General features: G+C 45.5%; 58 protein-coding genes and 1 pseudogene (1 of these 59 running past the window's edge). 58 read left to right on the top strand and 1 reads right to left on the bottom strand.

The window, feature by feature from the left end; genetic code table 11:
- A protein-coding gene (locus DXA20_RS08375; protein ID WP_118560049.1) for an L-fucose/L-arabinose isomerase family protein crosses the window boundary here: on the bottom strand, positions 1-471 show its start. The gene continues 1,020 nt to the left of window position 1, outside the view; only the first 471 of its 1,491 coding nucleotides appear in the window; the start codon lies at positions 469-471; its stop codon lies off the left edge, out of view.
- A gap of 210 nt (positions 472-681) precedes the next feature.
- Between DXA20_RS08375 and spoIIIAA the strand changes: the two genes are divergently transcribed.
- The 58 genes and pseudogenes from spoIIIAA (at position 682) to DXA20_RS08085 (ending at position 57,617) form a co-directional block, all read left to right on the top strand.
- On the top strand, positions 682-1,659 hold the full coding sequence (gene spoIIIAA, locus DXA20_RS08370) for a stage III sporulation protein AA (protein ID WP_022307217.1): 978 nt from the start codon (positions 682-684) through the stop codon (positions 1,657-1,659).
- Positions 1,656-2,189 carry a stage III sporulation protein AB gene (locus DXA20_RS08365; RefSeq protein WP_118560047.1) on the top strand — a complete coding sequence of 178 codons (534 nt, stop codon included), beginning with the start codon at positions 1,656-1,658 and terminating at the stop codon, positions 2,187-2,189. Before spoIIIAA ends, DXA20_RS08365 begins: the two co-directional genes overlap by 4 nt.
- An 18-nt stretch (positions 2,190-2,207) precedes the next feature.
- Entirely contained in the window at positions 2,208-2,402 is a 195-nt protein-coding gene (spoIIIAC, locus tag DXA20_RS08360; protein WP_022307215.1) for a stage III sporulation protein AC, read from the top strand.
- 22 nt (positions 2,403-2,424) lie between these two features.
- The gene (locus tag DXA20_RS08355) at positions 2,425-2,814 is read left to right on the top strand and encodes a SpoIIIAC/SpoIIIAD family protein (protein ID WP_022307214.1); all 390 of its coding nucleotides are present in this window, start codon (positions 2,425-2,427) and stop codon (positions 2,812-2,814) included.
- Between the two features lie 13 nt (positions 2,815-2,827).
- Positions 2,828-3,319, top strand: coding sequence for a stage III sporulation protein AE (locus DXA20_RS18645; RefSeq protein WP_118560045.1), 492 nt, complete (start codon positions 2,828-2,830; stop codon positions 3,317-3,319).
- Positions 3,222-3,902 (top strand): stage III sporulation protein AE, encoded by a 681-nt coding sequence (locus tag DXA20_RS08345; RefSeq protein ID WP_442969688.1) that lies wholly within the window; start codon positions 3,222-3,224, stop codon positions 3,900-3,902. The genes DXA20_RS18645 and DXA20_RS08345 overlap by 98 nt, the downstream gene beginning before the upstream one ends.
- 18 nt (positions 3,903-3,920) lie before the next feature.
- Positions 3,921-4,520, top strand: a complete 600-nt coding sequence (locus DXA20_RS08340; RefSeq protein WP_118560041.1) for a stage III sporulation protein AF — start codon at positions 3,921-3,923, stop codon at positions 4,518-4,520.
- Positions 4,496-5,122 carry a hypothetical protein gene (locus DXA20_RS08335; RefSeq protein ID WP_118560039.1) on the top strand — a complete coding sequence of 209 codons (627 nt, stop codon included), beginning with the start codon at positions 4,496-4,498 and terminating at the stop codon, positions 5,120-5,122. The genes DXA20_RS08340 and DXA20_RS08335 overlap by 25 nt, the downstream gene beginning before the upstream one ends.
- Positions 5,123-5,171: 49 nt before the next feature.
- A complete protein-coding gene (locus DXA20_RS08330; RefSeq protein WP_118560037.1) occupies positions 5,172-5,897 on the top strand; it encodes a SpoIIIAH-like family protein in 726 nt (241 codons plus the stop codon).
- Between the two features lie 120 nt (positions 5,898-6,017).
- The gene (locus tag DXA20_RS08325; RefSeq protein ID WP_118560035.1) at positions 6,018-6,398 is read left to right on the top strand and encodes an Asp23/Gls24 family envelope stress response protein; all 381 of its coding nucleotides are present in this window, start codon (positions 6,018-6,020) and stop codon (positions 6,396-6,398) included.
- 20 nt (positions 6,399-6,418) lie between these two features.
- Positions 6,419-6,865 (top strand): transcription antitermination factor NusB, encoded by a 447-nt coding sequence (gene nusB, locus DXA20_RS08320; RefSeq protein ID WP_118560033.1) that lies wholly within the window; start codon positions 6,419-6,421, stop codon positions 6,863-6,865.
- Positions 6,866-6,867: 2 nt separating this feature from the next.
- The gene (gene xseA / locus DXA20_RS08315; protein ID WP_118560031.1) at positions 6,868-8,064 is read left to right on the top strand and encodes an exodeoxyribonuclease VII large subunit; all 1,197 of its coding nucleotides are present in this window, start codon (positions 6,868-6,870) and stop codon (positions 8,062-8,064) included.
- Between the two features lie 52 nt (positions 8,065-8,116).
- Positions 8,117-8,311, top strand: coding sequence for an exodeoxyribonuclease VII small subunit (xseB, locus tag DXA20_RS08310; RefSeq protein WP_022307206.1), 195 nt, complete (start codon positions 8,117-8,119; stop codon positions 8,309-8,311).
- 63 nt (positions 8,312-8,374) lie between these two features.
- Complete coding sequence (locus tag DXA20_RS08305) at positions 8,375-9,274, top strand: polyprenyl synthetase family protein (RefSeq protein ID WP_118560029.1); 900 nt, start codon at positions 8,375-8,377, stop codon at positions 9,272-9,274.
- A 74-nt stretch (positions 9,275-9,348) separates the two neighbouring features.
- Positions 9,349-11,223: a 1-deoxy-D-xylulose-5-phosphate synthase gene (dxs, locus tag DXA20_RS08300; protein ID WP_118560027.1), complete on the top strand. Its 1,875-nt coding sequence runs from the start codon at positions 9,349-9,351 to the stop codon at positions 11,221-11,223.
- 3 nt (positions 11,224-11,226) lie between these two features.
- On the top strand, positions 11,227-12,102 hold the full coding sequence (locus DXA20_RS08295; protein WP_118560025.1) for a TlyA family RNA methyltransferase: 876 nt from the start codon (positions 11,227-11,229) through the stop codon (positions 12,100-12,102).
- Positions 12,103-12,235: 133 nt separating this feature from the next.
- A complete protein-coding gene (locus tag DXA20_RS08290) occupies positions 12,236-13,102 on the top strand; it encodes an NAD(+)/NADH kinase (protein ID WP_118560023.1) in 867 nt (288 codons plus the stop codon).
- A gap of 120 nt (positions 13,103-13,222) precedes the next feature.
- Positions 13,223-13,966: a YebC/PmpR family DNA-binding transcriptional regulator gene (locus DXA20_RS08285; RefSeq protein WP_118560021.1), complete on the top strand. Its 744-nt coding sequence runs from the start codon at positions 13,223-13,225 to the stop codon at positions 13,964-13,966.
- A gap of 37 nt (positions 13,967-14,003) precedes the next feature.
- Positions 14,004-17,288: an Ig-like domain-containing protein gene (locus DXA20_RS08280; protein ID WP_118560019.1), complete on the top strand. Its 3,285-nt coding sequence runs from the start codon at positions 14,004-14,006 to the stop codon at positions 17,286-17,288.
- Positions 17,210-18,952, top strand: a complete 1,743-nt coding sequence (locus tag DXA20_RS08275) for an Ig-like domain-containing protein (protein WP_118560017.1) — start codon at positions 17,210-17,212, stop codon at positions 18,950-18,952. The genes DXA20_RS08280 and DXA20_RS08275 overlap by 79 nt, the downstream gene beginning before the upstream one ends.
- Before the next feature lie 124 nt (positions 18,953-19,076).
- The gene (gene recN, locus DXA20_RS08270) at positions 19,077-20,765 is read left to right on the top strand and encodes a DNA repair protein RecN (protein WP_118560015.1); all 1,689 of its coding nucleotides are present in this window, start codon (positions 19,077-19,079) and stop codon (positions 20,763-20,765) included.
- A gap of 359 nt (positions 20,766-21,124) precedes the next feature.
- The gene (gene spoIVB, locus DXA20_RS08265; protein WP_118560013.1) at positions 21,125-22,348 is read left to right on the top strand and encodes a SpoIVB peptidase; all 1,224 of its coding nucleotides are present in this window, start codon (positions 21,125-21,127) and stop codon (positions 22,346-22,348) included.
- A gap of 133 nt (positions 22,349-22,481) precedes the next feature.
- A complete protein-coding gene (locus tag DXA20_RS08260; RefSeq protein ID WP_118560011.1) occupies positions 22,482-23,414 on the top strand; it encodes a calcium/sodium antiporter in 933 nt (310 codons plus the stop codon).
- Between the two features lie 127 nt (positions 23,415-23,541).
- Positions 23,542-24,174 (top strand): precorrin-2 dehydrogenase/sirohydrochlorin ferrochelatase family protein, encoded by a 633-nt coding sequence (locus tag DXA20_RS08255; RefSeq protein WP_147403723.1) that lies wholly within the window; start codon positions 23,542-23,544, stop codon positions 24,172-24,174.
- Between the two features lie 204 nt (positions 24,175-24,378).
- Entirely contained in the window at positions 24,379-25,293 is a 915-nt protein-coding gene (locus tag DXA20_RS08250; protein WP_118560007.1) for a substrate-binding domain-containing protein, read from the top strand.
- Positions 25,294-25,458: 165 nt separating this feature from the next.
- Positions 25,459-26,340, top strand: a complete 882-nt coding sequence (gene pstC / locus DXA20_RS08245) for a phosphate ABC transporter permease subunit PstC (RefSeq protein ID WP_118560085.1) — start codon at positions 25,459-25,461, stop codon at positions 26,338-26,340.
- Positions 26,341-26,549: 209 nt separating this feature from the next.
- Complete coding sequence (locus DXA20_RS08240; protein ID WP_330420718.1) at positions 26,550-27,872, top strand: putative ABC transporter permease; 1,323 nt, start codon at positions 26,550-26,552, stop codon at positions 27,870-27,872.
- Between the two features lie 114 nt (positions 27,873-27,986).
- Positions 27,987-28,943, top strand: a complete 957-nt coding sequence (locus DXA20_RS08235) for a TAXI family TRAP transporter solute-binding subunit (RefSeq protein WP_118560005.1) — start codon at positions 27,987-27,989, stop codon at positions 28,941-28,943.
- A gap of 137 nt (positions 28,944-29,080) precedes the next feature.
- Entirely contained in the window at positions 29,081-30,268 is a 1,188-nt protein-coding gene (gene gltS / locus DXA20_RS08230) for a sodium/glutamate symporter (protein WP_118560003.1), read from the top strand.
- Between the two features lie 15 nt (positions 30,269-30,283).
- Positions 30,284-30,475 carry a hypothetical protein gene (locus tag DXA20_RS08225; protein WP_022307188.1) on the top strand — a complete coding sequence of 64 codons (192 nt, stop codon included), beginning with the start codon at positions 30,284-30,286 and terminating at the stop codon, positions 30,473-30,475.
- A gap of 526 nt (positions 30,476-31,001) precedes the next feature.
- Positions 31,002-32,072: an FHA domain-containing protein gene (locus tag DXA20_RS08220; protein WP_158577170.1), complete on the top strand. Its 1,071-nt coding sequence runs from the start codon at positions 31,002-31,004 to the stop codon at positions 32,070-32,072.
- Between the two features lie 20 nt (positions 32,073-32,092).
- Entirely contained in the window at positions 32,093-35,458 is a 3,366-nt protein-coding gene (gene essC, locus DXA20_RS08215; RefSeq protein ID WP_118559999.1) for a type VII secretion protein EssC, read from the top strand.
- A 19-nt stretch (positions 35,459-35,477) separates the two neighbouring features.
- Positions 35,478-35,984, top strand: a complete 507-nt coding sequence (locus DXA20_RS08210; protein ID WP_118559997.1) for a hypothetical protein — start codon at positions 35,478-35,480, stop codon at positions 35,982-35,984.
- Between the two features lie 157 nt (positions 35,985-36,141).
- Complete coding sequence (locus DXA20_RS08205) at positions 36,142-36,789, top strand: hypothetical protein (RefSeq protein WP_147403722.1); 648 nt, start codon at positions 36,142-36,144, stop codon at positions 36,787-36,789.
- Entirely contained in the window at positions 36,771-37,043 is a 273-nt protein-coding gene (locus tag DXA20_RS08200) for an EsaB/YukD family protein (protein ID WP_022307184.1), read from the top strand. Before DXA20_RS08205 ends, DXA20_RS08200 begins: the two co-directional genes overlap by 19 nt.
- Positions 37,036-37,293 carry a hypothetical protein gene (locus DXA20_RS08195; RefSeq protein WP_022307183.1) on the top strand — a complete coding sequence of 86 codons (258 nt, stop codon included), beginning with the start codon at positions 37,036-37,038 and terminating at the stop codon, positions 37,291-37,293. Before DXA20_RS08200 ends, DXA20_RS08195 begins: the two co-directional genes overlap by 8 nt.
- 72 nt (positions 37,294-37,365) lie before the next feature.
- Positions 37,366-37,665, top strand: a complete 300-nt coding sequence (locus tag DXA20_RS08190; RefSeq protein ID WP_022307182.1) for a WXG100 family type VII secretion target — start codon at positions 37,366-37,368, stop codon at positions 37,663-37,665.
- Positions 37,666-37,757: 92 nt separating this feature from the next.
- Positions 37,758-38,045 carry a hypothetical protein gene (locus tag DXA20_RS08185; protein WP_118559993.1) on the top strand — a complete coding sequence of 96 codons (288 nt, stop codon included), beginning with the start codon at positions 37,758-37,760 and terminating at the stop codon, positions 38,043-38,045.
- Between the two features lie 36 nt (positions 38,046-38,081).
- On the top strand, positions 38,082-38,699 hold the full coding sequence (locus tag DXA20_RS08180) for a hypothetical protein (protein WP_147403721.1): 618 nt from the start codon (positions 38,082-38,084) through the stop codon (positions 38,697-38,699).
- A 4-nt stretch (positions 38,700-38,703) separates the two neighbouring features.
- Positions 38,704-39,015: a hypothetical protein gene (locus DXA20_RS08175; protein ID WP_118559989.1), complete on the top strand. Its 312-nt coding sequence runs from the start codon at positions 38,704-38,706 to the stop codon at positions 39,013-39,015.
- Positions 39,016-39,028: 13 nt separating this feature from the next.
- Positions 39,029-39,319, top strand: a complete 291-nt coding sequence (locus DXA20_RS08170) for a WXG100 family type VII secretion target (protein ID WP_022307178.1) — start codon at positions 39,029-39,031, stop codon at positions 39,317-39,319.
- A 22-nt stretch (positions 39,320-39,341) separates the two neighbouring features.
- Complete coding sequence (locus DXA20_RS08165) at positions 39,342-39,818, top strand: hypothetical protein (protein ID WP_022307177.1); 477 nt, start codon at positions 39,342-39,344, stop codon at positions 39,816-39,818.
- A 70-nt stretch (positions 39,819-39,888) separates the two neighbouring features.
- A complete protein-coding gene (locus DXA20_RS08160) occupies positions 39,889-42,762 on the top strand; it encodes a DUF6531 domain-containing protein (protein WP_118559987.1) in 2,874 nt (957 codons plus the stop codon).
- Positions 42,763-42,796: 34 nt separating this feature from the next.
- Positions 42,797-43,975, top strand: coding sequence for an RHS repeat protein (locus DXA20_RS08155; RefSeq protein WP_118559985.1), 1,179 nt, complete (start codon positions 42,797-42,799; stop codon positions 43,973-43,975).
- Positions 43,968-44,774, top strand: a complete 807-nt coding sequence (locus DXA20_RS08150; RefSeq protein ID WP_147403720.1) for a hypothetical protein — start codon at positions 43,968-43,970, stop codon at positions 44,772-44,774. Before DXA20_RS08155 ends, DXA20_RS08150 begins: the two co-directional genes overlap by 8 nt.
- Positions 44,775-44,818: 44 nt before the next feature.
- Positions 44,819-45,742, top strand: a complete 924-nt coding sequence (locus tag DXA20_RS08145) for a serine/threonine-protein kinase (protein ID WP_158577169.1) — start codon at positions 44,819-44,821, stop codon at positions 45,740-45,742.
- On the top strand, positions 45,712-46,674 hold the full coding sequence (locus DXA20_RS08140; protein ID WP_118559979.1) for a hypothetical protein: 963 nt from the start codon (positions 45,712-45,714) through the stop codon (positions 46,672-46,674). Before DXA20_RS08145 ends, DXA20_RS08140 begins: the two co-directional genes overlap by 31 nt.
- A gap of 26 nt (positions 46,675-46,700) precedes the next feature.
- Positions 46,701-48,572 (top strand): serine/threonine protein kinase, encoded by a 1,872-nt coding sequence (locus tag DXA20_RS08135; protein ID WP_158577168.1) that lies wholly within the window; start codon positions 46,701-46,703, stop codon positions 48,570-48,572.
- On the top strand, positions 48,533-49,015 hold the full coding sequence (locus DXA20_RS08130) for a hypothetical protein (RefSeq protein WP_118559975.1): 483 nt from the start codon (positions 48,533-48,535) through the stop codon (positions 49,013-49,015). The genes DXA20_RS08135 and DXA20_RS08130 overlap by 40 nt, the downstream gene beginning before the upstream one ends.
- Before the next feature lie 20 nt (positions 49,016-49,035).
- The gene (locus DXA20_RS08125) at positions 49,036-49,764 is read left to right on the top strand and encodes a hypothetical protein (protein WP_118559973.1); all 729 of its coding nucleotides are present in this window, start codon (positions 49,036-49,038) and stop codon (positions 49,762-49,764) included.
- Positions 49,765-49,788: 24 nt separating this feature from the next.
- Positions 49,789-52,083, top strand: coding sequence for a serine/threonine-protein kinase (locus tag DXA20_RS08120; RefSeq protein ID WP_118559971.1), 2,295 nt, complete (start codon positions 49,789-49,791; stop codon positions 52,081-52,083).
- A 68-nt stretch (positions 52,084-52,151) separates the two neighbouring features.
- Entirely contained in the window at positions 52,152-52,862 is a 711-nt protein-coding gene (locus DXA20_RS08115; protein WP_022306704.1) for a hypothetical protein, read from the top strand.
- A 43-nt stretch (positions 52,863-52,905) separates the two neighbouring features.
- Positions 52,906-53,745, top strand: coding sequence for a PP2C family protein-serine/threonine phosphatase (locus DXA20_RS08110; RefSeq protein WP_158577167.1), 840 nt, complete (start codon positions 52,906-52,908; stop codon positions 53,743-53,745).
- Between the two features lie 173 nt (positions 53,746-53,918).
- Positions 53,919-54,785, top strand: a complete 867-nt coding sequence (pstA, locus tag DXA20_RS08105; RefSeq protein ID WP_118559967.1) for a phosphate ABC transporter permease PstA — start codon at positions 53,919-53,921, stop codon at positions 54,783-54,785.
- A gap of 111 nt (positions 54,786-54,896) precedes the next feature.
- On the top strand, positions 54,897-55,703 hold the full coding sequence (pstB, locus tag DXA20_RS08100; RefSeq protein WP_022306701.1) for a phosphate ABC transporter ATP-binding protein PstB: 807 nt from the start codon (positions 54,897-54,899) through the stop codon (positions 55,701-55,703).
- 62 nt (positions 55,704-55,765) lie between these two features.
- Positions 55,766-56,428 (top strand): annotated as a pseudogene (gene phoU / locus DXA20_RS08095) (phosphate signaling complex protein PhoU); the annotation flags it as partial.
- Between the two features lie 13 nt (positions 56,429-56,441).
- Positions 56,442-56,690 (top strand): hypothetical protein, encoded by a 249-nt coding sequence (locus DXA20_RS08090; protein WP_118559963.1) that lies wholly within the window; start codon positions 56,442-56,444, stop codon positions 56,688-56,690.
- A gap of 36 nt (positions 56,691-56,726) precedes the next feature.
- Entirely contained in the window at positions 56,727-57,617 is an 891-nt protein-coding gene (locus DXA20_RS08085) for a substrate-binding domain-containing protein (protein ID WP_243100579.1), read from the top strand.
- Positions 57,618-57,671 lie beyond the last annotated feature (54 nt).

Here is a 57,671-nt window from a genome sequence, read left to right as displayed (position 1 = left end):
GAACTCATGGATCATATCAGCACATTCCTCTGCAGTTCCAACCGGATAATCAGGGATGTAAGCCTTTACGTTACGAAGCTTTAAATTGTAGCTTGCGTTGAGCATACCACAGTATGCATCACCTCTGCCCTGGATCAGTCCGCCGTTTGCGGAAGTCTCCTCAGCAGCAGCTACGAACATCTTAGGACCATCGAAGTGCTTTGCAAGAAGTGTCTCAGCGATCTCAGGACCGAAGTTACCAAGGTATACACAGAGAGCGTTACAGCCGGCTTTCTTGATGTCCTCAAGAGCCTGAACCATGTGGATCTCACTCTCTACGATACAGATCGGACACTCATAAATGTCCTCTGCGTCATATTTAGCAGCGTATGCTTTTACAAGGTTTTCTCTTCTTGTTACAGAGAGCGACTCCGGGAAACAGTCCCTGCTCACTGCAACAATACCGATTTTCATTTTTGGCATGTTTTCCATTGTTGTTATCATCCTTTCTTTTCTTGTATATAAATCGTGAATAACATTGCTTTCGGCAATGTTCCTTCTTGAGGTTTTTTTTCACCTCACATAGTTTTATTTTATTACATTTTATCACTATTTGCAATCAAAGTTTTGCAAACATTCTGCAAACATTTTGGAATATCTGCCTGTCCCATACATATATTGAAAAAGAATGGAGGATGAGATATGGGACAGAGAGATCAGGTACTTCGTGTGCTGGCAAAGGATCTGCGCCGTTACATGGAAAAGCTGGACATTGATTACCGGCTTCTTCAGGAAATACGCATCCGGGCAGATGCGCCGCTTATGGTGGTATATCATGGAAAAGAATATTTTGTCGGCCGCAGCGGCTGTCTGACCACGGATCCGGAGGCACCGGTCATGGCAGAGCGGCAGGATGTGAAGGAGACGATGGAGCGCATCAGCAATTATTCGATGTATGCCTTTGAGGAAGAACTCAAGCAGGGATTTATCACGATACAGGGCGGTCATCGCGTCGGCGTGGCGGGGAAAATTGTGTTGGAAAAGGATCAGGTGAAGAATCTGCGTTACATATCATTTATCAATATCCGGCTGGCACACCAGCTGTTAGGGTGCGGGGACAGAGTACTTCCGTATCTGATCAACGGGGAGAGCATTTATCATACGCTTATCATATCACCGCCGCGCTGTGGGAAGACAACGCTGCTGCGTGATTTGATACGACAGCTGTCGAACGGCAGTGCGAAAAGGCATGGCATGAATGTGGGCGTGGTCGATGAGCGATCGGAGCTCGGAGCCTGTTATCAGGGGACACCGCAGAATGATCTGGGCTATCGTACGGACATTCTCGACTGCTGCCCCAAAAAGGAAGGAATGATGATGCTGGTGCGTTCCATGTCGCCCAACGTGATCGCAGTGGATGAGATTGGATCAAAGGAGGATGTGGAGGCACTGGAATATGTGATGAACTGCGGTGTGAAGATATTAGCAACCGTGCATGGAAAAAGCATGGAGGAGATCCGCAAAAAACCGATTCTTGGCAGGCTGGTACAGGAGAAGGTATTTCAGCGGTATGTGCTTTTGTCTGCCAGTCAGATCGGCAGGGTAGATGCTATTTTCGATGAGCGTGGGACGTATCTGGCACATCCGTGTGGGGATGTGCAGGAAGGAGGAGAGGCATGAATCTGCTGCGGATGATCCTGAAAATGACTGGAGGCGCAATGGTGTTTGCCGGAGGCAGCGGTTTTGGTCTTTGGCTTGCCGGCAAACGAAAAAGAAGGATCGAGATCCTGCGGGAGCTTGCGCAGGTGCTGATCCTTCTGTATGGGGAAGTGGAGTATGCGGCGGTAGATATGGTGGAGATCTTTCAGAAGCTTTCCGGAAAGACATGCTATTTCCGGGGATTTTTCGGGAATATGTATGAAGGACTTTTGCGGGCGGAGGATGTGAGCCTGCAGGAGCTGTGGGAAAACGGGATCATGGCAGATAAAACGGCAGGCATGCTGGACAGAGAGGACGTCATGCTTTGGAGAGAGATCGGAATGCATCTGGGGACGCTTGACCGGCAGACACAGCTTCAGACGTTACATGTGCTGCAGGACAGGCTGGGAAGGAGTATACAGGATGCCGAGACAGAGTATCAGTCGCAGGCGAAGGTATATCGGCTGGTGGGGATCACAGGAGGGATATTCACTGCGATACTACTCTTGTAGAGTGAGAGGAGAAGATGGATGAGTATAAATTTGATATTTCGGATCGCAGCAGTCGGAATTCTTGTTTCTGTTCTGGGACAGGTGCTCAAGCATGCGGGCAGAGAGGAGCAGGCATTTCTTGTCAGTCTGTCCGGACTGATCCTGGTGCTTTTGTGGGTGATCCCTTATATATTGGAGTTGTTCCGGTCGATACAGGAGCTGTTTACCTTGTAGCCGGACAGAATGGAGAGGCACAATGGAAAAGATTATTATGATCGGCATCATGGCGGTGTTTTTGGCAATCCCGCTCAAAAAGGACAAAGCAGAATTTGGCATGCTTCTGATCCTGACAGCGTGTCTGTTGATCAGCTTTCTGGCGTTGGGACGGATCGGCGAGCTGCTCCGGTATCTTAAGTCTCTGCAAAAGTATCTTGGCGGTGGAAGTATATATATGAAGGTTCTGTTCAAGATGATCGCTGTGACATATATGGCGGAGCTTGGAGCGAATCTGTGCCGGGATGCCGGTTACAGTGCCGTGGCGGGACAGATCGAATTTTATGGGAAACTGATGCTTCTGGCGGTCAGCATTCCGGTGTTGGCAGCGCTTTTTGAGGTGCTGATCCGGTTTGTGCCGTCCGGTCTGTGAGGGAGGTGATGAGGTGAGTGGAACTAAGGAAGGTGCCGGGCTCTATGACAGTCTGGCGAATGAGCTGTCGTATGACCAGATACAGCAGATGATGGATCAGCTTCTGGGAGAAGAAAGCTTCGGCTTTGCGGACATGGTACAAAGCATGATTCGGAATGGAAAAGCGGACACGGTGGTGGATTTACTGCATTCGTTCCGGAAAATTGTGCTTTCCTCCTTTAGTAGTGACCGCAAAATGTTTGTTTCGCTGATCGCTGTGGCGCTGGTGGGAGCGGTGTTTTCAAACTTCTCCAAGGTGCTTCACGGCAAGGAGGTGGCGGGAACCGCTTTTTTATATTGTATATCTGTTATTTTTTTCAATCCTGGCAACTTCGTTTCTGCAGATCGCGCAGCTTGCCGGGCAGACGATGGAGAACCTGCTTGCGTTTGTGAAGGTATTGATCCCGGCTTTTTTTATCAGTCTGTCCTTCACGCAGGGGGGCGTTGCAGCAGGGGCGTATTATGAGTTCGCGCTTGCGATGATCATGGTGGTCAACTGGCTTTTGGCGGGACTTGCCCTGCCGGCAGTCCATCTTTACTTTTTCCTGCAGGTTGTCAACCAGCTTTCGGGGGAGGACATGTTTTCCAAGATGGCAGATCTGATCCGGGACGGCGTCCGCTTCGGCGTGAAGGCGGTGTTTGGCCTGATGATGGGGATGAATGTCATACAGGGGCTGATCATTCCGGTGAGTGCCGAGGTCAAAAACATGACGATGGTGCGGTTGTCAAGCTCGATACCGGGTGTAGGCAATTCGGTGGGGAATGTTTTGCAGACCGTTTTGTGTGCCGGTAAGCTCGTCAAAAATGCCGTGGGTGTGGCAGGTGTGATTGCCGTGTTTTTCCTTTGTGCGGTGCCGTTATTGCAGATGATCGTGAGCCGGGTTCTTTTTCAGATTGCGGCGGCAGTGGTGCAGCCGGTGTCGGACAAAAGGCTGATCCGTGGACTTTCCGGAGCTGTTCGGGCGGTGGATCTGTACATATATACAGTTGGTGTCGGGGCACTGCTATTTATTTCATCGATCGCGATGATCAGTGCATTCACTACATAACATAGAAAGGCGGTAACAATGCTGCAGCAGATGATCCGGAATATTCTGGTATATGTGATCATGATCAATATTTTACAGGGACTTGTGTCCAGCGAAAGCTTCCGGGGGATTTTCCGGTTTGTCGGAGGAATGATACTGATCGTTTTATGCATCAGTCCGGTACTGTCCAATATTTCGGACACGGATATGATCGGAAAATATCTGCAGGAGCAGTTGTTTCAGGGAGAATTGGATCAGTTGAAGCAGGAGACGGCACTGGCACAGGGGAATATGGAAAATGTGATGCTTGACGAGTGCCGCAAAGAGCTGGAGCGGCAATTGACACAGATTGCCGGACAGCAGGGGGAGGAGAATGTTCAGGCTTCTGTGTCCCTGAAAAAGGACAGTGATGGAATGCTGAAGCTGAAAAAGGTTACGATGATCCTTCCGGAAAATGCCGTGCAGACCACGGCAAAGGGGGACGAAAAATCGATCCATGTGGAGGATATTGTGATCGACGGAGGCAGTCAGAGCGGGGAAACGGATTCCGGGACAAGAAAGCTGAAACAGACAATCTGTGAAAAATATGAGCTTCCGGGAAAGAAGGTGATTGTATGGAGAAAAAGTGGAAAAAATTAATAGAGAGCCTGCGCCGTCAGGAAAAGCAGCAGGGAGGAAAAAAGGAGCCGGATGTGTCAAAGCTCATCATTCTTTTTCTGGCGGGAGTCTTTCTTTTGTTTCTGTCGCTGCCAACAGGAAACCTGTCCGAAAAAAAGGACAGTACGCAAAAAGGGACAGACAAAAAGCAGTCACAGAGCACCGTGCAGGAAACGGCGGTTTCGGCGATGGAGGAATATGCCGGAAAGCAGGAACGGGAGCTGGAAAAGGTATTGTCGAAGGTCAAGGGGATCGGTGATGTTGACGTGATGGTAACGATCGCTTCCTCGGAGGAAAAACGCACCCTCAAGCAGGAGGATTCCAGTAACAGCAGCACCAACGAATCGGACAGCACCGGCGGCAGCCGGACGCAAAGTGAGAGCAGCACGAAGACGGAGCCGGTATTAGTGGGGGAGGAAGGTAAACAACCCTATGTCATACAGATTGCATCCCCGCAGATCGAGGGCGTTCTTGTCGTGGCACAGGGGGCAGGAAGCGGAGCAATGGATTCTGAAATTATTGCAGCAGTAGAGGCATTATTTCCTATAGAATCACATAAGATTAAAGTAATGAAAATGAGGTAGTCCTTAACAGGTGTTTCTCTATCGTCAAAGAAAGGAATGGAGGATTGTTATGAAGAAGTTTGCACGGAAAAATCAATGGATCATTACGGCGCTTGCGGTGCTGATCGCTGTGGCGGGGTATTTGAATTTTACCGGACAGGAGATTGACAAGAACGGATGGAAAAGCGTGATGTCTCTGAGCGGAAAGGAAACAGCGGCGCCACAAGAAAATGCGGATGCTGTCCGGGAGAATGCGGATGCGGCGGCACAGGAGGAAATGACCGGTCAGAAGAAGGAAAGTAAGAAAACCTCTGCGGATACGACACTTGATATTTCTGCCCAGGAGGACGGAGGAGATTATACGGTGGCTGACAGCGGCGAATTAAAATCCGCGTCCGAGGAAAATCCGGGCGAAGCAGTCATGGTTTCCAATTCGCTGGGCGCAGATTATTTTTCTTCCGCAAAGTTGTCCAGAGAGCAGAGCCGCGCGAAGAATAAGGAAACGCTGATGACGATCATCAATAATGATAAGATCGCATCAAAGGATAAGAAAAGCGCGATCGATCAGGTGGCACAGCTTACAAAGGACGCACAGTTAGAAAGTGCGGCAGAGCTTATGCTGGAGGCGAAGGGCTTTACGGATTCTGTTGTCAGCATTGAGAAGGGGAGTGCAGATGTGATCGTGAACGCAGGAGAACTGACACAGCAGCAGTTGGCGCAGATCACCGATATTGTTACGCGCAAGACGAAAATATCCGCGGACAATATTGTGATCACACCGGTAGCAGTGAAATGAAATCGTAACACGGCGGTATCGCGAAATCGTGAAGTCTGCTTGCAAATATGATGAGATTTGGTATAATAAACTAGAATAATTGGCAACATTTTATAAAAAGAACAAAGGAGGTAGTGTGTCGTGTCAAAGGAGCAGACTTCGAGAGAATATATTACGAAGAAAAAAGAGCTGGGCGAGGTTAGGATCGCATCGGACGTTGTTGCAGCGATCGCAGCACTGGCAGCCACAGAGATAGATGGCGTGTATTCCATGGCTGGAAATATCACAAACGAACTGATCGGCAAACTGGGTATGAAGAATCTTTCCAAGGGAGTAAAGATCCTGATGGAGGGCGGCATTGTTCGTGTGGATATGATGGTTGTCGTTAATTATGGTTACAGTATCCCGGAGGTGTCTGAGCAGGTTCAGGAGAGAGTCAGCCAGCAGATCGAGAATATGACCGGATTATCTGTTTCCGAGGTGAATGTCCGCATCGCCGGAGTTAAGCTCGAAGAAAACTAATAAAGGTAAGGGTAGAGAACATGACAAGAAAAAAGGTCAGAGAACATTTATTCCAAATGCTGTTTGTACTGGATTTTTATCCGGCAGAGGAGTTAGACAGCCAGGTTGATACATTTCTGGAAGGACTTGGCAGCCACTCTGAGTCAGCAAAGGGAGAGTCCGAGGAAGGTCTTGAAAAGGTGCGTGCAGAGCTGAAGCAGAAGTTTTATGCGGTAGCAGAGCATCAGGAGGAGATTGACAAGAAGATCGAGGAGAAGTCAAACGGCTGGTCTTTAAAGCGTCTGGCAAAGGCTGATGTCACAGCACTTCGTCTGGCGATTTACGAGATCCTGTACGATGAGGATGTGCCGGCAGGAGTCGCAGTCAATGAGGCTGTAGAGCTTGCCAAGCGTTTCGGAACGGATAAGTCACCATCATATGTCAACGGAGTTCTTGGCTCTGTTGTCAGAGACTGCACGGAGGAGTAGACATGAGCAGGGCAGTGACAGTGTCTCAGATCAACCGGTATATTGCCAACCTGTTTAAGCAGGACTATACATTGTCCGGGATTCAGGTGAAGGGAGAGATATCCGGCTGCAAGTATCATTATTCCGGTCATATTTATTTCACGCTGAAGGATGCCGGAGCGGCAATTTCCTGCGTGATGTTTTCCTCTCAGCGTAAGGGACTTGACTTTACATTGGAGGATGGTCAGAGTGTGATCGTGACCGGACAGATCAGCGTCTTTGAGAGAGACGGCAGATATCAGCTCTATGCCCGCAGCATTGCTCAGGATGGTGTAGGCCGATTATATGAAGAATACGAGAAACTTAAAAAGCGCCTCTTAGCAGAGGGGCTTTTTGACGAACAAAGGAAAAAACCAATCCCGAGGTACGCCTCAAAGATCGGTGTTGTCACGGCAGAGACCGGAGCGGTGATACAGGATATCTGTAATGTGACATACCGCCGCAATCCCTATGTGCAGCTTTATCTCTATCCGGCAAAGGTACAGGGAGAGGGTGCCGCACAGACGGTGATCGAAGGCATCCATTATTTTGAACAGACCGTTGTAGATACGATCATTATAGGGCGTGGCGGAGGCTCTGTGGAAGACCTGTGGTGCTTTAATGATGAAGTGCTGGCCAGGGTGATCGCAGACTGTACGAAGCCGATCATTTCCGCGGTTGGTCATGAGACGGATACCACGATCTCGGACTATGCAGCGGATCTGCGGGCACCGACACCATCCGCGGCAGCCGAGCTTGCGGTATATTCGTGGCGGGAGATGGAGATCGGTCTCAGAGAGTACCGGAATGATCTGAGGCAGGCGATGCATCAGATCCTGAAAGTGCGTAAGCTTGAATTACAGAAATATATGGTGCTTTTGCAGCATGTGAGTCCGGAGGATATCCTGCGGCAGAAGCGTCTTGTTCTTGCGGACAGCCAGGAGCGTCTGCAGAGGCTGATGGAGAAACGGCTCACCGATGCAAAGCACAGGCTGGCACTGTATGCGGAGGAGATGAAGGGATTATCGCCTCTTCAGAAGCTGCAGAGCGGATACACCTATACAGCAGACGAGGCGGGCAATCATATTGATTCCGTTCAGAGTCTTGAGAAGGGACAGCATCTGACGTTGACCTTTGCGGATGGACAGGCAGATGTCACGGTGGACGAGATCAGAGAGTAGGGCAGGCCTGCGGCGGAACGTTGGCGGGCTGAGAAAGGAATAGTAGTGTATTATGGCAAAAAAGATCATATTAGAGGAATCCTTTGAACAGCTTGAGACGATCATTGCGGAGCTGGAAAAGGGAGATATGACGCTGGAGGATTCCTTCAAGAAGTACGAGGAAGGCATGAAGCTTATCAAAAACTGCAGCAATTCAATCGACCGCGTTGAGAAGAAGCTGATCGTATTGGAAAACGGAGAAGAATAACAGAAGAATTTGCAAATACAGCGGCTGCGGAAACGGCGGGTTGCGGGAAGGCATGGTTTTATCATGAATAAAGAAAAATTTGAAAAAGAATTTAAGGAAAGACAGCAGGAGGCAGAGAAGATACTGACCGGGTATCTTCCGAACCGGGAGGGACTCCAGAAGACGATATTTGATGCGATGGAATACAGTCTGATGGCGGGCGGCAAGAGGATCCGTCCGATCCTGATGAGGGAAGCCTACCGGCTTTTTGGCGGTGAGGATATGAAGGTGATCGAGCCGTTTATGGCAGCGATCGAGATGGTACATACCTATTCGCTGGTTCATGATGATCTTCCTGCGATGGACAATGATGACTATCGAAGAGGAAGAAAGACGACGCATGTCGTATACGGAGAGGATATGGGAATCCTTGCCGGAGACGCCTTGCTCAATTATGCATTTGAGACGGCATCACAGTGCTTTGACCATATCAGTGACCCGATGTCGGCAGCAAAGGCAATGCAGATCTTTGCCCGCAAGGCGGGTGTTTATGGCATGGTTGGCGGTCAGGTCGTTGATGTGGAACGCACCGGACAGCCTTTGGATAAGGAAGTGCTCGAGTTTATTTATACGCTTAAGACAGGTGCTCTTTTAGAGAGTGCACTTATGGTGGGTGCAGCGTTAGCCGGTGCGGATGAGACGGCACTGGAGCAGATGGAACAGATCGGACGCAGCGTCGGAATGGCATTTCAGATCCAGGACGATATCCTTGACTGCACCAGCACGACAGAAGAGCTTGGAAAGCCGGTACACAGTGATGAGAAAAACGAAAAGACAACGTATGTGACACTCTACGGAATCGAGCAGTCGCATCAGGCGGTCGAGCGGTATTCCCATCAGGCGGTTGAGCTTCTTGAGAAGCTTCCGGGAAGCAATCCGTTTCTCGAGGACCTGATCGAATATCTGATCAACCGTACGAAATAATTCAGGAACTTCGAAGAAACTCCTGATACAGGTCTGTCAGGATACGTTATATTACAAAGAAATGAGGGAACACTGTGGGAGAAATATTGGACAAGATAGAAAAACCAAATGATATAAAGGAGCTTGAAAAGGACGAGCTTCGTCCGCTTGCCAAGGAGATCAGACGTTTTCTGGTACAAAAGATCAGTCACACCGGAGGTCATCTTGCATCAAATCTCGGTGTGGTGGAGCTTACCATGGCACTTCATCTTTGCTGCAATCTTCCAGAGGATAAGATCGTCTGGGATGTGGGACACCAGTCTTACACACATAAGATCCTGACCGGCAGAAAGGACGGCTTTGACCATCTGCGGCAGTTTGGAGGAATGAGTGGATTTCCGAAGCAGTCGGAGAGTGACTGTGACGCTTTCGACACCGGACACAGTTCGACTTCGATCAGTGTCGCACTGGGTATGGCAAAGGCGAGAGATCTTCGTGGGGAGGACCGCAAGATCTTTGCAGTGATCGGAGACGGTGCGCTGTCCGGCGGCATGGCGTTTGAGGCGATGAATAACGCCGCACGTCTGAAATCTAATATGGTGATCGTTTTGAATGATAACCAGATGTCGATTTCTAAAAATGTAGGAGGCATGTCGAGCTACCTTGGCAAGATCCGTACAAACGGCAACTATACGGAGCTTAAGGAAGAGGTTGAGAATGCACTTTCAAAGCTTCCGCATCTCGGCGATAAGCTGACAAGCCGGATCCGAGGATTTAAAGACCTGGTGAAGCGCGTGTTGATTCCGGGAATGCTTTTTGAGGATATGGGACTGACCTATATCGGACCGATCGACGGACATAATATCCAGCAGATGGTAACAGCGTTTGAGAGTGCCTCCAAGGTGAAGGAAGCGGTGATCGTTCATGTCTGCACCAGAAAGGGAAAGGGCTACCGACCGGCAGAGCAGAACCCATCGTATTTCCATGGAGTATCTCCGTTTAATCTGAAGGACGGAAGCAGCCGGAAGACGGTCGAATCGGCTCAGACGTATACCGATATTTTCAGTGAAACCATGTTAGAGACAGCCGCTGAGAGGAATGATATCGTGGCAGTTTCCGCAGCAATGCCGTCAGGAACAGGTCTGACGGGGATGGCGGAGAAGTATCCGAAGCAGTTTTTCGATGTCGGGATCGCGGAGGAGCATGCGGTCACGTTTGCGGCCGGAATGGCGGCAGGCGGCTTAAAGCCGGTTGTGGCAATCTATTCGACATTTCTGCAGAGAGCCTATGATCAGATCCTTCACGATGTCTGCATCGGAAAGATGCCGGTTGTATTTGCTGTTGACAGGGCAGGTCTTGTCGGCAGTGACGGAGAGACACATCAGGGAATCTTTGATCTCGCGTATCTGAGAAGTATGCCGAATCTTACGGTGATGGCACCGAAGAACGGCTGGGAATTAAAGCAGATGATGTTATTTGCACTTGCGCAGAACGGACCGGTTGCAGTGCGCTATCCGAGGGGAGAGGCGTGGACCGGACTGCAGGATCATAAGCAGGAAATCGCAATGGGACAGGCTGAGTGGATCTGCTCCGGACAGGAGACTGCGCTTCTTGCGGTCGGCAGCATGGTCGAGACGGCGATGTGGGTCAGAGAAAAGCTTAAGGCGCAGGATCAGAAGGTGACCGTGATCAATATGCGTTTTGTTAAGCCAATTGATGTGAATGTGTTAGAACAGCTAAAGGAGAAGCATTCCAGAGTAGTTACTCTGGAGGAGGGCGTTTTTAACGGCGGCTTTGGTGAGGCAGTTTCCGCATGGTATGAAGAAACGCCGATGAAGGTAATGAATATTGCGCTGCCGGATCAGTTTATTGAGCATGGCAGTGTCAGGGAACTGAAGGAGAAATATGGTCTGGATCCGGAGGGGATCACGAAGAAGATCTTGTCCTGGCAGCAGGATAGAAAGGCATAGGATATGGCAAAGGAACGATTGGATGTGCTTTTGGTCAAGAGAAATCTGGCAGCGTCCAGAGAGAAAGCGAAAGCAATTATTATGACAGGAAATGTCTTTGTCAACGGACAGAGAGAGGATAAAGCGGGGTCTGCCTTTAAGGAGGACGTATTGATCGAGGTGAAGGGAACACCGATGAAATATGTCAGCCGCGGGGGCTATAAGCTGGAGAAGGCGATTGAGCTTTGGCAGGTGCCGCTTAAGGACAAGATCTGCATGGATGTGGGATCATCGACCGGCGGCTTTACAGACTGCATGCTTCAGAACGGTGCCGTGAAGGTTTATGCTGTGGATGTCGGAACCAATCAGCTTGCATGGAAGCTTCGTCAGGATGAGAGAGTTGTTTCTATGGAGAAGACCAACGTTCGTTATGTAACACCGGAGGACATTGCGGATCCGATCGCATTTTTCTCGGTGGATGTCGCATTTATCTCGCTGAAGAAGGTGTTAGAGCCTGTTAAGGCTTTACTGACACCGGATGGACAGGGTGTCTGCCTTGTGAAGCCGCAGTTTGAAGCGGGCAGAGAGAAGGTCGGCAAAAAGGGCGTTGTCCGTGATCCGAAGGTACACATAGAGGTGTTGGAGCAGATCATGCAGTATGTACTTTCGATTGGCTTTGCAATACGTGAGCTGAGCTTTTCGCCGATCAAGGGACCGGAGGGCAATATCGAGTATCTCCTTTATATCAATAATACCGCATCTGCACCGGAAGAGCCGGTCAGCGATGAAGCGTTTCAGGAGGAGTACGCGGCGCTCATCAGGGAGACGGTTGCGGCTGCCCATGGAAAGCTCGATAGGGAAGCGGGTGCCGTGGAGCATGTGAATGCTGTCACAGAATAATGAAAGCGGGTGCCGTGGAGTATGTGAATGCTGTTACAGAGTGATGGCAGCCGGTGCCATGGGAAAGCACAGTGTTGTCTGTGAATGAACGGAGATAACTGTAGAATGATTTGTATGAGAATGGAGAACAGCGATGAAACGGTTTTGTGTGATCACAAACAGGGATAAAGAGGACAGTAACCGCAAAGCGTTATATATTCAGGAATATATTGAGCAAAAGGGCGGCAAGTGTCATATACTGGAGAACCGCCGGGTGATCTCGGAGGGAATCCTGCATTATACAGACGCAGATAAGATCCCGGAGGAGACCGAGTGTGTCCTGGTACTCGGAGGAGACGGGACGATGATCCAGGCTGCGATCGATCTGGTGCACAGCCGTCTGCCGATCCTCGGGATCAATATGGGTACGATGGGGTTTCTGACGGAGGTGGAGCAGCAGAATCTGGAACGGGCCTTGGATATGATGTTTGCGGATCAGTATATGATCGAGAACCGGATCATGCTCCGTGAGAGCAGCCCGCAGGCAGAGAAGGGCAAAGGAAAAGCAAGCTATGCACTCAATGATGTAGTGGTCAGCAAGCGGGGCGATTGCAGGCTCATCACGATAAAAGTATATATTAATGAAGAATTAGCCGATATCTATCGTGCAGATGGTCTGATCATTTCCACACCTACGGGGTCAACCGGATATAATTTGTCGGCAGGAGGACCGGTTATGGTGCCGGATACAGAGGCAACCGTGATCACACCGATCTGTGCCCATTCGCTGAATAAACGCAGCCTTGTGGTGTCCGCCAGAGATAAGATCACGCTGGAACTTGGACAGACGAAGGAGTTTCAGGAGGATACCGCCGTTTTGGTTGTCGATGGAAGAACCGTGCGCGGACTGGCAACGGGAGAACGGCTGGATATCTGTGTGCCGGAGGATCAGACGAGGATCGTCAAGCTGTCCGGTGTCAGCTTCTACAAGAAGATGCGTGATAAATTAAACGGAAATTGATCCTTTTGCCGGCTGCCTGCAGGCATGAAAATGTTTCGTAGACAGATATGGGGAAAGGTGATAAAATATATAAGTTACGGGATATATTCCCGCCAAGAAAGATAAAAGGAGAGTTTTATTATGTCAGGACATTCAAAATTTGCCAACATCAAACACAAGAAAGAAAAGAACGATGCAGCGAGAGGCAAAGTATTTACCATTCTCGGTCGCGAGATCGCGGTTGCCGTAAAGGAAGGCGGACCGGATCCTGCTAACAACAGCCGTCTTCGTGATGTGATTGCAAAGGCAAAAGCCAATAATATGCCAAACGATACCATTGAAAGAGGTATTAAGAAGGCAGCAGGAGATGCCGCATCCGTTAATTATGAGGAGGTTACCTATGAGGGATATGGACCAAGCGGTACCGCTATTATCGTGAAGGCTCTGACCGACAACAAAAACCGTACCGCCAGCAACGTAAGAAATGCGTTCACAAAGGGAAGCGGAAGTGTTGGAACACAGGGCTGCGTGTCTTATATGTTCGATGAGAAGGGACAGATCATCCTTTCTAAGGAAGAATTAGAGGATGCAGATATTACATTGAGCGCGGATGATCTGATGATGCTTGCACTGGATGCCGGCGCAGAGGATTTCAGTGAGGAGGATGACAGTTATGAGATCATCACTCTTCCAGATGATTTTAGCGCTGTCAGAGAAGCCATCGAGGCAGAAAAAATCCCAATGGCAAGCGCAGAAGTCACAATGCTGCCACAAACCTATGTTACACTTACCGATGAGAACGATATCAAGCAGCTTCAGAGAACACTCGATCTGCTCGATGAAGATGATGATGTACAGGATGTGTACCACAACTGGGATGAGTAATTGATTACGATTCCATTACAGAGAACGGGGGAAGGAAATGGCAAAACGATTCCGTACAGCGAAAAAGGGAATATGGATACTGGGAGTATTGTTGTTATTTTTCGGCATTTTTCTCGGGATAGCAGGCAGACAGCTTAACGGTTCCTCTCAGGCTGCCAATTATGAGATCATTGACGATGAGGGTAACCCGGTCACGGGAACCTATGAACTCCGTCGTGCAACGGCAACGTTTGGTCTGTCCGATTATGCTGCGGGAGATAAGTGTGAATGGACAAGTGCCAATGAGGATATCCTGACTGTCGAGCCGGCAACAGCCAATCAGCGGCAGGTCAGTGTGTCGGTTCAGAATATGGGTAAGGTCGGTCTGACCTGTACGATCACGCATTCCGATGGCAGCATGGAGACGCGTAACGTTGCGATCGATGTCGTATTTTCCATCAATGAGTTCCTTTCCACGGGAGCTCCGGCGAAGATGACGAAGATCCGTTCCAACGATTCCAGACGATCCATTGTAATGGATTACGGTACAACCGTATATTTTGGTAAGAATGCCAAGAAAGATACCAATAAGCTGAACCTGATCTTCGGTGATGCAACAAGCCAGAGTGCTGTATGGTCCAGCAGCAACAACGATGTGATCCGTGTCAGCGAGCAGGGCGGTGAAAGTCTTGTTATGGCGGTAGGAACCGGAAGGACACAGCTTTCTGTTACATACAATGACGGCAAGAATGAGTACAATGATTCCATCAATGTCTATGTCCGCCCGCAGATCCGAAAGGACAGTGTTTCCGGAGCAAGACTCGACGACTCCGCATCAACGGTGATCATGGAGCGTAATGATAAGGTCTGGATACCGGCATTGTTTGATTCTAATCCTCTGGAGGGTGTGCTTGATAAAGTAACCTGGGTTATCGCCAAGAGAAGCGGAACGACGAGAACCCTTGTCAATTCTTCTGCCGGGGGCGAGTATAATGCAAATGCAGATGCGAATCTGATATATGACAGTGCAACCAATACCTTCCGTCTGGATGCAAAGGCGGGACAGTATATTGTTATGTTCTATGTAAAAGGAACATACAACAACTTCAAAGAGGCGCAGGATTCCAGCATCTTCCTGGGATGTTTGCCGTCGTATTTTAATGCGGATGTCCGCGGTAAGTTTGAGGATAAGGATGTTACGGTCAATATCGGTGGCAGCTATGATCTTGCGGAGGCGTTTAATATCTCCAAAGACACGCTGCTTAAGAACTTCACATTGTCGGTGGAGGATAACTCCGGTAACTGGGTTTCCGTAGATTACCAGACATGGATCCTGACCGGGCGTACGCGTGGTACTGCCAAGTTTAAGGTAAAGTGTAACTCGATGCCGTCGGAGATGATTCCGGGCGTTGTGCAGGGGCAGACCTATAATGTCACGGTCAATGTCACGGATACGTTCTCGCTGAATGTGGCGAGTGCAACGATGGCAGTAGGATCGAAGTTAGATCTGACCGGTATTATCGGATCCGGAGAATATGCGGAGGCAGATTCCTTCCGATGGGAGACAACCGATCCGAGAGAGACTTATATTTCCATCAGCTCTAATGCACAGTATGCAACGGTAACGGCGAAGAAAGAGACGCCGGCGGACAGTCCGGTAAAGGTTAGTCTGTACTGGACGGATGATATGGCAGTTACGCATGTGGCAAGCTGTAAGATCTATGTAACCAATTCTGCAACAACGATCCCGCTCGATCATACGGAGCTGGAGATGGAGGTTGGCAGCATTGAGTATCTGGATTCCGGACTTTCCGGACAGCAGAATCTGACCTGGATCTCTGCGGATACAGATATGGTTAAGGTTGAGCCGCAGCAGGGCAATACAAAGGCAAAACTGACTGCCGGAACAAAGACAGGATCTACAACGATCACTGTCATCAATAAGGACAATAACGCATATGCGACCTGCCATGTTACGGTGACGGCGGCGATTACCTCGCTGACGATCGAGCAGGGCGAGAATCTGGATACATTCTTATCCGCAGGCTTTGTATTCCTGAAAGCAAATTATCTGCCAAAGAATGCAACCAATACAGAACTGAAATGGACAACGAGTGATCCGAGTGTGGCAACTGTCGATAAGAACGGTGTTGTTACACTGCTCAAGGAGGATACCGTGTGGATCTCCGTTGAGCCGGTATTTAACCCGTATAACGTAGTCGCAAGATGCTGTATCAATATCAAGAAGAATCCGGTTACCGATATCATTACGGATGTCAGTGAGATCAATATGATCGCCGGAGACCAGTATACGGTTTCAACCACGATCGTTCCAAGTGATGCGACAGACACAACGCTTCTGTGGAACACGGACGATCAGAAGATCGCCAAGGTACAGGGAGGAACGATCACGGCAGTTGCTCCGGGTGATGCAAATATCACGGTTGCCAACGGTACCGTGTTTAAGATTATCAAGGTTCATGTCAGAAACCGTTTGAAATCCGTAGCATTCACGCAGAATGAGTACGAAATCAAGGAGGGAGATACAATCTCTCTGAAAAACGCACTGATCTTTAATCCAAGTGATCATGTCAATACAAATGTTTCCTGGACATCCACGAACAGTCAGGTGGTTTCCGTGGATAAGGACGGTAATATTACCGGTCTGAAGGCAGGGGATGTTGCATGGATCACCTGTATTCCGGAGGATCTGGGGATAGCGGGCGCGATCACCTGTGCCGTAAAGGTTATCAGTCAGGATGTCCCGGCGAATAACATCACATTGAAGCCTTCCGAGACGGAAATGCATGTGGGTGAGACACTGCAGATTGAAAGTGTATTTAATCCGGTTACAGCAACATATCAGAATTTAAGCTGGTCTTCGACTAATGAGAAGGTTGCAACCGTTGATTCCAATGGTCTTGTTACTGCATTGTCAGAGGGTGAGGTTTCTATCGGAGCAGTATATACCGATCCGATCACGGGAACCGTATGGAAGCCGCTTTACTGCCGGATCACGGTGAAGAGTGCACTGACCAAGTTAAAGGATTATACGCTGACACCGGCTCATAAGGAGCTGTATGTCGGTGACAATTATACGATCGCTCCGGTATTTGATCCGAAGGACGTCACTGAGAAGACGATTCACTATTACAGCTCGGATGAAGCTGTGGCAACGGTGGATGACAATGGTGTGGTAAATGGTATCAGTGAGGGCTCTGCAGTGATCGTCGGACGGTCCGAGGATGGTAATATCGTGAGGACATGTACAGTTACCGTGGTGAAGCCGCCGGTTCCGGTAAAGGATTTACTGTGGAGCCGAAGGAGCAGGAGGTACGGGTAGGTTCGACCTTTTATATTACTCCGGTATTTACTCCAGCAGATGCAAGTAACCAGAAGGTTATTTACAAGAGTGCCGACGACAAGATAGCAACGGTTGATGAGAATGGACTTGTAACAGGTATTGCCATCGGAGAGACAACGATCATCTGCCAGTCGGTGGAAGGCAATATTATTGCAACCTGTCAGGTTACTGTGCTGAAGGCATATGTCAATGTGATCAACTTCAACATTACACCGACACAGCAGGAAGTAGAGACCGGATCGACTTTCCAGATCACACCGATCTTTACTCCGGCAGATGCAACGAATCAGAAGGTTACTTATCAGTCCTCTGATCCGAGTGTTGCGACGGTCGATGAGAAGGGTGTTGTAACCGCTGTCAAAAAGGGAACGGTTACGATTATCTGTCAGTCTGATGAAGGAAAGATCGTTGTTTACTGTAATGTAACGGTTATCGAGGGAGTATCACTTACCTTGAAGCCTTCCGCCAGAGAGATTGCCGTTGGCAAGAGCTTTACGATCACCAAGGTCATTGTACCGGTAGAGGCAGATGGAACGGCTATCTGGAAGAGTTCCAATGAAGCAGTTGCAAAGGTTACACAGAATGGAAAGGTAACCGGACTGAAAAAGGGCAAATGTACGATTTCCTGTACACTGACAAAATATAATGTCACTGCGACCTGCGAGGTGACGGTGGCAACACTCCGCACAACGGTGAAGCTTGGCAAGACCGGTATCCGCATGGGAGTCGGAACGACTTACCGCATGAAGGTAACGATCTGGTCCAACAATACCAGGACTCCTGCAGTGCGTTGGAAGACTTCCAGAAAGAAGATCGCAACTGTCAGCCAGTCCGGAAAGATCAAGGCGAAGAAGGTCGGAAGTACGGTGATCACAGCCGTATCACGAGACCGGATGAAGGCAAAGGCAAACTGCCGCGTCAGAGTTATCCAGAGGGCGAAATCGATTCAGATCGTACCGGATTATGCCGTATGCTATGTCGGCGGTACAAGAAAGCTGCATGTCAGCATGAAGCCAAAGAATACAACGCTTCATTCCGTGAAATGGAGTTCGGCAGATACGAGCATTGCTATTGTAGAAAGTGACGGCACCGTTCGTGGTATTGCCGAGGGTGAGACGAAGATCAAGGCAGTGGCAAAGGACGGAAGTAACAAGAAAGCCGTCTGTGTCATTAAGGTAACTGAGAAGGTACCGGCTACGAGCATCGTAGTAGCACAGTCGGAGCTGACGATGAAGCAGGGCGATTCGGCGAAGCTTTCCTATTCGATTCTGCCAAACAACTCTTCCGATAATATTTCCTTTGCATCGGACAACCGCAGAGTGGCAAAGGTATCCGGAGCGGGAGTCGTGACAGCGACCGGCACCGGTAACTGTACGATCACGATCCTTGCGGATGGAGGTGTGACCTCGACCGTAGCGGTCAATGTCGTTTCTCTGAACCGCAGCAGTTTAACGATGCGGCAGTATGATACAGAAACCTTGTCTGTGGAAGGAACGACCGAATCGGCAACCTGGTACTCATCCAATCCGAGGGTGGCAACCGTTGTCAACGGCAAGGTTGTCGGAAGAAGCGTCGGAACGACCTATATTTACGCAACGGTCAATGGATGCAAGATGCATGCCGTGTCAATATTACTAAATTGAATTAGAAATTTTTTGCAATTTGCACAAAAAGAACGTCTGTTCGAGAAAAGTCTTGAACAGGCGTTTTCTTTATGCTATACTTTCCACAGGGAAGCGGAATTATTCTGTTAGAAAGGAGCAGACAGTGTTAGTAAATTTACATGTGAAGAATCTGGCGATCATTGACGAGGTGGAGGTTGACTTCTCCGATCGCCTTAATGTACTGACCGGTGAGACGGGTGCAGGTAAGTCTATCATCATCGGTTCGATCAATCTGGCTCTTGGACAGAAAAGTCCGAAGGACGTGATACGAAAGGGGGCGGATTATGCTCTTGTAGAGCTGACCTTCCGGGCAGACACCGAACGTCAGCGTGCGCTTGTGGAGGAGATGGGGATCTCCATGGAGGATGATGAGATACTGATCTCGCGCAAGATCATGGCAGGACGCAGTGTGAACCGGATCAATGGGGAGAGTGTGACGCTTGCCATGATACGCCGCATTGCGGATATCATGATCGATATTCATGGTCAGAATGAACAGCAGTCTCTTTTGCACAGCGCGAAGCATATGGAGATCGTGGACCGCTACGCCAGAGAGGAGCTGGGAGACAGAATCACGCGGATGGCAGATGGGTACCGGGAGTATCAGAGATTGCAGCAGGAGCTTTCACAGCATGAGGTGCCGGAGGAGGAGCGTCTTCGGGAGATCTCTTTTATGAAATATGAGCTTGAGGAGATTGAGCAGGCATCCCTCATGCATGGCGAGGAGGAACAGCTGGCGGAACAGTACCGGATGCTTTCCAATGCTACGGAGATTGCTTCCGGTCTGGGAGAGATCTACGGTATGACCGGAGAGGGGAATGCCACGGCTGCCGAGCAGCTTGGTCAGAGTCTGCGGATCCTGCATAAGCTTTCGGAGTACAGTCCGCAGATGGAGGAGTTTGCAAACCAGCTCTCCGATATTGATTCGCTGCTCACCGATTTTAACAGGGATATCTCGGATTATATGAGTGATTTCGAGACCGGAGGAGAGCGGTTTGCCGAGGTGGAGGCACGTCTTGATCTGGTACGGACGATCAAGGCGAAGTATGGTGCTACCACGGCGCAGGTGCAGGAGTATGCGGATAAGCTTCAGGAGAAGCTGATGAAGTACGAGGAATATGAGCAGTACCGGGAGGAGCTTTTGAAAAGCCTGACACAGCAGGAGACTACACTAAAGAGTCTGGCGGTTGAGATCACTGCGATCCGTCAGAAGGTCAGCCGCCGCCTGGAGAAGGAGATCATCAAGGCACTGAAGGAGCTGAACTTCCTTCAGGTGCAGTTTGAGATCGCCGTGCGCCCGCTGGATCATCTGAACAGTCAGGGACAGGATGAGGTGGAATTTATGCTCTCGACGAATCCGGGTATGGATCTGAAGCCGATCGGAGATGCGGCATCCGGTGGAGAGCTGTCCAGAATCATGCTGGCAGTAAAGGCAGTGCTGGCGCAGCACGATGAGATCCCGACGCTGATCTTTGATGAGATAGATGTCGGCATCAGCGGAAGAACTGCACAGATGGTTGCGGAGAAGATGGCATATATCGGTATGACACATCAGGTAATCTGTATTTCCCATCTGGCACAGATCGGTGCAATGGCAGATTCGCATTATCTGATTGAGAAGACCAGCCGGAATGAGCATACTTCTACGGATATCCGACTGCTTGATGAGAAGGAATCCGTCGGAGAGCTTGCAAGAATCCTTGGCGGAGTAGAGATCACGGATTCCGTCCGGGAGAGCGCGGCAGAGATGAAGCAGATGGCAGAAAAGGTGAAGGTTACGCTGCGGGCATAAGCAGCTGTTGTCTGTTTGCAGATTTCTTACAGATATCGTATAGAAAAGAACGTTTTGTATCATAATGAGATACAGACGTTCTTTTTATAACATAGTAAAATGCTCGTAATGTAGTGCTAAGACAACGAGAATTGCAAAGTGATTCTTGGAGGGAAAAACGCTGGTTTAGCCCTTTTTGTAAACATTGAGGAAATGAGCATTTCTGACAGCTATGTCGTAAAAGAGAACGACCTACGAGGAATGGCTGGAAGGAGTGATGGGATGCGGTATCGAAGAAACCGCCAGGGCGGCAGATATGCGATGACAGGGAGACAGAGGCTGATGTACGCCTGTGTCTGCTGGGAGTCCTGATCGCAGTGATGGCGTTTACGGCAGTGTACGGATATTTTGAGTTGAGGGGCAGGATACCGGATGAGATTACATTGTTTCAGGACAGAGTGGAGAATATTGATTTTGGAATCCCTTTTACGCAGGTGCGTGTCAGTCAGACAGATGCGGAGGCTGCCAGGGTAAGCATAGATCATGCGAAGAAGGCAGACGGGCATATCCGGTTCAGTATGGCAGGACCTCTTTCGGTGACCGCACAGAACTGCGGCAGTCTGCAGGGCGAGGTACGGCTGTTTGGCTGGCTTCCCTGTAAGAAGATCCGGATCGATATCCGGAAGGGCACAAAGGTCATGCCTGCCGGAAAGGCGGTCGGCCTTTATATTCATGCGGACGGTGTGATGGTGCTGGGAACAGGGCGGATCGCGGCAGCCGGGGGAGAGGAGCAGACACCGGCATACAATAAGCTGCAGACAGGAGATTACATTTATGCAGTGAACGGTCGGAAGGTTGTGACGATCCGGGATGTCAGTCGTCTTGTGCAGAAGAACGGTGCAAAGCAGATGATCCTAAGCGTCAAGCGCGATTCCGGAAGGATTCAGGTGAAGCTGACTCCGGTCCGGGCGGCGGATGGAAGCTACCAGATCGGCGTGTGGCTCAGAGAGGACACCGAGGGGATCGGGACGCTCACCTTTGTGACGCCGGAGAATCAGTTTGCGGCGCTGGGACATGGAATCACGGACGCGGATACGGATCTTTTGATCCGGCTGCAGAACGGCGGACTGTATCCGGCGGGGATCGATCATGTGGTAAGGGGGAAGAACGGTACGCCGGGACAGCTGGCAGGGTATGTTCAGCTTGGTAAGGAGAACCGGCTCGGAGAGATTGAGAACAATACCTTGCTAGGCATTACCGGGCAGATCACCAACAGGGCATACCAATATCAGGAGGATAAAGCATGTGAGGCGGCGTGCAAGCAGGATGTCCGAAAGGGCAAGGCGGTGATACGCTGTCAGCTGGATGATCAGGTTAAGGAGTACGAGGTAGAGATTGAGAAGATCAATCTTTCCTCGAAGGATAATAAAGGCATGGAGATTCATGTGACAGATCCGGAGCTTTTAGAAAAGGCCGGCGGTATTGTACAGGGCATGAGCGGGGCGCCGATCCTTCAGAACGGAAAATGCATCGGCGCTGTCACACATGTCTTTGTGCGGGATGTTACCAGAGGCTATGCGACATTCCTCGAGAACATGCTTTGAGCGAGAGTGTGTTTTGAGCCATTGACAAAGTCCTCTGTCTGCTATAAGATTTGTTCATATGCTTATTTGAAATCGGCTATGAGAGCAGGTTTCAGGGGTTTTAGGATACCAACAGAAAGAAAGAGGAAGAATAATGGATTATTTATTATTAGTGATAGGGTTTGTCCTGTTGATCAAGGGGGCAGATTTTTTCGTCGATGGAAGCTCCAGCATTGCCAAGAGGCTGCGTGTGCCATCCATTATTATCGGACTGACAATCGTGGCGATGGGAACGAGTCTGCCGGAGTGTGCGGTCAGCATCAGTGCGGCGTTATCCGGTAATACCGGAGTGGCTGTCGGTAATGCAGTCGGCTCCAATATCTTTAACCTGATGGTCGTATGTGGTATGTGCGCACTGTTTTGTCCGCTGACAGTCAGCCGCTCTACCCTTACCGGAGAGTTTCCGTTTTCGGTATTTGTGGCTCTGTTGCTGATGGTGCTTGGCTGGATCAGCATGACACTGGGACGTATTGACGGTGTGATCCTGCTGGTGTTTTTTGCAGGCTTCCTTTTCTGGATGATACGTTCTGCACAGAAGGCGCGCAGTGAGAGTGCATCTGATGAGGATGAATATGAGATCCGTCCGATCTGGCAGTGTGTTTTCTATATTGTCGGTGGTGCGGCAGCCATCGCAGGGGGCGGTCAGCTTGTCGTGAATGCGGCATCTGCCATTGCGAGATTCTTCGGAATGAGCCAGAATCTGATCGGTCTTACGATCGTTGCTTTTGGTACCAGTCTGCCGGAGCTTGTGACCTCCATTGTGGCAGCCCGCAAGCATGAGGTTGACATGGCACTCGGCAATGTGATCGGCTCCAATATCTTTAATATATTATTTGTTCTTGGAATTTCGGCAGCCCTTCACCCGATGGTATTTCAGATGGAGAATATCATTGATATCATTGTGCTTGTTGTGATGAGTGCCATCGTGTTGTGCTTTGCGTGGACGAAGCAGAAGCTGGTGCGCTGGGAGGGGGCAGTGATGCTCGCGATGTATGCGGGATATGTCGTATATATCTGCCTGCGTTAAGATTTAAGAAATAACATCTGCCTGCACTAAGATACAAGAAAATACATAGAAAGCAGGATAAGTGTTATTTTCTGGTGCCGGAACCGGAGATAGCATTTGCGAAAGAACTTACGAAACGGAGAGAAATATGGCTTATTTTCCATTTTTTATAGAGCTGGAGGGAAAGCAGTGTCTTGTGGTTGGCGGCGGAGACGTGGCATTTCGCAAGATCCGGGAGCTGATCCCGTTTGGCGTATCGATCCGGATAGTTGCACCGGAAATCTGCGAGGCGATCCGGGAGCTGGCGGCAGAATATCCGAAGCTTACCATTGTATGCCGGGAGTATGAAGAGAAGGATCTGGAGGGGATGTTTTTTGTGATCGCGGCGACCGATGACGAGCAGTGTAACTGTCAGATATCTGAGCGGTGCAGGCAGCGCAGGATTCTGGTCAATGTTGTCGATGACAAGGACAAATGCAGCTTTTACTTTCCGTCACTGGTCAAGCAGGGTGACATTGTGGCAGGATTTTCCAGCGGCGGTAACAGTCCGGCACTGATCAAGGGACTGCGGAGGGAACTGCAGGAACAGATCCCGGAGTATTACGGACAGCTCAATGCGCATCTGGGGCAGCTCCGCCCTGCGGTGAAGGAGCATTTTGACACCGAAGAACAGCGTAAGCAGTTTTACCGGAAGGTGATACATAGGAGCAGAGAGCTTTCGAGGGCTTTGTCCGTTCCGGAGATGGAGGAAATACTTCACAAAGGTTTTACACAAAATTGACTTAAAAACGATAGTAGATTTTACGTTCTCATTTTAATATATAGTCATCGTCGAAAGACGGTGGCTTTATATTTTGCGCGCTGCCGGATATGAAGCTGCAGGTGACCTTTCGGACCGTCATGGTCTGGGAGGAAAGCTTCCATAGGATGTGTGTAGATAATAAAATTAGAAAAGAAGAGATGCAGCGCAGAAATGAGGATAATTATGAGAAAGAGAAAATTATTGGCAATCGCAATGAGTGTAATGTGTACAGCAGCATTAATGACAGGCTGTGGCAGCAGCAACGGAGCAAGCAGCTCTGATGCAGGTTCCGGATCTGATTCCGGCAGTGCAAGCCAGCCGATCAGTGTTGTTTCCCGTGAGGATGGTTCCGGTACCAGAGGTGCTTTCGTAGAGCTTACCGGTGTAGAAGAAAAGGATGCGGATGGCAATAAGACAGACAATACAACAGCAGATGCAATCATCTCTAACAGTACAGAGATCATGATGACTACCGTTTCCGGTGATGAGTATGCGATCGGATATTCTTCCACCGGTTCTTTAAATGACACAGTAAAGGCATTAAACGTAGACGGTGTTGAGCCGACAGCGCAGAACATCAAGGATGGCAAGTACAGCCTTTCCCGTCCGTTCAACATTGCAACAAAAGGAACACCGGGAAAGCTTGCGCAGGACTTTATCGATTACATCCTGAGCGAGGAAGGTCAGAAGGTTGTTGAGGACAACGGTTACATCGCTTCTGTAGATGATGCAAAGGCATTTAAGAGCAGCGGGGAGAGCGGAAAGCTTGTTGTTGCAGGTTCCTCATCCGTTACACCGGTTATGGAGAAGCTTGCTGAGGCATACAAGGCAGTAAACAAGAAGGCTGAGATCGAGATTCAGGAGAGCGATTCCACAACAGGTATGACTGCAGCAGCAGACGGTACCTGTGATATCGGTATGGCATCCAGAGAGCTTGAGGACAGTGAGAAGGATAAAGGTCTGACCTCTCAGGCAATTGCACTCGATGGTATTGCAGTAATCGTCAATACACAGAATACACGTACAGAGATCACAACCGACATGGTTAAGAAGATCTTCACCGGTGAGGTTACTGACTGGAGCGACGTGACCGAGTAATTGACGCAGGTGTGTCACAACCGAAATTTGATATACATAACTCGTATGCCGGGCAGCTGTGAGGCTGTCTGGCATATCAGTGACATGAAATATATGCATAGGATATGAGAAACAAATGCATTATTAAGATGTGCGAAAGGATATGGCATTATGAAACAATTACATGTGAGTAATATTAAAGAGATCGTTATGGAGATCGTATTTCTGATCTGTGCCTGCATCTCCATTCTGTCGGTTGCATTGATCTGTATCTTCCTGCTCAGTAACGGAATTCCGGGTATTGCAAAGATCGGTCTGAAGGAGTTTCTGTTAGGAACAGAATGGAAACCGGGCAGTAACCTGTTTGGTATTTTCTCTACGATCGTTGGCAGTATCTATGTGACGATAGGAGCAATCATTGTAGGTGTGCCGGTCGGACTTCTGATGGCGGTTTTCATGGCAAGATTTTGCCCGAAAAAGCTGTATAAGATCTTAAAGCCGGGCGTAGAGCTTCTGGCAGGAATTCCATCCGTTGTGTACGGCTTCTTCGGTCTGATGGTGTTGGTGCCGTTTGTGCGTAACACCTTCCGGCCTATCCTGATGCAGTATCAGATGACAACAACGGGACAGAGTATCCTGACAGCCTCGGTGCTGCTTGGTATGATGATCCTGCCAACCATTATCAATGTGTCAGAGTCGGCGATACGGGCGGTGCCGGATTCTTATTATCAGGGTGCTCTGGCACTGGGAGCAACTCATGAGAGAAGTGTATTTATGACAGTCGTGCCGGCAGCAAAGTCCGGCATTATGGCAGCGGTGATCCTTGGTGTGGGGCGTGCGATCGGTGAGACCATGGCTGTGATCATGGTAGCCGGTAACCAGCCACGAGTGCCGGGATCGATCTTCGACGGTGTTCGTACTATGACCGCCAATATCGTAATCGATATGGGATATGCGACCGATCTTCACAGGGAAGCATTGATTGCAACGGGTGTTGTACTCTTTATCTTCATCCTGATCATCAATCTGTTATTTTCCCTTTTGAAGAAAAGAAACGCAAACACATAAACGGGCGGGGCAGACACAGGATAACAATTTGTATGTAACGATACAAAGCGGACTGCTTTTGCCTTTATAATATAACAGAGTATTTTGCATAATGCGATAACTCCTGTATTGGAAGTATTTTCTTCCGGTACAGGAGTTATTTGTATTCCGGCAGGAAAAATGGTAAAATAACAATATTTTATACGATAAATGTGCAACAGGCACAGGAAATGGAGAAAAGCATGCATCAATTTACCGGATATGAATTGTTGTGGCTGTTTTTTATTTACTCCTTTGGCGGGTGGATATTGGAGACGGTTCTTGCAACATGGAAGCAGAGGAAATTCGCCAACAGAGGTCTTGTAAACGGTCCGTTTTGTGTTATATACGGTATCACAGCGGTGTGTATGGCGATTGGCCTGCAGGAGCTTGATGGATTCTGGCTGTTTATTTTTGCGGTCCTTTATGCGACGATCGCAGAATGGATTAGCGGTCATCTGATCGAGAAGGCATTTAAGGAACGATGGTGGGATTATTCGGAGCGGCATTGGAATCTGGACGGTTATATCTGTCTGACAGCATCTCTGATGTGGGGCGTGTTCGGCTTTATCACCGTGCGCTGGACCAATTATTTATTGCTAAAGCTGATCCTGTTTTTGCCGGGGATCCTGATGAAGGTCATTCTTCTGGTTCTTGCGGGAGTGCTGGTGATTGATATATTAGGTTCATTCCTGCTTCTGACTGGCAAAAGCAGTCATCCCGAGCGCTGGGAGGCAGCCGAACACAGTCTTGGACGGGTAGAATCAAAGCTTCGCGCTAAGATTGTCCGGTTCGTGGATCGTCGTATTCATAAGGCATATCCGAAGGCGAAGAAGACGCAGGTTTCGGATATCCCACAGCAGACCGGCACGAAATGCTTTGCGGCAGGATGCGGTTTTTATAAGATTGTCAGCCTGTTTATGATCGGAGCCTTTCTGGGAGATATCACAGAGACGATCTTCTGCCGCGTGCGTGCCGGAGTGTGGATGAGCCGCAGCAGTGTAGTGTGGGGACCGTTTAGCATTGTATGGGGGCTTGCAATCGCACTGGTATCCTGGATGCTCTATCAGTACCGCAACCGGAGTGACCGTTTTCTTTTCCTGACCGGCACCCTCTTAGGCGGTGCGTATGAATATCTCTGCAGTGTATTTACAGAGCTTGTATTCGGAAAGGTATTCTGGGATTACAGCAAGATCCCGTTCAATCTTGGGGGCAGGATCAATCTGCTGTACTGTTTTTTCTGGGGATTTGCGGCGGTTGTGTGGTTTAAGGCATTTCTGCCGAAGACGGAGAAGCTTATCGAGATGCTTCCGGTCAAGGCAGGTAAGGTGATCGTCTGGCTTCTCGTTGTATTTATGAGCTGCAACATCGCAGTATCGTGTATGGCACTGGTCCGTTATGATGAACGGAGCAAAGGTGTGGAGGCAGTTTCCGAATGGCAGAAATGGTCGGACACTCATTACGACGATGTCCGTTTGCAGAAAATATATCCGAATGCGATCGTTCCTAAGTGATAAACACTACGGAAGTAATAGAAGCAATAAACGCCGAGGAATGATTCACATACGGAAGGGGTTATCGCTGATCTGTTGATTGGTCAGGATTTTAATGAGAGAGGAGTTTGAAGTATGAAACGAGCAATATCTGTTCTTGTCTGTCTGAGTATGATCCTTGCGACAGGCTGCAGCAGACAGGAGACAATCCGCTTCGGTGCCGCTGGAGTCGGAGGTATGTATTATCCATTTGCAAATGCATACACGGAGCTGATGTCAGAGGAGGAGAAGGGTATTAACTGGAAGGTCAAAAGCACTGCCGGTTCCGCTGCAAATCTGCGCCTGCTTTCTGACAATTATATTGAACTTGGGATTGCGCAGGCGGATCTGATCGATGAGGCCTACTATGGAAAGGGAACGTTTCATTCCGGTAAGTACAGCGGCTATAAAGCAGTTGCAAGTCTGTATCCGGAGGCATGCCAGATTGTTGTCAGAAAAGATTCCGGCATTGATTCGCCGGATGATCTGGAGGGCAAGACGATCAGCATCGGTGCCGAGGAATCCGGTACGGAGCGCAATGCCAGGCAGATCCTGGAGGTCTGTGGGCTGCCGGATGCACTGGTAGATACCGAGAATCTGGATTACACACAGGCAGCAGACAAGCTCGAGGAAAAGAAGATTGATGCATTTTTCTGCACGGCAGGTGTCAGCACGACAGTGATTGAGGAACTTACTAAGGAATGCGACATTAAGGTGCTCTCCATACCGCAGAACTGCAGACAGAAGCTAAAGAAAGCATACCCCTTCTATAATGATTGTGTGATCCCGGCAGGGACCTACGCAGGTCAGACAGAGGACATTGAGACGCTCAGCGTGCAGTCCGTTCTGCTTGCAAGCAATACCCTGTCCGATGAGACCGTACAGACATTGACCAGGTTTTTGTTTGAACATGTCAAGGATATTCAGTATTCCACTTCGATCAATCTGCAGCTGACGCCGGAGGAGGCGGTTCAGGGAGTGACGATCCCGTTCCATCCCGGAGCCGAGGCGTATTATAAGTCCAAAGGTGTGGAAGTGCCGGAGAATAAGTAAACGGTAATAGGTAATATATGGATGGTGGGAATGCACGGAATCGTTCAGGGGCGTTTCCGTGCGGACAGATTTACAGGAAATGGATATCTGCGGTACAACAAGAATATGGCAGATATCTGGAAAGGTTTGATTTAGTTATGAAAATACAGTTGGACATGTATCAGACACTGGCGGCAGCCGTCCTTGTTCTGATGCTTGGTGCTTATTTGAAAAGTAAGATACATTTTCTGGAGCAGTTTTGTATTCCGGCTCCGGTTGTCGGTGGTTTATTATTTGCCATTTTCACCTGCATCTGTTACGTGACGGGTGTGGCAGAGTTTTCCTTTGACGATATACTGCGCGAGGTGTGTATGGTATTTTTCTTTACCTCGGTTGGCTTTCAGGCAAATCTCAAGGTTCTTAAAAGTGGCGGTAAATCACTGGTTGTATTTCTGGGACTTGTGATCCTGCTGATCGTGTCACAGAACTTGGTCGCAGTTGGAATGTCAAAGCTTCTCGGTTTAAGCCCGCTCATCGGTATGTGTACCGGTTCGATCCCGATGGTCGGCGGACATGGTACCGCAGGAGCTTTCGGACCTGTTCTCGAGGATTTTAATATTTCCGGAGCAACAACAATCTGTACTGCAGCAGCAACCTTTGGATTGATCTGCGGAAGTTTGATCGGCGGTCCTCTCGGCAAGCGACTCATCGAGAAGAAAAAGCTGCTTGAGACTGCCATCCCGGAGGATGATAGTCTGTTAGTCGAGGAAGAGGAAAAGCATGAGCGTCATACCAATATGTACGCGGCGGCGGTATTCCAGCTGATCCTTGCAATCGGTCTGGGAACAATCTTTTCTTATTTTCTGACCAAGACCGGCATGACCTTCCCAATCTACATCGGAGCCATGATCGCAGCAGCGCTGTTTCGAAATATCGGTGAGTACAGCGGCAAATTTACGATCCACATGGGCGAGATCAACGATCTGGGTGGTATCTCTCTGTCGCTGTTCCTCGGAATTGCGATGATCACTTTGAAGCTGTGGCAGCTTGCCGACCTTGCACTTCCGCTGTTTATCCTGTTAGCGGTACAGGCGCTTCTGATCGCAGTATTTACTTACTTCCTCGAATTTAATATTATGGGAAGAGATTATGATGCAGCAGTACTCGTTGCCGGAACCTGCGGCTTCGGAATGGGAGCAACTCCGAACGCCATGGCAAACATGCAGGCTATCTGTGAGAAGTACACGACATCCGTCAAGGCATACCTGCTGATTCCGCTGGTCGGCAGCCTTTTCGCGGATTTCATCAACAGTCTGGTTATAACATTTTTTATCAATTTCATTTAATGGAGGGATGCAGAAATGTTTGGAAAAAAGAAAAAGAATTACGATCTGACCTATGAAAATCTGGCTATTCCGGAGATTCATACCCATGAGGCACCGGAACAGGAACAGACCGCACAGGCGGAAGAGAAGCACGAAAAAGAAACACACAAGCCCGGGGTTGTCTACGACAGCGTAGCAATTCCCGAGGTACATATCAAAAAGAAATAAGGGTAGAGTAAACTGCCACATATCAGCGAGAGAAGTTGATATGTGGCAGTTTTGGGATTATGAGGGTGAAAAAAACGGAAAGAAACGGGAGAAAGGGGTGTGGTAGAATGAATCCAGCGACCGGAAATAATATGGAATAGGCAGTATTCACATATTTTAATCAGAAAATTTGTGCAATTTTTCTGCGTGTTTCAGGATTATGGACGGTAATATGGTGGAGTAGATTTTGTATAGACGCTCAAATGCTGATAAACAGGGCATTTGAGCGTATTTTTTTGACGAAATTTTAGGGGAATAGGAGGAAGAGAGGGAGGAGGTAGAATGGAGAAGTGAAAAAAACGGAAAGAGTTTGATGGCTCGATCGTGATAAGCTAATGACATATACAGCAAGATGAGAGATGCATAAGATACAGGAGGAGCAGCCATGAGTGTTTTGGTAACTTTATTACATTTAAATAAAATATATCATGCCGAATTACAGGATAAAATGACAGTGACATTTGGAAATCATAAAAAGGATTCTGTAATGATTTCAGAAATGAATGCTTCTCAAATATCTGTAAAATTAAAGAATAACAGAATTGTTGTGGACACAAAGCTACCAATGTCTTTTAAAACACAGGATTGCCCCAAAGGACAGATCGTAATTTTATATCAGGAGAGCAGAACAGCAATTCTGGTCACAGATATAGCCGAATGTCCGGATCAGGAATTAAAGCTTCCTTATCAGGCAACAGTGAGTATCGGACGGAAGCAGGAAAATAATGTATCAATTGCATATCCGTATATATCAGGGAAACATTGTGTCATTCGAAGTGAAGCAGGAATACTTCATGTGGAAGACCTGAAGAGCACGAATGGTGTGTATTTAAATGGCTCTCAAATTACGAAAGCTGTACTTAAATCAGGGGATATTATTTCGTTGTTAAATGTTCGGATTATTGTAAAAGATTCGTGTCTGTATTTTAAAGGACTGGGTGATGTAGTATCTATTCGGGGAATTGCTGAGGAGAAAGCATACCAAAAAGAAACTGCCGCTGAGAAAAAAGGATGCAGTATAAAATATAAGCGTTCGCCAAGAACGCAGGCGATGCTTCCGGATAAGGAAATTGTACTGGCAAGTGCACCGACAAAAGCTGCTAAATTTGAAAAAAGCAGGGGCATGTTAGCATCTCTGCTGGGATCAGGAGCAATGGTGGCAAGCAGCCTTACGATGGGAGCGGCGTCTCCGGCTCTTCTGGCTGCGCGTGCGGCAATGCTTGTGATGCCTGTATCAAGTGCTGTTTCTATGAGAAACAGCAATGGACGCAGAAAGAAAAAACTGGAAGAATACGAATTATTAAGACAGAAAAAGTACTTTGATTATATCAGTGAGCAAAAGGCACGCATTGATGCGGTAGCGGAACAACAGAGAGACATATTAATCAGAGAAAACCCATCGCCGGTAGACTGTCTTCAAAATGTGATCAATACCAATAGGAATCTTTGGGAGAGAATGCCCGGAGACAGAGACTTTTTGGATATCCGCGTGGGAATGGGCTATGAGGAATTGTGTGTTCCGGTAAAACAAGGACATATAGCGGAACTGTCAGTATAGAGGAAGATGAAATTCTGGCAATGTCTGAACAGTTGATTGAAGAGACAAGAATTGTTGATAATGTTCCGGCCAGAATTTCATTATTGAATAATTCCTCCGTAGGAATTATAGGCAATCGCACTAAGGTAATCAGTTTGGTCAAAAATATGCTGGTTGCCCTGACAACGGAACACTCTTATCAGGATGTTCATGTTGTTGGAATTTTTGATGAAGAAGAGCAGAAAGAATGGGAAGGTTTGAGATGGCTTCCACATTTTTGGGATGAAAATAAGCAGACGAGATATTTGGCATTTACAAAAGAAGATGCCCATAATTTGTGCGAGTATTTTCATGAAATTGTAAAGCAGAGAAAAAGAGAGATGCAGGCATATTCTTATGGTAAATCAAAATTAAATCTGCCATGCTATGTGTTTATTTTCGGATCTAAAAGATATATGGAAATGGAACAGATTATGAGTGATCTGTTTATGGATGAACCGGCGATGGGAGTCAGTTCACTGTTTTTATTTGATGATCTGTATTCTCTGCCGCATGACTGCAAAATGATTGTTGATGTCAATGACGGACCAAGTGCATATTTGCGAAATGAAGTAAATAATAAGTTTATTTTTACAATGGATCACGATCTGAAACGTGATGATTATGATGTTTTCGCGAGAAGAATGTCGGCAATTGAGCTGGAGGGATTTGCAGTTTCAGCACCAATACCAAAATCAGTGACTTTTCTGCAGGGGTATGGTGTGCAGAGAGTGGAGCAGTTGGATGCAGAACGCAGATGGGCTCAGGCGAAGGCGTATGAGAGTCTGGCAGCTCCGATTGGCGTGCTTGGAGGAGGCAAAACATTTTCTCTTGATATTCATGAAAAGGCACATGGTCCTCACGGTCTGGTAGCAGGAACAACAGGCTCCGGTAAAAGTGAGCTGCTGCAGACTTGGATTTTGTCTATGGCACTGAATTATCATCCGTATGATGTTTCTTTTGTCATTATTGACTATAAGGGAGGCGGAATGGCGAATCTGTTAGAGCCGCTGCCTCACGTTGTCGGAAAGATTACCAATATTGGATCTAATATCGGAAGATCCCTGGTTTCCTTACAGAGTGAGATCAAAAGAAGAATGAGATTATTTGATGAGGCCGGAGTAAACCATATTGACAAATATCAAAAGAAATACAAAGAAGGAAGTGGATTAGAACCTTTGCCGCATCTGGTTATTGTTGCGGATGAGTTTGCGGAACTGAAAAAGGATGAGCCTGAGTTTATGCAGGGATTGATCCAGACAGCCAGAGTAGGACGAAGTCTTGGAATACATATGGTTCTGGCGACACAGAAACCAAGCGGTGTTGTAGATGATCAGATCTGGAGCAATACCCGTTTTCAGTTGTGCTTAAAGGTACAGAGTGTTGGAGACAGCCGTGAAATGATTAAAACCCCGGATGCAGCACAGATCACACAGGCTGGTCGTGCATATGTCAAAGTGGGAAGTGATGAAATATATGAGCTTTTCCAATCGTACTGGAGTGGAGCTCCTTATCTGGGAGCGGCACAGCAGGAAAAGGAAGTGGGAAACCAGGTAAGAATCGTGTCCATGAATGGTCAGAGGATCAAAACGGTTGTTGATGAGAAAACCCGTTTTCGTTCTGAAATTGATGAACTTAAGGCGGTAGTACGGTATATCTGTGATGAAACGAAACGGATGAATGTTGAACCGTTAGAAGGACCATGGCTTCCGGAACTGCCAGCCGAGCTTTATCTGACAAAAGACATTCTTCATGGAGGATTTAATGGCACCGAATGGACACAGAAAGGAGAATGGCTGCGTGTTCCGGTTGGAATTTTTGACAAACCGGAAATACAGCAACAGGGACTGCAATATATTGACTTTGTGGAAAATGGGCATTATGCCGTATTTGGTGCGCCATCAACCGGAAAGACAACATTATTGAAAAATGTAATCCTGGCGTTGGGAATGCTGTATGAGCCTACAGATGTATCCTGCTATATTATGGACTTTGGCGGATGGAGTATGAGCTCATTTGCGGATATGCCACATGTAGGAGGAGTTGTGCTGGATTCCGAAGAAGAAAAAATGGGAAAGCTTGGCAGTTTATTGCAGGAAGAAATAGAGATTCGTAAAAAACTGTTTCTTACAAATACGGTAAGTAATATATCTCAGTATCGGGCGGTGGTGTCAGAGGAACTTCCTGCAGTGGTCATTGCTGTTGATAACATTACGCCGGTCTTTGAATTGTATCCAGATTTAGAACCTTTATTTGTGACGATTGCAAGAGAAGGTGCTGCATATGGTATTTATTTGATCTTTACGGCAAACAGCTCATCAGGAGTGCGTTACAAAATCATGCAGAATGTGCGGGGAGCCATTGCATTTGAATTGACAGATAAATCCGATTATCCACAGATTGTCGGAAGACTTGATGGACGCAAACTGGATAAAGTGCCGGGCAGAGCATTTATGAAAGGAAATCCACCGACTGAGTTTCAGTCTGCTATGTACATGGCTGGAGAGAATGACATGGATAAGGTACAGAATCTTAAAAATGTATTTGCACAGATGAATACGGTGTGGAAGGGAGCAAGGCCGAAAGTAATCCCTGTAATGCCGGAGCATATTGCACTTGAGCAGTTATGTACGCAATATGAGAAACGGACATGCATACCGATGGGTATTTCCTATAACAGTCTTAAAATGGTTTCCTGTGATCTGTCAGAGCAGTATTCATTTGTGGTAAGTGGCAATGATACCGGCAAAAACAGTCAGATCCTTTTAGATGTTGTTAATATGATTCATTTAAAAGCACCGCAGGATAAAATATTTGTGATAGACAGCAATACAAGAAAAATGGACTCTGTCCAAAATGATGTACACTTTTATGCAGTGAATTCGGAAGAGAATCGAATGACTCAGGTAATGGAAGAAATTGTGCAGTATCTAAATGAGAGAAAACGGGCACAAAATGCAGCAAGAGCGGCTTCGCCGGATTCTTTTGACGAAGAGAGCTTTATACAGGATTACGAACAACTGTGTATTTTCGTGAATAATCTGAAAGAGTTTGTCGACAGTGTTTCCGAAGACAATTTAAGGAGTATGGAAAGAATCTGCCGACTGGCGCAGGGGCTGGGTGTATTGATATTTGTAAGTGGTCTGCCGGATGATCTTGTGAAATATAATCAGATAGAAAGTCTGACAAGAGCGATCATAGCAAATCAACGGGGAATCGCAGTGGAGGGTTCTCCGGCACAGAGTGAATTTTTCCAAAGCAGCCTTAAGTACAGCGAGAAGAGTGAAGAAGCAGGTGTTGGAAATGCATGGTATTTTGAAAATGGAGCATGTCAGAAGATAAAGCTGGCAGATACACATAACATATAGGGGTGAACAGGTCAAATTTATGGTTAGAGTAAATTATGAATTAATGGAAACAATGGAACAAAGCATCGCAAAAGCGGAGCGAAAGGCAAATGACATTCAGGATCTTATATGCCGGCTCAATCATGCAATGAATCTGGATATGGATCTGCTAATGCAGCCAAGCAGTTCTAAAATATTAAAAAATATGCTTACAGCCTCCAATGATATGATGCTGATTCACGAAAAACTGGAAGCACTTACCAAGGCAACAACAGGGCTTTCACAGGAATATCAGGAGACAGAACACACCATACAGGAAATGTTGAATGATCGTGCGGATACCTACGTTGATCTGGAGACGGAATTTACAAATTTACTGTCACCGGACAGTGATGAAACATTTCTGGAATGTGACGACAGCGATCAACTGAAAAAACTGGAAAGATTGTTGGGAGTGGACCATGGTAATATTAATCAGGCGGATGCATCGTCCATACGGAAACTGATTCAGGAATGGTATCATTTGCGGCAGGTTATTTCAGAATAGTGAGGAGTTACATATGATAGAGATGACAGAGGATCCCAGGGATCAAAAACTATATATGAGTGAAATCATTATTCTGGCAGGAATTATGGGATACAGCTCGCTTCCGGGAATAATGGATGCAGGAGTGTTAAGTTATCGGGAAAATGTCAAGTCCAATGTGCAGAAAATGATCGCAGCACTGGAGGAAAGAGGCGTATTAAATATTCGCCCGGAGAAAAATGCATATATCAAGCAGGAGATTTATCACAAAGTCAAGATGATCGCCGAATGTGAAGAGCTCGCAAGATTAATAACATATGATCATCGTGGTAAAAGAGTGACGCAGTGGATTTATCATAAGCAACAGGAAAGAATGTTACTGACGCAGTCTGCTTTAGAAGATGAAAATGGATTATTACAATGTCGAATAGCTGAAAAAAATGATACAACGGAATGTCAGGATGGAGATCAATGGATCCTGACAATGCAGGAAATTGCGGATTATCGTCAAAAAATACTTGACTTTGATATGGAGAATGTAGAAGAGCAGCTGGGACAAAAGATAGAGGATCAACAGATTGTCTCGTTACTGCTTGACTTTTTCTCGGGAAGAATTTCATTGTGCAAAGCGACACAATGGAGACGGTGTCAGGACATTTTCAAACGACAAGAAAGTATTGGATATATAAAAAATGACAATATTATTCTGATGATCGTAGCAGATGTTCAGGGCTTTGTTTTTCAGAAAATCAGTCCTGAAAATATGATTGAAATTATAGAAAATTGTGTTTTGAAGGGGAGAGGACAATGGAAAATATCATTGTAACAGTAACCGATGAAGCAGGTCACTTTTCATATGACATTGAAGTATCAACCAAATTAGAAATGAATAAATTACTAAACGATATTGTGGAGGCATTAAACGGATATAATCCGGAATTATTTTTAAATGCACTGCGATATGAGGTGGTTTGTATAAGAACCAACCGCATTATTGGTTCCGGGGACACATTGGAGGATGCCGGAATCTGGAATGGAGATATTCTGGTGTTGAAACGAAAGGAAAGTACATATGAATGATACAGAATGGATGGAGGAAATCATAAAATATCAGAGTCAGCTGCGGATCATAGATGAGGAAATGCAGTTATTAAATAAAATGCTGGAGACAGCAGAAGGAAGTCTGCAGGAGGCTTGGAAAGGAAGCAATGCTGATTTGGCATTGGACAAGCTTTTGCAAATAAAAAGCAGAATGAAGAAAACTGCATCTGCAATAGAGCAGGTGGATGGACAGTTGAAGGGAATTTTGCAGGAGCAGACCACAGAATAGTGTATGTAATTCTTTTTCAGGGAATTTACATAAATAAATTACAACATCATAAGACATGAAAGGAGAAAAACTATGGCAGTTATTCAGGTAACACCGGAAATGCTTACCAGTAAGGCATCCGAATTGAGAGGAATCAAGGAGCAGCACGATGAGTCAATGGCAAAGATGAAGACATTGATCAGCGGACTGAATGAAATCTGGAAAGGAGAGGCTTTGGATGCATTTGTTCAGAAATATGAAAGTATGCAGAGTACCTTTACAAATTTCTCAGAAATGCTTGAAAGTTATGCAAAATTAATGGATACCGCAGCAACAAAATTGCAGGAGACGGATCAAAGTCTGTCCAATACAATGAAGAGCTTTGGAGAGTAAACGGAAGAGGTCTGGTGTAATGTTAGTCTGTATTTAGCTGTTGTCAACAATGGCAGCAGTTAGATACAGATATCAATTAAAGGAGGCACTGCATGTACGAATTTGATGTTGTAAGTATGGAACATTATTGTGATGAAATGCGGCAGGTGGTCAGTGTAATGCGGGATAACCTGCAGAACCTGGAGAATTTAGTTATGGGAATCCATGGAAGCTGGCAGGGAGAAGCCGAACAGATATATGAAGCGAAAATAATTTATGTACGATATCGGTATATCATGTTGCTGGAGTTTTTTGAACGATATATAGAGGTTTTGGAAAAAAGTGCAGATATTTGTGCAGAAAATGAAGAAAGCATTCGATTAAAATTAATTAACGTTTAGTATAAACAGGAGGGTGCAATGGAAAATGCAATCAAGTTGACAGCAGAAGAATTATATTATCTTGGGGGACTAATGCAGGCAAAATATATTGATTATGATTATATATCTGCTATGGGTGATATACAGAAAAATTATCGAATGTACGAGAGCAATGCAGTAGATGGTCTTGCCGGGAAGGGATTGATCGAGGAGGACTTTAGCGGAGAAATTACGGTGTCCGTATCTATAGAAGAATTGTTAAGCCCTGTATTCTTTGGTGACTTCGAGGCGGAAATCGATATTTGTGGTGTACAGGAGGATAGTAGAAAAATTGTTAAACTCCATACGGATCAAGACAAAACAACACTGGTGGAATTAGATGAAAATCAGCTTGTGTTAAAGAAAATGCAGGGGAATGATGTCGTAGAGTATGGAAAAGATATTTTTGGATTTCTCAAAGATGAGACGGATGAAAATATAGAATTTGACGAACAGAAGGTAAGTGAAATTTATATTTTGAAAAATACTGTGATCGGTGGAGAGAGTGATGTGAGAATACTCTTTCGCATTGAGAACAGCGTTTTTATGGAAGATGAAAATGAAGAGATTAAAAGGATAAATGATCAGGATATAATCCAGACGATACAATCAGTTCTGGTTGAAAAGGGGGCATGATGAAATGGCATATCATGATTATAACGGCAGGATTACAATTGATGATGCTGCAGCAGCCAGAGATATTCGAAAGATAAAATCAGCAATAGAGAAGCTTAATGATGCAAGCAATTCGATGAACCAGCTTTTGTCAGTGTCCTCAGAAATAAAAGGTCATACCGGAAATGCAATACAATCACGCGCCCAGGAGCAGAAACGACAGCTGGATGCAATGATATCGAATCTAAATCAGACCTGTAATGCGATTAATCAGACAGTACAAAAATATAAGCGATTGGATCGGGAAGTTAAGGCGGCAATAGAGGCACACAGATAATTGGAGGATATATATGTCAAAAATTGATATTAATATTGATGGACTAAAGAAAAATGCAGATACCATTGCTGCAAAAAAACAGGAATTACAGACATTAAATAAAAATTTGGAAAATTTGATCAAGGAGATCAATGATAAATGGGAAGGGGAGGCAAGTGTTTCCTATGTAAATATGCTGAATAAGTATCTTACACAGGCCAAGAAAATGGAATCCGTTTTAAATGAATTTTATTCATATACAACGAACGTATCAAACACTTTTCAGAACTTAGACCAGAACGCAGCAGGAAACATTAATCGATAAAAATCAGAAAGGACCGAAGAGTATGTTTTTAAGTATTGATCCGGAAAACTTAAAAAGTGTTGCACAAAATGCTCAGAGAGTAAATGCGGATATTGACAGTGCAATGCAATTACTGAATCAAATATCGGCGCATAATGATTGGAACTGTAAGGAGCGAAAGCAACTCAACGAATATACCGTACAAAATAAAAATAAGATTCGTATTTTAAAAGAAAATTCAGATGTATTTTTAAATGCGGTTCAAAAGGCTGCACAGGACTTTCAGGATACAGAGAAGAACTTATCGACAATTTTTGCATCTGTTGATGATGTGATAAGAACGGTTTTGTCTGTTACTCCAAATGTACTCGCTCTGTCGAAGGGAACAGAAAAAGTGATTGAGATTATAGGAGGGGTTAGTTCTCAACTGGCAACAAGACCTAACGTATATAAACTTGCTAAAAAAGGAATTTCCGTTGTTAAGTATTCAGACATCAATCTCAAAGGAACGGGAAAGTAAGAACTCCATAAATGTAAAAACAGAAAGTTTGAGTGATCGATGATAAAGATTAAATAGATGAGGTGAAGAAATGGCAGATATTAAATTATCAGCAGAAGAATTAAGGACTCAGGCAAATAAAATGACCGCTTTGAAGGAACAGTATACATCTCTGTTTCAGTCTATAAACAATGAAATGAATACGATCAACAGTAATTGGAGTAGTTTATTAGCAAATAATTTTGCCGGAAAAATCAGTAGTGTAACAAAATCTTTTGAAAATATTACAGGGATGTTAGAAACTGGTTCCCGTGCGGCAAAAATATCAGCGGATAGCTATGAAAACGTTGATAAAGCATTGGCAAAACTGATGCTAGGAGAGGCGGATAGCAAAGAAATTCTTAATGATATTGATGATCAGATCAATAATATTTCGAAAGAGTTTCGTAAGATGGGAAAGGTTAAAGGATTGGATGCTGCAAGTAATTATAGCGTCGATCCGGTTAATTTGTGTAACGGTAATTTTATATATGATAAAGAATGTCTCGTCTTAGATGGTGCAGTCCCGATGTCAGTTCATCTTTTTTATAACAGTAATGACGATGAAGAAACATCAGTAGGAACCGGATGGATGTTGAATTTCCAGGTATGTCTTATTAAAGAAAATGATATCATTCAGGTTAAAAAGACGGATTCATCTCTGTACCAATTTGTTAATGATGGAAATGGAAAATTTGTTGCTTGTGATGGAACTTTTGCATATATCAAAAAGGATGGAGATTATTATAAACTTGTTGATGAAGATAATTACATCTGGCTGTTTGATACAACAGGAAAGTTGATTTCACAGAAGGATCTGGGAGGGGAAGGATATAATGTTTCCTATAATGCACTGCAGCAGATCGATCATGTTAGTGATAATATGGGGAATTGTTATGCATTTACATATAATGAAGACAATAAAATCATTCGTATAGAAGATCAGAATGAACGATTGCTGGAATTGCAGTATGATCATTCTATGTTATCAGAAATTAGAATGAATGGTGGTAGAAAGTGGAAATTTGAATATGATTTTTCCGGTAAATTATGTGAGGTGATTAATAGTAAAGGAATTTCCGAAGTTAAAAATATTTATGATGGAACAGGACGAACAATTCAGCAGGAATTCCCTGATGGCGGTACAATATCATATGTTTATGATCAGAAAGAAAATTGTGTGGTTTATAAAGAGCAGAATGGAAATACGGTTCGATATTATCATGACGAATTATACAGAAATGTAAGAAATGTATATGAAAATGGAGAAGAAGTTTTTACTTATAATGATCAAAACCAAAGAACATCTTTTACAGACAGAAATGGTCATAAATCATTGTATACCTACAATGAAAATGGTAAGTTGACAAAATTTGAAAATGCATTGGGATACAATATGGCGTTCCAATATAATCAGATGGGACAGATAGAAAAGTATATTGTAAATGGTGACGTTCTTTGTTCTGTTATATATGATGAAAGAAATCGACAAAAAGAATCTGTTGATGCCAATCAGGGGAAGTGCTGTTTTAATTATGATGAAAAGGATCATATGACAGGGATTGTATATCCGGATGGTGCAAAGGTATCTATGAAGTACGATGAACTTGGTCGTATGACTTCTATCACTAATTTTATGGGAGGAGAAACGGAGTATTTTTATGATAAACTGAATCGTATTACAGCTTCTATTGATCCTAAGGGATATGAAACGAAATATTATTATAATTCAGCGGATGAAATTATAAAAGTTGAAAAACCGGATGGCAATAGTGTGCAGTATTTTTATGATTCCTGTGGAAATATGGTCAAAAATATTGATGAACAGGGAAATGTTCTGGAGATTCAATATAATACAATGAATAAACCCTGCAAATATATTGATGCAGAGGGAAATGAGACTACATGGGAATATGATCATATGTGGAATGTTACAAAAAGAACAGATGCAAATGGTGGTGAATCCAGATTTTCCTATGATCAGTATCAGAACCTGATAGAAATTCAAGATGCAAATGGAGGAATCCAAAAGGCATTTTATGATCCTTGCGGAAATCTTATTAAAAGAATAGATGCAGAAAAAGGCGTTTATGAATTAGCATATGATGCTCTTAATCGTCCGGTGAAAACCATTGATTCTATGGGAAATGTGGTTGAAGCAGAATATGATGAGCGGGGATATGTCAGTCTGGTGAGATATTCTGATGGGACAGAATGTGTTCTGCAATATGACAAAATGGGAAATTGTATTTATAAAAAAGATCGTACAGGGTATGAAAACTTTTATAAATATAATGCATTAAATTTGATTTCAGAAATCAGCGATAAGACAGGATGGCTGGAGAAAAGAGAATATTATCCGGGAGGATTATTAAAGAAGGAAACACATATCAATGGAGAAAGTAATTCCTATGAATATGATCCCAATGAAAAACTTGTTTCTGTTATAACTCAGGATGAAGTGAAATATGGACTGGAGTATGATGCAGTAGGAAATATTGTACAAATCCAGAAAAATGGTGTGCTTTTAGAAAAATATGTGTATGATGCATTGGGAAATGTTATTACCGTTACAAATGCAGAAGGAGAAAAAAAGCATTTTAAATATTCTGCAAATGGAAAATTAATACACAGTACAGATGAGTTGGGATTTGCCACACAATATAATTATGACTGCATGGGAAATCTGGTTTGCATGATGCAGGAAAATCGTATTGATATTGACAGACTTAATGAATTTAATCAGAAAAATGAACATATAACAAGGGTATCAAGATATCAGTGGGATCTGATGGGAAATCTGATTTCTTCAATTGATCCAGCAGGGCAAAAAGAAACATATCAATACGATAAATGTGGAAGACTGATTGAGAAAGTTGATGAGAATAATAACAAAACTGTATTTGAATATTATCCAAACGGATAGATAAAAAACGCATATATTCTGACGGAAGAACAGTATGATGGAATACGATGCGTTAGATCAACTGATTAAACTGGAGGATTGGACAGGGCAGACCTTTATCCATAGAAATAGAAATGGAAAGCCGGAATCTGTTGAATATCCGAACGGAGATAAGGTTCAATACAGATGGAATGAAAGAGGGGCATGTACAGGCCTGACATATCCGGACGGAAGTGAAATTCGATATTCTTATGATATGGCGGGAAATTTATCAAAGTTACAAATGGGCGATGAAGCGATCCGATATGGATATGATACAAATGGCAGATTACGGGAAAAATTATACCCGCATCATTATAAGACCGAATACTCTTATAATGCACTTGGTGTTTTGGAACAGCTGCAGCATAAAAAAGATGACAATATTGTAACAGGATTGCGCTATACATATGATGCATTGGGACGGATCAAGCAATTGGAAAAAACCGGTTTACCAGAAAATCAGAGTAATCTGTATCAGTATTGTTATGATGCCAGAGGAAGTATTACTGATGTGTTGTGCAACGAAAAGAGAGTGGAGCATTACGAGTATGATGCGTTTGGAAACAGAACATGTTCTGTAAATTCATTTGGAACAGCACAGTATCATTATAATAATCTGGATCAGTTGATATACATGGAGGATTCTGATGGAAAGCATGATTTTCGGTATGATGCAGCGGGAAATATGCTTGGAGAATTTATAAATGGAAAAGAACATACCCGGTTCTCTTATGATGCAGCGGGATTACTGCGACAGGCGATAACGGAGCAGGGAAGTAGTGACTATATATGCAATTCGTTTGGCTATAGGGTTTCTGAACATACCAGATTTGTGGATGGAAGGGAGAGCAGTCAGCAGTTTCAATATGATTATACCAAGAATTATAACAATGCACTTACAGCAGTTGAGAGTGGGTGCAGTCATAATTATATTTGGGACAATATGCTTGTTGCGCAAAAGACAGACAAATCTATATTTATCATGCATGATGAAAAAATGTCTCCGTTATTTGAGTTTGATAGGGATCATTGTTATGAGGGAGGTCTTTACGATACATTTGGTAACACTCTGAGACAGGGGCAGCAGGGAGTTCAATTTGGATTTTGTGGTTATCGGAAAGATCGGTTGACCGGATTAGAGCATGTTGGTATCCGAGAATATTCTGCTAAAGCAGGACGTTTTTTTGAGTAGAGATGTTATACCGGGAACAATGGTAACTTCATTGTCTGTTAATTCATATCTGTATTGTCGAAATGATGCAGAAAATTATACAGATCCGACAGGAGAAATTCCGGTTCCGATTGCAACAGGAATTGTTGGTGCCGTAATTAATGAAGGATCATTATTGATTGGAGATGTGGTTACTTCTTACAAAAATGGCAAACTAACCTTAAGCCCGTGGGAAAAGCATGTTGGTAAAGTTGCGGGTGGATTTGTGCAAGGAGCATTAATCGCAACACCGCAGGGAGCAATTGCGGGAGGAGCGGTTGCGGGAGCTGCAGGAGGAGCAACAGAAACATTTGTAACGAATGGTTTAAGTAAGTTGTTTAGTGAAAAAGGATACACGAAAAAAAGCGGATATACAATGGGGAAGCTTTTTGGAGACACATTGAATAGTGGAGTTAAAGGTGCCATTGACGGATTTGTATTGGGTAAAGTAGGAAAATATATTAAAATTCCAACGGTGACGAAGGGAAGAGGAAATTGGAATGCAGTCTTTAGAATGTTGGTAACCAAATCCCAGGAAGGAATAGTGCATAATATGGCATTGAAGACTTTTGCAAAAGGTCTTGCAACGTATGGAATTATTGGGATGACAGAAAAATTTATTGATAAAGGCACCGAGGCAGTTAGGGAGAAAAACAGTCAGAAGATATGGAAATACATTGAGTCACTTTTCTCGCGCAAAAAGACGGAGAAAACAACAGTAACCGCCAAGAAAGTAATGGCAGGAAACAGACAGAGTATCTCGTGCAGTGCAGCGGGATAAAGAATATTTTAATGAGTCCAATATTATAGAAAGGATTAATGGAGATGGATAAAATACAAGAGCAGTGGCCGGAATGGCAGACCGTGGAACTGGTTGGCGAGGGAACCTTTGGTTCTGTTTATAAGGCGAAAAAGGAGGTATATGGAAATATATCATATGCTGCGATCAAGGTGATAGAGATTCCAAAGGAGCCGCGAGAAATTCGTGATCTGCAGCAGTCCGATATGGACGAGAGTTCTATCAAGGCATTTTACGAAGACATGATTCACAATCTGATGTCGGAAATTCAGATTATGGAATCAATGAAATCCGCGAATGGAATTGTCGGAATTGAAGATTACAAAGTGGTTCAGAGAGAACCTTTGAAATGGGAAGTTTTTATTCGGATGGAATTTCTGGAAGATCTGCAGACCTATCTGGACAGGCATCCGATGACAGGTTGTGAGGTTGTACAGCTGGGAATGGATCTTTGTGAATCTCTGAAAAATTGCGAGATCGCAGGGATTGTTCACCGTGATGTGAAAATTGACAATGTATTCGTAAATCGATTCGGCTCTTTTAAGTTGGGAGATTTTGGTATTGCGAAACAGTTAGGGAAAACCCGTGCAGCCATGTCGCAGAAAGGAACGAATATGTATATGGCACCGGAGATATTCCGGGGAGAGCCGTATGATGCACGCGTGGATATTTATTCGCTTGGGATTTTGCTTTATCGGCTGTTGAATAAGGCAGATTTCCGTTTATGCCGTTATGGCCGAATCCAATTAAATACAGTGATGATCAGAAGGCGACATTTCAGAGAATATCAGGAAAATCAATTCCGGCAATTCCTGATATTCCGACCGGTTTATCCGAGATTGTATGCAGAGCATGTGCGTATGACAAAGAAAACAGATATCAGAAAGCGGATGAACTGGCGAAAGCTTTGGAGGCATATGTGCAATCAGAAGAACTTACAGAGATTATAACAAAGGGCAGTGCTGCCCAAAGACCACAGCCAGAGCCGGAGGAGCTTTCATCTTTGCGTACAGAAGAGATGGAAGGTGAGGACGAAGAGGGCAGGGCAGATGACAGCCGGTCTTCAGAAGTGAAAGATGACTCCATGAGATTTATGAATTTCGAAGATGAAGGGACGTATGCGGCATTTGGAGAAGGGCATACTGTAGGAGTTTTACCAGTGGTAGATGAACCGGATATTCCGGAACCAGATATGTCAGAAACATATATTCCGGAAGAGGAGCATTCTGAAAGCAGTATTCCACAGGACTTTTCGGATGAAAGAACATATGCGGCATTTGGTAATACCGGAAATGCTTTTCAGGATAATACAAATTCTGAGCGGCAGCAGGAGAGTGACCGGCTAAAGATTGATCCTAAGAAATATGATCAGGGTTCAGAGACTTTTACGAAAGATGAAAAAAAATCGACAGTGGTTCCTGATATGCCAATGAAATGGTATCAGTTTGTGACTTATCTCGCCCTGCCGTATTCGATGTTACGCTGCGTATATATGGCATACCGGTATATTAGTGGAAATATATATGGTGGCAGCAATGTGGCTTCTAATCTTTATCAGATGGCACCGTCATTACGCTTGATCAATTACTACGGTGCTGCTGTCAATATTGTTACGGTGATTGCGGCTGTGTTCGTACTGGTATGGATGGCGAAGCGGAAAGTGAACGCATGGAAATATTATATTGGTTTGCTTGCGGTAAATGCTGCTGCAATCGTATTATATACAATTATGTATTACATAGTGATCCGTTCCAATACGAATTTTACGGTTTCACTGACACAATATGCGGTGAACATCACAGTTAATATAGGGGTCACAGGAACTATGGGAGTAGTTAATTATATTTATTTTAAGAAAAGAGATCATTTGTTTGTGAATTAGAATCAACTGGCATGGGAGGAATAAGAATGGATGTAATTCATCAGATATGGCCAAACTGGACAACCGTTAATGAGATAGGTGAGGGAGCCTTTGGCAAGGTATATAAAGTGAAAAGAGAGGATCTTGGAAATGTGTCATATTCCGCGGTCAAGGTAATGCATATTCCGAAGGACAATTCTGAGATCAATGATCTGCATCGTTCCGGAATGGATTTTGATTCGATACACACCTACTTTGAGGATATGGTGAAAAATCTTCTGAATGAAATACAGATCATGGAATCGCTAAAGTCAGCAAGCAATATTGTAGTGATTGAGGATTATCAGATTATTCCAAGAAACAAAGAGATTGGCTGGGATATCTATATCCGTATGGAGCTTTTGCAGGATCTGGGAACATTTCTGGAAGATCATGGCATGACAAGACAACAGGTTCTCAGGCTGGGAATGGATATGTGTCAGGCACTGACCGCCTGTGAACAGGAACATATCATCCACAGGGATATTAAGATTGATAATATCTTTTTCAATGGTTTTCATTCCTTTAAGCTTGGAGATTTTGGAATATCCAAGCAGTTAGAGAAAACGCAGTCTGCGCTTTCCCAGAAGGGAACGAATATGTATATGGCACCGGAGGTGTTTCGGGCAGAAAAGTACGACCATACGGTAGACATATATTCGCTTGGAATCATGCTGTATCGTTTGTTAAATAAGGGACGTTTTCCATTTCAGCCTCCGGCAGAAGAGCAGATGTATGCCAGTGATTCGCAGAAAGCGATGGCACAGCGTCTGGGGAATGCACCGATGCCTGCACCGGCAATGGCGGATGAGCAGTTGTCTGCGATCATTTTGAAAGCCTGTGCTTATCACGCAAAGGATCGTTACCAGTCAGCGAGGGATATGCTTGCAGCACTCAAGGAGTATCAGCAGACAGCGCAGTATGAGGGGGATGAATTTGTCATTTCCACCGATACACAGGCGGGCAAATCCACAAGTCGTTCTGGAAATGCATCCGGTGATATTACGAATGGAACCATGGTGGCATTTCATGGGGAATCCTCTGAGCCGGAGAGTCCATCCAAGATACAGAGTGACAGGCTGACACCACCGGTAGGTGGGGATATCGGCGAGGTGAAGGAAAAGGATGTGTCCACCAGAGAAAAGAGAGCAGGTCTTTGCAGGAAGCCGGTTATGATTGCGGGGATTGTGCTTTTTGTTGTGATTCTAGCGTGTGCAGGCTTTTTGGCGGTACGCTATCTGACGCAGGATACCCGTAATCTCGCCAAGAAGTATACAACCGTGGACAAACTGCAGATTTCTGCAAAAATGCCGAAGGGCTGGAAGGTGACCACGGACGAAGATCAGGCTGTGGCGGTATATGAAAAGGGAGATGTCTATAAGGAAATATCTTATACAATGGATTTTGATTATGCGGCAGTCACTAAATATGGACTTTACTGTGGTCTGGGATATGCCAATGAAAAGGATGCGAAGGAGCAGGGGATTGCTCCGGATGGTGCGTCAGATAAGTATGCACAGGCGTATCTGGCAAAGTTGAAACGATCCTATCTGTCGGAGGGAGAAGACTTTGATAAAATTCTGACGGAATCAGCGATTTATGACATTAATGGGAGACGATATTATTACATACAACACGATGTCAGGAAAGATGATGAGGGGAAGAGTGGTGAAGTTGCTATCTATTCGACGGTTCAGGATGGTGCCAGAATTTACTACAGACTGCTGGTACGAGGCGCAAAGATCACCAAAGAGGACAGAGAAATCCTTGATGCGGTCATGAAGTCTGTGCAAATGAATACGGAGGGCATTAAATACTGCAATCTCAAACCGGCAGGTATGTGGAAGATATTTATGCACTGGCAGAGGATCAGACTTTAGTTGGATCAGCCGGTGTTGCCGTGAATATGCCGGCAGCCTGTGAGATAAAGGAAGAGGAGGGAGGACTGAAAGGGGTTTATCAGGATCAAACTTCCTATGGTCAGGATTCTTATACGGTAACTGTACTTACTCAGGACAAAAGCTGGTTAGGCACATTGTCAACCGGGATGAATAACGCAGTTGCGGAGCAGATCGTGAAGGAGCAGCAAGATCAGGGAGAAACGATCAATCATAAGGAACATGTGCTGGCAGGCAGCCATGCATGTTATGCAGTAGGATGCTCTGATGCGACTGGGCGCAGTTTTACTTACTACACAGTATACAGGGGGAAGCTGTTATCCTTTTGTTATAAAATAGATGGTATCGATGCGGATCTGCCAATCGATGGAAAAGCGAAAAAAATGCTGCGATCCATGATTGAAACAGCATCATATGACCAATAAAGAAGAGGGGTGATTGAATTATGATAAATCGGAAAAGACTGTTTGTTTCGGCAACCTTCCTAAGTCTTGCAGTGTTCCTGATCACAGGCTGTCAGCAACAGGGATCTGGCATAAAAAAGATCAAGGACATTACAGTCAGTAAAGAAGATCAGGAAGCAATCGATGAAACGGTAAAGGATTTGAAGCAGAGCGAGGAAGATCGAATAGGTTCCGTTGATTTTGGAGGAGGAGTTGTACTATCGCTGCAAGTGCCGGAGGGATGGGATGCAGATTCTTATCCAAGCGATGACAATAAGGAGTATAGCGATATCAGAGCATATCACTTTGATTATCCGGTATATGATCTGACAGTAGAAATAGATGATGCAGAGGATAAGAATTATAAGGAGTTATCCGATAAGTATGCCAAAAAGATCAATACGTTAAGTGCGGATAACATAGGATCTATTCAAAAGGAACTTGAAAAGTCATATGAGACATATTTAAAAAAACAGGCGTATCCGAAATGGAGCAGTGTTTCCTTTGGTAATACGACGATCAACGGACAGTATTATATTACGGCGATGGGAAAGGAAAAGAAAAAGGATAAAAAGCATGAAGGAAAAGGATTGTACCGTTATGTTACTTTTTATAAAGGTAAAATGTTCAAGTTTGAATTTACGGCGAAAAATCCTCAGATTGATGATGCAGTGACTGCAATCTTTGATTCGATTATGCAGACAGTAACCTATGAGAAACAAGCAAGCTAAAATGTAATAAAGGGAGAAAACAGAATGGATGTAATTCATCAGATATGGCCAAACTGGACAACCGTTAATGAGATAGGTGAGGGAGCCTTTGGCAAGGTATATAAAGTGAAAAGAGAGGATCTTGGAAATGTGTCATATTCTGCGGTCAAGGTAATGCATATTCCAAAGGACAATTCTGAGATCAATGATCTGTACCATTCCGGGATGGATTTTGATTCAATACACACCTACTTTGAGGATATGGTGCAAAATCTTTTAAATGAGATACAGATCATGGAGTCTTTAAAGTCTGCAACTAATATTGTGGCGATCGAAGATTATCAGGTGGTCAACAGAAAGGATGAAATAAGCTGGGATATTTATATCCGTATGGAGCTGGTGCAGGATCTTGGCTCTTTTCTGGCAGAGAAGGGAATGACCAGACAGCAGATACTTCGTCTGGGAATGGATATGTGCCAGGCATTGATCGCCTGCGAAAGGGCAAATGTGATTCACAGAGATATCAAAGTGGATAATGTATTTTTTAATGGATTTGATTCGTTCAAATTAGGAGACTTTGGAATCTCCAAGCAGTTAGAGAAAACGCAGTCTGCGCTTTCCCAGAAGGGAACGAACATGTATATGGCACCGGAGGTGTTTCGGGCAGAAAAGTATGATCATACAGTAGACATATATTCGCTTGGAATCATGCTGTATCGTTTGTTAAATAGAGGGCGTTTTCCATTTCAGCCTCCGGCAGATAAGCAGATGTTTGCCAATGATTCGCAGAAAGCGATGGCGCAGCGTCTGGGGAATGCACCGATGCCTGCACCGGCAATGGCGGATGAGCAGTTGTCAGCAATCATTTTGAAAGCCTGTGCTTATCAGGCGAAGGATCGTTACCAGTCAGCGAGGGACATGCTTGCAGCACTCACGGAGTACCAGCAGACAGTCCGGTATGATGGCAGTGAGATGGTGCTTGCCAAAATGGAACCACGCGGGAAGGTCGTGAACCGCTCCGGTAATCTGTCTGGTCAGAATAATTCGACGGTAGCAGCATTTCAAGGGAAAACCTGTGATTCGAAAAATTTATCGCAATCGCAGAGTGGAAGGCTGACCCCACCGGTAGGCGGGGATATCGGCGAGATGGAAGAGGATAAACACGGCGAAGGAAAGAGGGCAGGTCTTGGCAGGAAGCCGGTTATGATTGCGGGCATTGCATTTTTGACTGTAATCCTGGGAGTGGCGGGTTTTCTGACAGTGCGTTATCTGACGAGGGATACCAGCGGTCTTGCAAAGCAGTATACAACAGTAGATAAGCTTCAGATCTCCGCAAGGATGCCAAAGGGCTGGGAGGTTACTGTGGATGAAGATAAGGCGGTTGCAACTTACAAAAAAGGCAAGGTAAGCAAGTCTATTTCCTTTTCTATGGATTTTGACAATGCAGCACTTGAGAGCGGTGAGGAAAATTCCGTCCGTCTACAGTCTGTGAAGGACATTATAAAAGAAAAGGATAATGGATTGGCACCGGATGGTGCATCAGAAAAATACGCACATACCAGATTGACTAGTACGGCATGGAAGATGGCTGCATTAGGGGGTGGTAATCTGGAGGATGCCATAGAAGAATCAAGATTATATACCATTAATGGAAGAAATTACTATTATCTGCAAAGCTATACGAAATATGGTGAATATAAGGCGGATAGTGCGTATTACTATACGGTACAGGATGCCGCAGAGATTTATTTCCTGTTTAATGTTGTTGGAACGAAAATGACCAAGGCAGACAAAAAACTGTTTGATGCCGTGATGGGGTCTGTGCGCATGAACACAGAGGGGATCAAGTATTATACCTTGACGAAGAAAAAGGTCGATCCGTATGCATTAGCAGATAAGTCAACATCCCTGAAGGGAGGAGCCTTATCGGTAACTATGCCAAAGGAGTACCAGATTACGGAAAACGATAATGGCATAGTTGGAACATATAAAGATAGTCTGGTCGGAATCAATGAAGTCAGTGTCACCCTGGAAGAGGAAGACTGGATCGGAGATTTTGCAGATGGAATGAATGATGCGATCGCACAGAAGCTGTTGGAACAGATGCTGGCTCAGGGAAAGACGATCAACCACAAGGAACATGTCCTTGTGGGAAGCAGAGCATGTTATGCGGTTGGCAGTTCGGATTCGACAGGGCGTTCGTTTACTTACTATTCGGTATATCAGGGGAAGCTGTTAGCGTTTACTTATAAGGTGTCAGGAAGTGATGCTGGCAGTACGATCAGTGACAGTGCGAAGGAAATGTTAAGAACCATGATTACCGGTGCCGGTTATCAATAAAAAATCAGGCGGCATATCTAGTGATGCAAAGCTTCAAATCGTGAATAGGAAACATGGAGGACGAAATAATGGTGAACAGAAAAAAGATCGGGGCTGTAATGGTGGTATGCGTTATGGCGATGGTTACGACAGCCTGTGGAAAAAGTGTGACGATAACTCCCGGCAAAGAAATTACACTGTCTGATGAGGAAAAGAAAAAGGCGAATGATCTGGGGAATATATTAATTGACGCATATAATGATGCAGTGGGAAGAGACGATGGAGGAATGGGAAATACCACCTTCGGTAAGGTGACAATATCCGTTACCTGTCCTCAGGGATGGAAAGTCTATGCGGAAGCAAAGGAATCATTATGGGCGGCACATAATAGTTATCCAAAATATGAACTGCAGGTAGAGGAGGATACCATAGAAACAAAAAACTATAACGATGTCACCTCTAGATACATAAAGAAATATAAAAAATTAAATGCGAAAAATATCAAAAAAGCAGAAAAAGAATTAAAAAAAGATTATGTATGGAATCTGAAGCGTCGTGAAATATCGAAATGGAAGAACGTTGTGTTTGGCAGCAAGAAATTGAATGCGCAGTATTATATTACGGTGAAAGGAAGATCGAAGCCCAAAAGTAAAAATCATATGGGAAATGGCTTTTATCGCTATATTACTATTTGTAATGGAAAGCTGTTTCGATTTACATTCACGACAAATAATCCGGATATAGACGAATCTGTGATGTCTATTTTTGACTCTATTATGAAGACGGTTACATACGAGTAGAGTGAACGAACCAGTTAAAATGGATAGAAGAGGGGAGGCGCACATGCAGGTTTGGGAGAAGATCAAAGAACTATTTCAAATGAGATATGTGGAGGAGCCATTTTATTTTGTGACAACTGCAGCAGTGACAAATGTGGGGTTGCGAAGAGAAAATAACGAAGACAATTATTATTATAAACATAAGTGCCTGCCGCAGATTCATAATGAAGAGCAGGCGGTGGATACCTGGGACTTTGATACAGGATATACGCATGTTTTGGCGGTGTTTGATGGAATGGGAGGAGAAAGCGCAGGGGATCTGGCATCATATACGGGTGCCTGCAGCTTCTGCGATCATGTAAAACGCTGGGAGAAAACTCTGGATTTGCCGTCTCCTTCCGAGATGAGTGATGTGCTGAATCAGATCAGTCAGCTTGTTTATAAAAGGGGAAGAGAACATCATTATCGCTTGATTGGCTCTACGGCATCAATGTTGTTTTTGTGTAACAATGAAGTGGTGATTACCGATCTGGGGGACAGCCCGATGTTCCTGCTGAGGGACAACCAGTGGAGCAGGATCTCTTTGCCGCATACGGATGAAAATCTTTTGCGGCAGCAGGGAATACAGAGAAAGCCGGGACTCACACAATTTCTTGGAATTGACAGCAATGAAATGCGTTTGGAACCATATGTACATCGAATGGAAATTCAGGAGGGGGATCAGTTTTTGATCTGCAGTGATGGATTGACGGATATGGTAACGGAGACAGAGATACAGGAGGTACTTTCTCAGTCAGATACTGTACAGGAAAAAGTACAGAAGTTACTGGAAAAAGCATTGTCCTATGGTGGAAAGGATAATGTCACTATTATTCTTTGCGAGATTGGAGAAGAAATCAGGTAAGAGAAAAGGAAAGGGACTGTGCAGCCCAACCTCTTCACAGACATTTTACACAGATTTGACCTGAACAAGATAGTAGATTTTACCTTTCCAATATATGATTAAGTCATCGTGAATAAAGCGATGGCTTTTTCTTTTGCAGTTTTGCAATTACATAGAAAGGAAATGAATCAATTATGAAGGCGAAAATGAAAACATATCTCCATCATCCGGGTTCGCTTGTGATTTTGATCCTGACGATTCTTTCGGCGGTGATCACGGTGGCAGCACTTGGCTCGCTGGTGGTTTATATTCTGGTAAAGGGAGTGCCGCATCTGACACCGCAGCTGTTTGCGTGGACGTACAATTCGGACAACGTTTCGATGCTGCCGGCGTTGATCAACACATTACTGTTGACGGTGCTTGCGATCCTGATCGCAGGACCGCTCGGAATCTTTGCGGCGATCTACATGGTCGAATATGCGAAGAAAGGCAATAAGATCGTTGGTCTTGTCCGTGTGACGGCAGAGACGTTGTCCGGTATTCCGTCAATCGTGTATGGTCTGTTTGGTATGTTGTTTTTCTGTGGGGCATTGCACATGGGATATTCGCTGATCTCTGGAGCACTTACGGTGGCGATCATGGTGCTGCCGACGATCATGAGAACCAGCGAGGAGGCATTGTTGGCGGTGCCGAAAAGCTACCGCGAAGGAAGCTTTGGGCTGGGTGCGGGAAAGCTTCGAACTGTGTTTCGGACAGTGCTTCCATCGGCAGTGCCGGGAATTTTGTCCGGCGTGATCCTTTCGATCGGTCGTATTGTCGGTGAGACGGCGGCACTGATCTTTACGGCAGGAACGGTAGCTGCGGTTCCAAAGGTAAATGCCGGAGTGAAGGGGTTCTTTGGTTCTTCGGTCAGAACACTTTCGGTTCATATGTATAACCTTTCCAAGGAGGGACTGCATACGGATCAGGCATTTGCAACGGCGGTTGTGCTTCTGGTATTTGTCATTGTGATCAACTGTCTGTCCAATCTCTTAGCAGGAAGGTTGAAATCTAAGGTTTGATGAAAAGCAAATAATCTGCGCAAGCAGTTTAGATATATCAAAAGATGCAGGGGGCAAAATTTTTGACCCTGGCATCATAATATTGATCAGATTAAGAAAAGAGGAGTAAATATGGATTCAGTATATTCAAGTGTTGTGGTACAGGCAACGGAGCATCCGGCAGTGGCACAGACAAAGTTTCATGTGGATAAGTTAAATTTACATTATGGCAGTTTTCATGCACTCAAGGATATCAGCATTGATATTCCGCAGAACCGGATCACAGCGTTTATCGGACCTTCCGGCTGTGGTAAGAGTACATTTTTAAAGTCTCTGAACCGGATGAATGATCTGGTGGAGGGCTGTAAGATTGAGGGAACGGTTCTTCTTGGCAACGAAGACATTTACGGTGATATGGATGTGAATCATTTGCGCAAGCGGGTTGGTATGGTGTTCCAGAATCCGAATCCGTTTCCGATGAGCATTTACGATAACATTGCTTACGGACCAAGAACCCACGGAATCCATTCCAGACAGAAGCTGGATGCGATTGTGGAGAAGTCCCTGCGTCAGGCAGCGATCTGGGATGAGTTAAAGGATCGTCTGAAAAAGTCCGCACTCGGTCTTTCCGGTGGACAGCAGCAGCGTCTCTGTATTGCGAGGGCATTGGCAGTAGAGCCGGAGGTTATCCTGATGGATGAGCCGACTTCGGCACTAGACCCGATCTCAACCGCTCATATCGAGGAACTTGCTTTGGAGCTGCAGAAGGATTACACGATCATTATGGTAACCCACAATATGCAGCAGGCAACGCGTATTTCCAGCAAGACGGCATTCTTTCTGCTGGGAGAGATGGTGGAATATAACGACACGGAGAAACTGTTTTCTATGCCGGAGGATAAGAGAACGGAAGATTACATTACCGGTCGTTTTGGATGATGCCGCAGGATCTGATGAATTAGAAATGAAAATAGAAGAGAGGAAGATAGCATGAGACGCATTTTGACAAGCAGTTAGATAAATTAAATGATGAGCTGATCGAAATGGGAAGCATGATCGAAAAAGCGATCGAGCATACCATCAAGGCTCTGGTGACGCAGGATATTGATCTGGCAAACTATGTGATCGAATCCGATGAGCAGGTCAACCGTCAGGAGAGAGATATTGAGTCATTGTGTCTGAAGCTTCTGTTACAGCAGCAGCCGGTAGCGAGAGATCTGCGTCAGATTTCCTCTGCGCTGAAAATGATTACGGATATGGAGCGTATCGGAGATCACGCCGCTGATATTTCGGAGATCATTGTAACGCTGCTTCGCCGCAATGAGCCTTATATCAAGCATCTGGATTATATCCAGAACATGGCGAAGGAGACATCGGTGATGCTGGTGGGAAGTGTTGATGCATTTGTTAACCGCAATCAGCTTCAGGCAGCAGCAGTCATTGAAAAGGATGATGTGGTCGATGAACTGTTTCATCAGGTACAGACGGAGTTGGTGCAGCTGATCCATGAGGATCCGAATTGCGGTGAACAGGCGACGGATCTTCTGATGATTGCAAAATACTTTGAGAGAATTGGAGATCACGCAACCAATATATCAGAATGGGTGATCTTCTCGCTGACCGGAGAGCATGTCCATGGCAGGCTGATCCGGGAGGCGGAATAGGAGGTGCATTCTTATGAAGGCATATGAATGGATGAAGAAACACACGAACTGGCAGGAGAAAACGGTGGGAGGTGTCTGGCTGATCCTTCATGTGATGCGCTGGATGCTCATCGGCTGTGTTCTTGGACTGGTATTTTGTCTTGGAACAGGAAGCAGCGATTATCAGAATGCCATAGGCGGTGCGGGAGCCCTGTTTGCAATGCTGCCGGGTGCCGTTCTTGGAATGGCACTTCTTCTGGGCGGCGAAGGAAAACGTGCATGAGCTCCGCAAATGGATATGAAAAGGATGAAACGATAAATGATCAGAAAGAAAAATGGAAAAGGGCTGCTGTTGCTTCTTATCACAGGGGCACTTCTGATGACAGGAAGCACCGGATGCAGTAAGCAGGCAGCGGATACGAAGCAGAAGGTGGAAGGACTTGACAAGCTCGGACAGATCGGGGTGATCTCCAGAGAGGAGGGATCCGGAACGCGTGGAACGTTTGCGCAGCTTGCCGGGTTTGTGCAGGAAAATACAGATAAGGATCAGACGGTAAAGGATGCAAAGATTGCAGACGATACCGCATCTGTTTTAAATATGGTTGGCAGTGATCGATCGGCGATCGGCTATGGATCTGCCGGTATTATGGTCAGCGATTCGCAGGTAAAGGTGCTGTCTGTCGGAGGCGTAGAGCCGGGGAAGAACAATGCAGGATATCCGCTCAGCCGTTCCTTTTATCTGGTGTGGAGTGGAAAATTAAATGATGTGGAAGATGACTTTATGCGTTATATCCGGGGTGCCGGACAGGAGATTGTGAGCCAGTCTTACACGGCAGTAGGAAAGCAGAGCAGCTTCCTGTCCCTGAAGCCGAAGGGAAAGATCACAGTGACCGGTTCGACGTCGGTTGGACCACTTTTGGAATGTCTTGCCGAAGAATATATGAAGTTAAATCCGAAGGCGGTCATTACCGTGAAGCAGACTGATTCCAGCGACGGAATCCGTCAGACAATGCAGGGAAAATGTGATCTTGGCATGAGCTCCAGAGATCTGAAGGACAATGAAAAAGAGATCTTGGATTATGAGTCGATCGCAAGAGATGAGATCGCGGTGATCGTGAATAAGGAGAATCCACTCGAGGATATTTCGCTGGAACAGCTGGAAAAGATATATACCGGAAAGATTAAAGAATGGCAGAAGCTGTATGACTGACAAAAATACAGAATGACATGATATAGGGGTTATGTAAAAAGTTTTTAACATACT

The organism is Roseburia sp. AM59-24XD, assembly GCF_003478445.1.
In the GTDB taxonomy this organism is placed as follows: Bacteria; Bacillota; Clostridia; order Lachnospirales; family Lachnospiraceae; genus Jutongia.
Note: the sequence above shows the minus strand (reverse complement) of the source record. Positions and strands in the feature narration are given on the sequence as shown.

Coding starts and splice junctions, on each gene's coding strand:
- DXA20_RS08225 (WP_022307188.1), top strand. CDS start 30,284: ATGTTTGGAAAAAAGAAAAAGAATTACGATCTGACCTATGAAAATCTG.
- DXA20_RS08260 (WP_118560011.1), top strand. CDS start 22,482: ATGGATTATTTATTATTAGTGATAGGGTTTGTCCTGTTGATCAAGGGG.
- DXA20_RS08240 (WP_330420718.1), top strand. CDS start 26,550: ATGGAGAAAAGCATGCATCAATTTACCGGATATGAATTGTTGTGGCTG.
- DXA20_RS08165 (WP_022307177.1), top strand. CDS start 39,342: ATGTTTTTAAGTATTGATCCGGAAAACTTAAAAAGTGTTGCACAAAAT.
- DXA20_RS08355 (WP_022307214.1), top strand. CDS start 2,425: ATGGAAAAGATTATTATGATCGGCATCATGGCGGTGTTTTTGGCAATC.
- DXA20_RS08280 (WP_118560019.1), top strand. CDS start 14,004: ATGGCAAAACGATTCCGTACAGCGAAAAAGGGAATATGGATACTGGGA.
- xseA (WP_118560031.1), top strand. CDS start 6,868: ATGAGCAGGGCAGTGACAGTGTCTCAGATCAACCGGTATATTGCCAAC.
- spoIIIAC (WP_022307215.1), top strand. CDS start 2,208: ATGAGTATAAATTTGATATTTCGGATCGCAGCAGTCGGAATTCTTGTT.
- DXA20_RS08090 (WP_118559963.1), top strand. CDS start 56,442: ATGAAGGCATATGAATGGATGAAGAAACACACGAACTGGCAGGAGAAA.
- gltS (WP_118560003.1), top strand. CDS start 29,081: ATGAAAATACAGTTGGACATGTATCAGACACTGGCGGCAGCCGTCCTT.
- DXA20_RS08125 (WP_118559973.1), top strand. CDS start 49,036: ATGATAAATCGGAAAAGACTGTTTGTTTCGGCAACCTTCCTAAGTCTT.
- DXA20_RS08295 (WP_118560025.1), top strand. CDS start 11,227: ATGGCAAAGGAACGATTGGATGTGCTTTTGGTCAAGAGAAATCTGGCA.
- DXA20_RS08120 (WP_118559971.1), top strand. CDS start 49,789: ATGGATGTAATTCATCAGATATGGCCAAACTGGACAACCGTTAATGAG.
- DXA20_RS08200 (WP_022307184.1), top strand. CDS start 36,771: ATGGAAAATATCATTGTAACAGTAACCGATGAAGCAGGTCACTTTTCA.
- DXA20_RS08330 (WP_118560037.1), top strand. CDS start 5,172: ATGAAGAAGTTTGCACGGAAAAATCAATGGATCATTACGGCGCTTGCG.
- spoIIIAA (WP_022307217.1), top strand. CDS start 682: ATGGGACAGAGAGATCAGGTACTTCGTGTGCTGGCAAAGGATCTGCGC.
- DXA20_RS08275 (WP_118560017.1), top strand. CDS start 17,210: ATGTACAGTTACCGTGGTGAAGCCGCCGGTTCCGGTAAAGGATTTACT.
- DXA20_RS08340 (WP_118560041.1), top strand. CDS start 3,921: ATGCTGCAGCAGATGATCCGGAATATTCTGGTATATGTGATCATGATC.
- DXA20_RS08155 (WP_118559985.1), top strand. CDS start 42,797: ATGATGGAATACGATGCGTTAGATCAACTGATTAAACTGGAGGATTGG.
- xseB (WP_022307206.1), top strand. CDS start 8,117: ATGGCAAAAAAGATCATATTAGAGGAATCCTTTGAACAGCTTGAGACG.
- DXA20_RS08345 (WP_442969688.1), top strand. CDS start 3,222: ATGGAGAACCTGCTTGCGTTTGTGAAGGTATTGATCCCGGCTTTTTTT.
- DXA20_RS08290 (WP_118560023.1), top strand. CDS start 12,236: ATGAAACGGTTTTGTGTGATCACAAACAGGGATAAAGAGGACAGTAAC.
- DXA20_RS08160 (WP_118559987.1), top strand. CDS start 39,889: ATGGCAGATATTAAATTATCAGCAGAAGAATTAAGGACTCAGGCAAAT.
- DXA20_RS08175 (WP_118559989.1), top strand. CDS start 38,704: ATGGCATATCATGATTATAACGGCAGGATTACAATTGATGATGCTGCA.
- DXA20_RS08220 (WP_158577170.1), top strand. CDS start 31,002: ATGATTTCAGAAATGAATGCTTCTCAAATATCTGTAAAATTAAAGAAT.
- DXA20_RS08190 (WP_022307182.1), top strand. CDS start 37,366: ATGGCAGTTATTCAGGTAACACCGGAAATGCTTACCAGTAAGGCATCC.
- DXA20_RS08365 (WP_118560047.1), top strand. CDS start 1,656: ATGAATCTGCTGCGGATGATCCTGAAAATGACTGGAGGCGCAATGGTG.
- DXA20_RS08135 (WP_158577168.1), top strand. CDS start 46,701: ATGGATGTAATTCATCAGATATGGCCAAACTGGACAACCGTTAATGAG.
- pstA (WP_118559967.1), top strand. CDS start 53,919: ATGAAGGCGAAAATGAAAACATATCTCCATCATCCGGGTTCGCTTGTG.
- DXA20_RS08235 (WP_118560005.1), top strand. CDS start 27,987: ATGAAACGAGCAATATCTGTTCTTGTCTGTCTGAGTATGATCCTTGCG.
- DXA20_RS08185 (WP_118559993.1), top strand. CDS start 37,758: ATGTACGAATTTGATGTTGTAAGTATGGAACATTATTGTGATGAAATG.
- DXA20_RS08110 (WP_158577167.1), top strand. CDS start 52,906: ATGCAGGTTTGGGAGAAGATCAAAGAACTATTTCAAATGAGATATGTG.
- DXA20_RS08085 (WP_243100579.1), top strand. CDS start 56,727: ATGATCAGAAAGAAAAATGGAAAAGGGCTGCTGTTGCTTCTTATCACA.
- DXA20_RS08335 (WP_118560039.1), top strand. CDS start 4,496: ATGGAGAAAAAGTGGAAAAAATTAATAGAGAGCCTGCGCCGTCAGGAA.
- DXA20_RS08285 (WP_118560021.1), top strand. CDS start 13,223: ATGTCAGGACATTCAAAATTTGCCAACATCAAACACAAGAAAGAAAAG.
- DXA20_RS08210 (WP_118559997.1), top strand. CDS start 35,478: ATGGTTAGAGTAAATTATGAATTAATGGAAACAATGGAACAAAGCATC.
- spoIVB (WP_118560013.1), top strand. CDS start 21,125: ATGGCGTTTACGGCAGTGTACGGATATTTTGAGTTGAGGGGCAGGATA.
- DXA20_RS08195 (WP_022307183.1), top strand. CDS start 37,036: ATGAATGATACAGAATGGATGGAGGAAATCATAAAATATCAGAGTCAG.
- DXA20_RS08170 (WP_022307178.1), top strand. CDS start 39,029: ATGTCAAAAATTGATATTAATATTGATGGACTAAAGAAAAATGCAGAT.
- DXA20_RS08145 (WP_158577169.1), top strand. CDS start 44,819: ATGGATAAAATACAAGAGCAGTGGCCGGAATGGCAGACCGTGGAACTG.
- DXA20_RS08255 (WP_147403723.1), top strand. CDS start 23,542: ATGGCTTATTTTCCATTTTTTATAGAGCTGGAGGGAAAGCAGTGTCTT.
- DXA20_RS08115 (WP_022306704.1), top strand. CDS start 52,152: ATGGTGAACAGAAAAAAGATCGGGGCTGTAATGGTGGTATGCGTTATG.
- DXA20_RS08305 (WP_118560029.1), top strand. CDS start 8,375: ATGAATAAAGAAAAATTTGAAAAAGAATTTAAGGAAAGACAGCAGGAG.
- DXA20_RS08250 (WP_118560007.1), top strand. CDS start 24,379: ATGAGAAAGAGAAAATTATTGGCAATCGCAATGAGTGTAATGTGTACA.
- pstB (WP_022306701.1), top strand. CDS start 54,897: ATGGATTCAGTATATTCAAGTGTTGTGGTACAGGCAACGGAGCATCCG.
- nusB (WP_118560033.1), top strand. CDS start 6,419: ATGACAAGAAAAAAGGTCAGAGAACATTTATTCCAAATGCTGTTTGTA.
- essC (WP_118559999.1), top strand. CDS start 32,093: ATGTCTGAACAGTTGATTGAAGAGACAAGAATTGTTGATAATGTTCCG.